The 44,860-nt window shown below is 42.0% G+C and carries 26 protein-coding genes; 21 read left to right on the forward strand and 5 right to left on the reverse strand.

Annotation, left to right across the window (positions count from 1 at the left end):
- Nucleotides 1-340: 340 nt before the first annotated feature.
- Nucleotides 341-1,756, reverse strand: coding sequence for an ATP-dependent DNA helicase (locus H8S65_RS17710; protein WP_186931193.1), 1,416 nt, complete (start codon nucleotides 1,754-1,756; stop codon nucleotides 341-343).
- 93 nt (nucleotides 1,757-1,849) lie between these two features.
- On the opposite strand from H8S65_RS17710, the gene H8S65_RS17715 reads away from it, so the two are divergent.
- Genes H8S65_RS17715 through H8S65_RS17725 form a run of 3 tightly spaced genes read left to right on the forward strand, consistent with a single transcriptional unit; the run spans nucleotide 1,850 to nucleotide 3,861 of the window.
- Nucleotides 1,850-2,479 carry a hypothetical protein gene (locus tag H8S65_RS17715; RefSeq protein ID WP_186931194.1) on the forward strand — a complete coding sequence of 210 codons (630 nt, stop codon included), beginning with the start codon at nucleotides 1,850-1,852 and terminating at the stop codon, nucleotides 2,477-2,479.
- A 9-nt stretch (nucleotides 2,480-2,488) separates the two neighbouring features.
- Nucleotides 2,489-3,316 (forward strand): DUF3822 family protein, encoded by an 828-nt coding sequence (locus H8S65_RS17720; protein ID WP_186931195.1) that lies wholly within the window; start codon nucleotides 2,489-2,491, stop codon nucleotides 3,314-3,316.
- A complete protein-coding gene (locus tag H8S65_RS17725) occupies nucleotides 3,304-3,861 on the forward strand; it encodes an RsmD family RNA methyltransferase (protein ID WP_186931196.1) in 558 nt (185 codons plus the stop codon). Before H8S65_RS17720 ends, H8S65_RS17725 begins: the two co-directional genes overlap by 13 nt.
- Here the strand turns inward: H8S65_RS17725 and cls are convergent.
- Nucleotides 3,833-5,278: a cardiolipin synthase gene (gene cls, locus H8S65_RS17730; RefSeq protein WP_186931197.1), complete on the reverse strand. Its 1,446-nt coding sequence runs from the start codon at nucleotides 5,276-5,278 to the stop codon at nucleotides 3,833-3,835. The genes H8S65_RS17725 and cls overlap by 29 nt on opposite strands.
- 155 nt (nucleotides 5,279-5,433) lie before the next feature.
- On the opposite strand from cls, the gene H8S65_RS17735 reads away from it, so the two are divergent.
- A complete protein-coding gene (locus tag H8S65_RS17735; protein ID WP_186931198.1) occupies nucleotides 5,434-6,027 on the forward strand; it encodes a rhomboid family intramembrane serine protease in 594 nt (197 codons plus the stop codon).
- Between the two features lie 1,062 nt (nucleotides 6,028-7,089).
- Here the strand turns inward: H8S65_RS17735 and H8S65_RS17740 are convergent.
- On the reverse strand, nucleotides 7,090-9,906 hold the full coding sequence (locus tag H8S65_RS17740) for an outer membrane beta-barrel protein (RefSeq protein ID WP_186931199.1): 2,817 nt from the start codon (nucleotides 9,904-9,906) through the stop codon (nucleotides 7,090-7,092).
- Nucleotides 9,907-10,155: 249 nt separating this feature from the next.
- Nucleotides 10,156-10,710, reverse strand: a complete 555-nt coding sequence (locus H8S65_RS17745; protein WP_186931200.1) for an RNA polymerase sigma-70 factor — start codon at nucleotides 10,708-10,710, stop codon at nucleotides 10,156-10,158.
- A 450-nt stretch (nucleotides 10,711-11,160) separates the two neighbouring features.
- Between H8S65_RS17745 and H8S65_RS17750 the strand changes: the two genes are divergently transcribed.
- From H8S65_RS17750 to H8S65_RS17830, 17 genes are all read left to right on the forward strand, one after another.
- Entirely contained in the window at nucleotides 11,161-12,222 is a 1,062-nt protein-coding gene (locus H8S65_RS17750) for a FecR family protein (RefSeq protein ID WP_186931201.1), read from the forward strand.
- A 280-nt stretch (nucleotides 12,223-12,502) separates the two neighbouring features.
- Complete coding sequence (locus H8S65_RS17755) at nucleotides 12,503-15,916, forward strand: TonB-dependent receptor (protein ID WP_186931202.1); 3,414 nt, start codon at nucleotides 12,503-12,505, stop codon at nucleotides 15,914-15,916.
- 12 nt (nucleotides 15,917-15,928) lie between these two features.
- A complete protein-coding gene (locus H8S65_RS17760; protein ID WP_186931203.1) occupies nucleotides 15,929-17,728 on the forward strand; it encodes a RagB/SusD family nutrient uptake outer membrane protein in 1,800 nt (599 codons plus the stop codon).
- Nucleotides 17,729-17,758: 30 nt separating this feature from the next.
- Nucleotides 17,759-20,797 carry a SusC/RagA family TonB-linked outer membrane protein gene (locus tag H8S65_RS17765; protein ID WP_186931204.1) on the forward strand — a complete coding sequence of 1,013 codons (3,039 nt, stop codon included), beginning with the start codon at nucleotides 17,759-17,761 and terminating at the stop codon, nucleotides 20,795-20,797.
- Between the two features lie 4 nt (nucleotides 20,798-20,801).
- Nucleotides 20,802-22,538 carry a RagB/SusD family nutrient uptake outer membrane protein gene (locus H8S65_RS17770; RefSeq protein ID WP_186931205.1) on the forward strand — a complete coding sequence of 579 codons (1,737 nt, stop codon included), beginning with the start codon at nucleotides 20,802-20,804 and terminating at the stop codon, nucleotides 22,536-22,538.
- 34 nt (nucleotides 22,539-22,572) lie between these two features.
- Nucleotides 22,573-23,547 (forward strand): DUF5627 domain-containing protein, encoded by a 975-nt coding sequence (locus H8S65_RS17775; protein WP_186931206.1) that lies wholly within the window; start codon nucleotides 22,573-22,575, stop codon nucleotides 23,545-23,547.
- A gap of 22 nt (nucleotides 23,548-23,569) precedes the next feature.
- Nucleotides 23,570-25,420, forward strand: a complete 1,851-nt coding sequence (locus H8S65_RS17780) for a heparinase II/III domain-containing protein (RefSeq protein WP_255489308.1) — start codon at nucleotides 23,570-23,572, stop codon at nucleotides 25,418-25,420.
- A gap of 224 nt (nucleotides 25,421-25,644) precedes the next feature.
- A complete protein-coding gene (locus tag H8S65_RS17785) occupies nucleotides 25,645-28,728 on the forward strand; it encodes a polysaccharide lyase family 8 super-sandwich domain-containing protein (RefSeq protein WP_255489309.1) in 3,084 nt (1,027 codons plus the stop codon).
- Between the two features lie 16 nt (nucleotides 28,729-28,744).
- The gene (locus tag H8S65_RS17790; protein WP_186931209.1) at nucleotides 28,745-30,604 is read left to right on the forward strand and encodes a heparinase II/III domain-containing protein; all 1,860 of its coding nucleotides are present in this window, start codon (nucleotides 28,745-28,747) and stop codon (nucleotides 30,602-30,604) included.
- On the forward strand, nucleotides 30,601-31,806 hold the full coding sequence (locus H8S65_RS17795) for a glycoside hydrolase family 88 protein (protein WP_186931210.1): 1,206 nt from the start codon (nucleotides 30,601-30,603) through the stop codon (nucleotides 31,804-31,806). Before H8S65_RS17790 ends, H8S65_RS17795 begins: the two co-directional genes overlap by 4 nt.
- A 197-nt stretch (nucleotides 31,807-32,003) precedes the next feature.
- A complete protein-coding gene (locus H8S65_RS17800) occupies nucleotides 32,004-32,552 on the forward strand; it encodes an RNA polymerase sigma-70 factor (RefSeq protein WP_186931211.1) in 549 nt (182 codons plus the stop codon).
- Nucleotides 32,553-32,628: 76 nt separating this feature from the next.
- Nucleotides 32,629-33,567 (forward strand): FecR family protein, encoded by a 939-nt coding sequence (locus tag H8S65_RS17805; RefSeq protein WP_186931212.1) that lies wholly within the window; start codon nucleotides 32,629-32,631, stop codon nucleotides 33,565-33,567.
- Between the two features lie 201 nt (nucleotides 33,568-33,768).
- Complete coding sequence (locus H8S65_RS17810) at nucleotides 33,769-37,284, forward strand: TonB-dependent receptor (RefSeq protein ID WP_186931213.1); 3,516 nt, start codon at nucleotides 33,769-33,771, stop codon at nucleotides 37,282-37,284.
- 26 nt (nucleotides 37,285-37,310) lie between these two features.
- Entirely contained in the window at nucleotides 37,311-39,020 is a 1,710-nt protein-coding gene (locus tag H8S65_RS17815) for a RagB/SusD family nutrient uptake outer membrane protein (protein WP_186931214.1), read from the forward strand.
- Nucleotides 39,021-39,038: 18 nt separating this feature from the next.
- Nucleotides 39,039-40,253, forward strand: a complete 1,215-nt coding sequence (locus tag H8S65_RS17820; RefSeq protein WP_186931215.1) for a glycosyltransferase WbsX family protein — start codon at nucleotides 39,039-39,041, stop codon at nucleotides 40,251-40,253.
- A gap of 892 nt (nucleotides 40,254-41,145) precedes the next feature.
- Nucleotides 41,146-42,744, forward strand: coding sequence for a beta-N-acetylhexosaminidase (locus tag H8S65_RS17825; RefSeq protein ID WP_186931216.1), 1,599 nt, complete (start codon nucleotides 41,146-41,148; stop codon nucleotides 42,742-42,744).
- A gap of 124 nt (nucleotides 42,745-42,868) precedes the next feature.
- The gene (locus H8S65_RS17830) at nucleotides 42,869-43,240 is read left to right on the forward strand and encodes a DUF4890 domain-containing protein (protein WP_186931217.1); all 372 of its coding nucleotides are present in this window, start codon (nucleotides 42,869-42,871) and stop codon (nucleotides 43,238-43,240) included.
- 59 nt (nucleotides 43,241-43,299) lie between these two features.
- Here H8S65_RS17830 and H8S65_RS17835 read toward each other — a convergent pair whose 3' ends face one another.
- Nucleotides 43,300-44,589 (reverse strand): 3-keto-disaccharide hydrolase, encoded by a 1,290-nt coding sequence (locus H8S65_RS17835; protein ID WP_186931218.1) that lies wholly within the window; start codon nucleotides 44,587-44,589, stop codon nucleotides 43,300-43,302.
- Nucleotides 44,590-44,860 lie beyond the last annotated feature (271 nt).

Below are 44,860 nucleotides of genomic sequence, written 5' to 3' on the forward strand. Positions count from 1 at the left end.
AACGAAAATGGCAATTATTACTTATACAACTCGGAAAATTGCGGCATAGAAAAATACTATATCGGGAAAAGGAGGAAACGATATAAAAAGAGGATGTGTCGGTTTTGACACACCCTCAAAAGAAAGATATTTTATAATCAAATAATTCTAAAGTGTTTGGCCGTGTGCCGTGAAAACGGCAATTACCCTGCGACAGGTGAACAAGCGGTCAGATTTAATATTAATAATACTAAAGTATATTGAAATTAAAAGTTCAATGTAGCCTGTAGCCCTGTGAAGGACGAAAGCATACAGAAAACAAGCCCCGGAGGTGGAAACGCCTTTGGGGCTTCGTCGTATGTTACTCTTCGAACTCTTCCGGCAGATTCACCAGATAGAGCCGGTGGGTCGCGCGTGTAAAGGCGGTGTAAAGCCAACGGTAGAAATCTTCCCCAAGCATTTCTTCCGTGATATAGCCGATATCCAGAAAGACATTCATCCACTGTCCGCCCTGCGCCTTGTGGCAGGTGACGGCATAGGCGAATTTGACTTGCAGGACGTTGTAGTGAGGATCGGCTTTCATCTTTTTCATCTTTCCCGCCTTTGTCGGGACATCGTCGTAATCTTCGAGGATGGTATAGAAAAGCTTGTCATTAAGCTCTTTCGGCAATGCGGGGGCATCTGTCTGCAAAGTGTCGAGGAGGATCTTGACTTCCATTTCGAGATCGTAATCCTGGAAACGGACCGATACGTCGGCAAAGCGGAAACCGTAGAGTTCGTAAGTCCTTCGTACACGTAGCACCTGTATGATTTCGCCGTTTGCGATGAAGTCCATCTCCTTATTGCCGGCAGTCCAGAAATAGTTATTCTTGGCAACCATCAGCCGGTCGCCGGACGAAAGTTCTTCTTCCCGGTACAGGATGCGGTTGCGGATACCATTATTATATATGGTAGCCCGTTTGTTGGAACGCGAAATGATCATGGTTTCTTCGATCCCGTCCCGGCTGTAGGCCGAGGAGATCTCTTCGATCAGTTCGTCACCGTTTACCTTCCTGAAATCACTGAAGCCTTTCAGCCTTAGCTTGGGGAAAATCTCGACCGTCTCGTTTCGCAAGGCATCCCGGAGGCGGGTGGCATTGAACAGGATTCCGGAGTCTTCGCTTTGGCGGACAACCTGGGTCAGCGTGATCTCCTGTACTTGCAGATTATATCCCCGCAGTATTTCCGGGTTGAGGGCCGGGCTTTCGGTTTGCATGACGGGAGGAAGCTGTGCCACATCGCCCATCAGGATCAGGCGGCAGTTTTCGCCGGAATAGACATACTGGACCAGGTCGTCCAACAGACGTCCGGTTCCGAAAGCAAACGAGTCCAACCCTTCATTGGCTATCATGGAGGCTTCGTCTACAATGAAAAGCGTGTCTTTATGCAAGTTGTCGGCCGGATGGAAACCTGTCGGTTCGTTGGAAAAGGCTTTCTGGCGATATATCTTCTTGTGTATCGTAAACGCTTTCTGTTCGGCATAGCCGGAAAACACCTTTGCCGCCCGTCCGGTCGGGGCGAGCAGGATGCTTTTCTGTTTTAGTTCCGCCATCGTCTTCACCAAGGCTCCGACCAGCGAAGTTTTACCGGTTCCTGCATATCCTTTCAGCAGTAAAAGCGAATCCGGTTCTTCCGAAAGCAGGAAATCGGAGAGGACATTTAACGCCAAAACCTGGTCTTCGGTCGGATTATATGGGAAATTTTGCGTAATTTGGCGGCTTAAATAACTATTTATCATTTTGATTGCAATAATTTTCGCGATAAAGGTAGTGTATTAAATATTCTTTTTTAAATTTGCCGAACGAAATAAATTCAAAAAACAATATAAACCATGAAAGTTACATTAAAGATTTTGTTGGCTGTGGCTGTTTTACTGCTTGCGTATATGTGCTACAGAAGTATTATGGGTCCGATCGAATTTAAAGATGAGAAGGATCGTCGTGAAAACTTGATCAAAGCTCGTTTGATCGATATCCGTAAGGCTCAGATCGAGTACAAGAACATTCACAAGGTGCATGCAGCCAATTTTGATGAACTGAGTAAGTTTTTAAAAGATGAAAAGTTGCCGTTCCTTATCAAGGAAGGTGTCTTGACTGACGAACAGCTCGAAAAGGGTATGACAGAGAAAGAAGCCGTTAAGAAAGGTTTGATCAGACGTGACACTGTTTGGGTAACAGCTGTGGACACATTGTTCGGCAGTGGTTATAATGTAGACGATATGCGCAATGTACCGGGTGCAAGCGTGCAGTTCTCTATGGATACGGCTACTCTGACTTCCGGTTCCGGTTATACTGTAAAAGTATTCCAGTGCGGTGTTCTGTATGACGACTATCTGGGCGACTTGGACAAACAGTTGGTTTTCAACTTGAAGGATAAGGCCGAAAAGATGAACAAATATCCGGGTCTGCGCGTCGGTTCTATCGAAGAAATCAATAACAACGCAGGTAACTGGGAAGATTAATGATTGCCTATGGCTATTAACCTGTCTGATAAGTTAACAGCTGATCATTCGGAAAATTACATAATGTCCATCCGGCTCCGGTCGGGTGGACTTTCTTTTTCCGCATACAGTCCTTCGGTGAACGAGAGTTTCTTTTATAGAGACGTCGAATTCGACCGGACAAAACCTTATGTCTCTTCCCTGAAAGAATGTTTCTTTGAAAACGATTTCCTGACCTGGTTCTACAAACAGGTCAATGTGGTTTGTGTCACTCCCCAATATACGCTTGTGCCGTCAGCTGTTTTTCAGGAAAAACAGAAGGCGGAACTGCTGGCGTTCACATTTTCTTCTCCCGAAGGGCGATGCCTGAGCAATGAGCTGAAAGACGAACAGGCAGAACTGATATTCGGGGTGGATGAGGAAGTGTATGAGTTTTGTTCCCGTTCGCTGGTCAATCCCCGTTTTGTCCATCACGTCAGTCCGCTGCTTTCGTTGTGGAAGAAGCAGAGCCGTACGCGCTTGCCCCGCCAGTTGTATGTCGTGCTGCATCGGCGGAAGATGGATGTGGCATGCTATGCGCAGGGGAACCTGCTTTTCGTGAACTCGTTCGAGTATGAACATACGGACGATATTTTGTATTATATATTATATGTATGGAAACAGGCCGGGATGGATCAACAGAAAGACCAGTTGCGTCTTTTCGGCGATGTGGCCTTACGGAGTACTATTACGAATACGTTGCGGAATTATTTACAATACATCGATCCGTTGGAGATCCCTTCCGAAGCCTATCTGCTGGGGCCGGAGGTGTTGCAGGCTCCGCTGGATCTTATAGCTTTATCATTATGCGAATTATAAGTGGAATATACGGACGGCGCCGTTTTGATGTCCCGTCTACCTTCAGCGCCCGTCCGACGACGGACTTTGCGAAGGAAAATATCTTCAATGTGATCTCCAACCATATCGACCTTGAAGGGTTGGACGCGCTCGACCTCTTTGCCGGGACGGGAAGCATCTCTTTCGAATTGCTTTCACGCGAATGCCGGAGTGTGACGGCTGTCGAGAAGAATAATGCGCATGCTTCTTTTATCGCCAAAGTCGCTAAAGAGCTGAAAACGGATTCGCTGACGCTGATCCGCGGCGATGTCTTCCGTTATCTCCATTCGGCTCCGGCCCAGCGTTTCGATTTCATCTTTGCCGATCCTCCTTATGCCCTGAAAGAATTGCCCGAAGTGCCGAAGCTTGTCTTCGAACGCGACCTGTTGCGGGACGGCGGAATCTTCGTGATGGAACATCCGAAGACAAATGATTTCTCCGGGTTGCCCTATTTCTACCAGCACCGCGTCTACGGTTCGGTGAACTTTTCCATCTTTATTAAAGAAGGGGAGAAAACAGACGCATAAACGATTCGGCTATGCGCTGCTTGGCCGGACGCTTCAGCCAGCGTGACGGGACCAGCCTTTCGCAACTGTGCATGTCGTGCAGGAACACCTTCTTCATTTGTTGGGCAAACGAAGGCTGGTAGACAAACGCGTTGATCTCGAAATTATGCTCGAAGCTGCGGAAGTCCATATTGGCGGAACCGATGCAGGTCAGTTCGTCGTCCGCCACCATCAGTTTCGAGTGCAGGAATCCCGGTTTATAGAAATAGACCTTGACGCCAGCCTTTACCATTTCATCGATGAAAGAGTGGGTCGCCATGTTTGCCGTACGCGTGTCCGAACGCTTAGGGAGCATCAGCCGCACGTCTACGCCTCCCAAAGCCGCTATCTGCAAAGCCTGGTTCAGTCCTTCGGTCGGAAGGAAATAAGGAGTCTGGATAAATACATATTTCTTGGCGTTGGCAACCGTGAAGATGGCCGCTTGCAGGAGCGTACGCCATTGTCCGACAGGCCCGCTGGTGCAGATCTGCATGATATTATCGTCGGAATAGACCGGAAGCGGCGGATAATAAATCTTGTCGTTCAGGAGTTTCTTGCTGACCACATACCAGTCAATCAGGAAAGCCGCCTGCAAACCGTGCACACCCTTTCCGGTAATCTTGAAATGCGTGTCCCGCCATGTGCCCCAACTGGTCCCTTTCGTGTAGCGGTCTGCAATGTTCATGCCGCCCATAAAACCGACTTTGCCGTCTATGACAACGATCTTCCGGTGGTTCCGGTAGTTTACCTTGCTGGTGAAGACCGGGAACGCCACTTTCAGGAAAGCATTGACTTCGATGCCGGCATCCGACATTTCCTTGAAGAACTTGTCTTTCACGTTCCAGCAGCCCACGTCGTCGTAAAGGACACGGACTTCGACACCTTCTTTGGCTTTCTCGATCAACAGTTCTTTAACCTTGTTCCCGATTTCGTCATCGCAGAAGATATAATATTGGATATGGATATGGTGGGTTGCCTTGGCAATCTCTTCCAACAGGTCGTGAAACTTGTCTGCCCCGTTCGTGTAGATCGTGATGTCGCTTCCGTAGAGCAGGGACGACTGGTTGCTGTTTGTCAACAGCGTGACCAATGGCTGGTAGGGGGCGGGAACGGAACAGGTATCTTGCGGTAGCTTTCCCGCCTGCGGACGTTTCATGATGCGCTTGTAGGTGCGCCGGGAGATGATCCGTTGCTTCCGGTTATCCTGCCCGAAGAAGAAATAGAACAGGAGCCCGATACCGGGAGCAAGTAACAGCACGATCACCCAGGGGATAGTTTTCAATGGATTCCGGTTCTCCGTGATGATAACCAGCACCAATCCGAGAATGGTGACGCAGTATAATATGATGAATATTATACCCACTATCCATTGTATATGTATGTGTATGAGTGCCAGCATTCCGGATGTTTTTATGTCTGTCAGTATGTTGTAATTTGTAAAGATAGGAAGCTAAAACGGAAATAGCAAATGCAAAAGCTTTGTTTTTGTAAACCATATAAGGGAAACATTGTTCAATCTTTACTACATTTGACACCATTAATATAGAATAGACTATGATTACTTATGTTATTATCGGGATCACGGTTATCGTGTCCTATATCTGTTTCGGCAACCATGAGTTGTTCCGTAAGTTGGCATTCATACCGTACCGCACGGTTCATAACCGGGAATGGTATCGGTTGATCACGCATGGTTTCGTACATGCCGACATGACGCACCTGCTTGTGAATATGTTTACTTTCTGGTCGTTCGGGACGTATATGGAGAGTGCTTTCGGCTATTTAGGGCTCGGTACGGGCGGCTATCTGGGATTGTATTTTGGCGGGATGGTTGCCGCTTCCCTTTATGATCTGATCCGCCGGCGCAATGATCCTTATTATGTATCGATAGGCGCTTCGGGAGCTGTATCGGCCGTCTTGTTTACTTCCATCTTTCTGGACCCGTGGGGAAAGATTCTGTTTTTTGCCGTACTGCCGATTCCGGGGATTATCTTTGGCGTGATCTACCTGGCCTATTGCCAGTATATGGCGAAAAAGGCGGGGGATAATGTCAATCATAACGCCCACTTCTACGGAGCGCTTTACGGTTTGATTTACCCGGCTATATTGGAGCCTTCGCTGATAAAGGCGTTCTTGGCTCATTTCTAAGAAGATTTGAACCACAAATAATGATTTATCAGTGAGCTAACAGACAAAGCTGCGCCTTATGCCGCAGGCTCTCTTTTGCCGTCTGCTTCAGCAGACGGTTTAAAAGGCCTGGAGGCTAAGCCTCTTCCCTTGTGGGCTTTAGCCCCTTTATGGATTATATTTAAAGGGGTTAAAACCCACATAGGAACCGGCAAAGCCGGAACAATCATCTATCCGTCTGCTGAAGCAGACGGCAAAAGAGAGCCTACGGCACGCCATCCATATTATACACCGGTAAATCATCATTTCTGATTCAAATCTGCTAAAAGATGAGTCTGATAGACGCAAATATAATTTTGACGCGGATTTCGCGAATAACGCGGATAAGAAATATGTATCAGGTGTTTAATTCGCGTTATCCGCGAAATCCGCGTCAAGAAATCCTGTTTATTTATTTTAATCTGCGTCTATCAGACTCAAACCTCGTATGTGAAGTTGTTCCTATAGATGCCTGTCGCTTCCCGAAAAGGTCGGCATCGGTTGCCGGATAGATGCCTACCTTTTTCCTGCTACCCTATAGGCTTTTCCCGGACAGGCTAAAGGCTGTATTTTTTAGCCTATAACCTGTATTTTATGGGACAGGAACCAATCAGATCCCTTATATGACAAAACTAAAAAACAGGGTTTACGGCGGTAAAAGGCTAATAGCCAGCGATTTGTTGTGAAGGCTGTGAAACCGGTTTACGATCATCCAATCCTATCGATCGATCCCGCCTTTTTTTATCCTGCATTCACAGGGTTCACAGCAACATGCTGATCTACAGAGTTTTCCGGATAGTGTGAACCCTAATTAAATAAAACAACCAGGGGGTATTTAGAGGATAATCTAAGAAGATTCGAACATTTATCTGTTACTTTGGCTTGGTCCAAAAGTAACCAAAAGATCAAGGCTTAACCGTCCGGTCTACTCCGGGCAAAGCCTGCGCTGTCGCCTGCGAAATTCGCTTCGCTCAGACAGCGCAGGCTTCTGCCGCTACACCCTATGCTTTCTCTCCATTAAAGGCCGGATGAGTCATAAAATCATCAGAATCTTCCACCCGGAGGCGGACCCATCGGGCCACCATGTCTCGGTCCTCTTCCGCCCGGTCCCTGCACGTCGTTCATGCTGGCTCCTCCTTTAAAGATACTGAAGCGGTAGATGAAATGTACCATGAAGTAGCTACCCAATGTGTTGTATTCGGAATCCTGCGTATAGCTCGCGGTTACGCTGCGGGAGATATTGCTGCGCTGTTTCAGGATATCGTATATCTTGAAACGGAGCGTCGCCTGGTTCCCTTTCAGGAAAGATTTGGAAGCAGAGGCGTTCCACAACACTTCGTTCTGTTTGAAACCGTCTGAATAGCCGGAGTTTGTCGACCAGTTGATGTCGCTTTCCACCTTGAAATCGAGCGGGAGATAGATCGTAGTCGTTCCGCCCACACCGTAGTTGAAAGCATTCAGTTCGCTTTGTCCCTGGAGTGAGTTCTGCGTCCCGTTATAACGGATGTTGCCGTTCAGTCCGAGGTCCAGATAGTCGGAACGGAAATCGATACCGGCACGTTCCATCAGAACCAGATTCTTGTTCGTGTTCTTCTCGTCATTGATAAAACCGTTGTTGTTGGCGTATGAGGCCATTGTCATGGAGTTGATCGAGAATTTACGGTTTTTGAGCGGCGTGTTGAACAGGACGCGGATGTTCCCGTTGTAGTTCCCGTTTACGTTGTCGTAGGTCGTCATCTTCTTACCGGTATTGCCGACATAGACCGATTTGTTGACGATATCGTTAATTTTATAGTCGAAATTCAACATCACCATCAGGGCCGTTTGTTTGTCCGGCACGAATTTCTGGAAACGGACGAACAAGTCGTTCGTGTAAGTCGGCTTCAAGTCCGGATTACCCATTGTCGTATTCAGCGGATCGGAGATGTCGGCCACGGGTTGCAGTTGCGTCATGCTGGGCTGGCTGGTACGTCCGCGATAGTTGATGCGGAGGTTTGTCCGCTTGTCGAATTTATAGTTGAAGCGGACCATCGGTGACAGGTTCACCACGTTACGCGACAGTTTGGAGAGAACCGTGTCGCCTACGAAGTTCTCGCTCGTACTGTGAGACGGGTCTACCGTCAGACCGACCGTGTAATCATATTTCGCCCGGACAGCTTTGAAGGCGAGGCTGACCTGCTGGTTGATGAAGTTATTGCGGTAGCTCTTGCTGTAAGCCGTGTCCAACACATTGTAATCTTCGCTTCCCTCTTCACGGGTGTAAGAGTTTTTCAGAGATTCCTGCTTGTTTTGCCGGATGCTGTAGGTCGCCTGGATGAAGTTGTTGTGGCCGATCGGTTCTACCCAGGATAGATAAGCCCGGTAGTTGAACCCTTTGTTGTCGTAACGGAAACGCTGGTCCACCAGTTCGTTGTCCATCCCGTCTGCCATCATCAGATATTCGGTGTTCGAATAGTTCAAGCCTTTATTGTAAGAGTCGCTAAGCCCACCTGATAAAGATCCGCTGAAAACACGCCCTTCGCTGTTCAGCTTGCGGCTGAATTCAAGGCGGGCGTTGAGGTTGTACCCGCTTCCGTCGGAGAGGTAGTCGGATTCACCGATATTGACCGTGTCGCGGTTTCCGCTCAGCGTATTGAAAGTGCTCCCTTCGCGGCTATGGCTGTCGCTATAGCTGAAACTCGGACGGAAGATGATCTGGGTGAGCGAGTCCGGTTTCCATTCCATGCGGAGGTCGGCTGCCACATTGTCGCTGCGCGTGTTGCTGTTGTTGTTCTCGTTGTAGAAAGAGGTGCTGTCGCCCGGCAGGATATTCTGCCGGTTGCTCTTGCTGATCGCATCGTTGTCGGAATGAGAATAACGGAGGTTACCCCCGACCGTCAACTTCGGATTAAACTCCTTGCTGAAGTTCAGGCCGATGTTGCCGGATGTCGTGATCCCGTTGCCGGCCCCTCCGCCCCGGCGTCCACGCGGTCCGCCCATCCCTGAGAACATGCTGGAGGCAAGGTCCGAGAACCCCATATTATTCGTATTGTTAATGCCTCCCATCAAGGTCAGCTGGTCGTTGTTGATGAAACGGTTTACCATAAAGTTCCCTTCGTACCGGTCTTCGCTACCGTAACCGGCAAAAGCATTTCCGAACCAGCCCTGCTTCATGCCGGGCTTGACGGTCAGGTTGATGACGGTTTCCTCATCCCCGTCGTCGAATCCGGTCATCTTGGCCATATCGCTCAGTTTGTCTAACACTTGTACTTTGTCGATCATTTTCGACGGCAGGTTCTTGGAGGCCACTTTCGGGTCGTCGGAGAAGAACTCTTTTCCGTCGATCAGCACCTTTTTGATCTCTTTCCCGTTGACCGTGATTTTCCCTTCGCTGTCCACTTCCACGCCCGGCATCTTTTTCAACAAATCTTCCAGCATGGAACCTTCCGTGGTTTTATAGGAATCGGCATTGTACTCCATCGTATCGTTGCGCACTGTTACTTCCGGCGCTTTCCCGATCACGACAGCTTCGCCCAGCAGGATCGCCCCGTCGGCAAGTGCGAGTTTGCCTAACTTGACCGGATTGGTCTTCCCTGTAACACGCAGGGGCTGGTAGAGCGGATCGAATCCGACAAACGACACGTGCAGCAAATAGCTGCCGTTCTTGATATTCTTGAGAATGAAACTTCCGTTGCGCGATGTGGCGACACCTCCGATCATGGAGCTGTCTTTGACGCTTAGCAAACGGACCGTTGCCTGTTCGATCGGTTCATTGGTCCCCTCCTCGATCACCGTTCCGGTGATGTCTACGCCTTTCTGTGCATACGCAGGCATAGTCAACAGAATTAAAAACAGAATAAAAAAATACCTTCCCGATTTCATAACTTTTGTTTTATCTTATCTGATATTAAGTACGAAAAGATAGACGCGGAAGTTATCCGTAAGTTTAATAAGGTTTGGTTTGATTTTGATTTATTAACGAATATATTTCCTCTGACAGATTGATGCTGTTCACGTTTTCTTGCTGTCTATATGAGGCGTTAAAATATTACCTGCCATAGTATTTCCGTTTTACTATGGTTATTAATCGTAATTTAGATGCTATGGTAGTTACATTTTGTCAATGTGCTTTTAGCCCAGGATATTTATCAGAAGCGGCAGATAATCTTTCAATTTGAGGCGGAGTATCTTAAGTGCCTGCGATATCCTGTACTCGACGGTTTTTACCGATATTCCGAGTTTTTCGGCAATCTGCACGTTCGTCTTTTCCCCGAATCGGCTCAGTGTAAATGTCTCCCGGTAAGTTTCAGGCAGGTTCTCGATCGCTTTCTGTATGTTTTCCGTCAGTTCATTCACGAAATAGTAGTCCGGATCTTCAAACTGGTCTTTTATCTTCTCATATATCTGGCTATGGATACGTTCGTGATACTGGTTTTTCCTGATCGCATTGAGGCAACGGTGCTTGGTGGAGATAAACAGATAAGATTTCAAAGACGTCTCGATCACAAGATTTTCCCGTGTCTCCCAAAGAAAAAGCATCAACTCCTGCACAAGCTCTTCTGAATCATCATCGGAAATATACTGGGACGCATATTCGCAAAGGGGGGAGTAATACTTGATAAACAGTTGTTTGTAAGCATTCTTGTCTCCTTGTTGCAATAGTATTATCAGGTTATTTTCATCCATATCCCTTAGTTTTGTTATTTGAAAAATAGCGTGGGAAATGTTTTTGACTTATTAGGAACCCGAGGCTCTGGTATGCCCAATCCCCCATAATAAGTCTGAACATCCCACGCCTATAAGGGCGCAGGCATTCAGGTTATTATTTGGGAGATGAGAAATTTACCAGATTTCGAGTTCCAAAATAATATCTAAACGCTTCTACGTTGTTTTCGATTTCTTTGTACAAAAGTAAGGATAAATGAATTAAAACGCTAATGTAGGGTCGAATCTTTTCGTATGTTTTTTCTGTTTAAAAAAGGAAAAGTTGCTTTATTCGTTTATAAAGCATGTTAAAATTCAGAATTAGAAGAACCACAGGAAAATGCATGATGAGAATTGTTTAAATAAAAAATTTGATATAATTCAGCAAAACCGTTTAGGGTGTATCTTCTTAAGATTTGTCATATATATAGAATGGAATCAGAAAATACATATATGATAGTCAATGGACCGGATAGTTCTATTATTTTGAGATACATCCGGAATACTGCTTCTAAAGAGGAGAAAGCACAAGTCGGTGTTTGGTTGAAAGAAGATCCGGAGCACGAAAAAGTGTTGTTGCAGATTGCTCGTATTTACTATGCTAACCGGACGCATGAACGGATTGCTTCGCGTGATTGGTTACAGGGATATCGGGAAGTTGAAAAAAAAATAAATAATAGGGGGAAAAAATTGTGGCTTTATAGGATTTCAGCCATAGCAGTATGCTTTATTGGTGTTTTGGCAATCTCGACTATCATTTCGTTTTTTTTGCGGGAATCTTCAACTGTCGTTCCGCAGCAGGTAACGGTTTATGCGAATAAAGGTGTGCGGACTTGTCTGGATCTGCCTGATGGTTCTGTTGTCCATTTGAATTCAGGGAGTACACTTTCTTATCCATTGATATATGATAAAAAAGAAAGGCGGGTCATATTATCAGGGGAAGCTTATTTTTCTGTAAAACATGATCCGGATCATCCTTTTGTTGTCCGCGTGTCGGGTGATAGGATGAGTGTGAAAGTTCTTGGTACTGAATTTAATGTTCAGGCCTATGAAGGAGAGAATATCATACAAACGACGTTAGTGGAAGGAACGGTTAACATTGAAACGAAAGATCTGGACGGAATGTCAAATGAAATAAGTTTATCTCCGTCTGAAAAAGCCACTTATGATTTGTCTAATAATGTATTAGACGTTGTGAAAGTTGATGTTATGAATGAGATAGCTTGGAAAGAGGGATGTTTGGTTTTTAAAGAGACACCTTTGCCTGAGGTCTTGAAACATTTGGCTAACTTTTATAATGCAGATTTTAAGATACAAGATTCTATATTGAATTCGTATCACTTTACCGGGACTTTTAAAAATCGGGAACTACCCCAAGTTTTGGATTATCTGCGGATATCTTCTCGTATTGATTATATAATCAAACGAATGGAAACTGATGATAGTTCATCCGAGCAACGGGAGTTGGTTCTGCTTCGAAAGAGAAAAAAATAGATATGGATGTTCAACCTAAATTTAATGCTTATGAGATAAATTGTAAAAACTAATTACGAAAGTGAAGGAACTGGCAAGTAGACCTGAATGTTTTTTTGTCTAATAATTAATAGCCTGTCTGTATAGGCTGAGTTTTAATCTTAAATCAATAATTACAAATATGGTTAAAAATAACGTTGGCCGGTTTGATAAGATATCTTATCAAATACCTGATTTCACGAAATCAGGTATTTACCGAGTATTCAATTTTGTTTTTTTACTTCTAATTATCTCTGTCGAAATGGCATATTCTTCAAATTATTATGCCGGAAATACAGTGCTATCCATTCGTGCTGAAAAAAAGAGTATAGCAGAAGTGTTAGATGTTATAGAAAATAAATCGAATTTCCACTTTTTCTATAATAGTAAGCTGATAAATGTAGATCGTAAAGTAACACTTACGATAGACAATAAAGATATCTTTACGATATTGGATGTTTTGTTTAAGAATAGCAATATCGCATATGAAGTCGTTGATAAGGATATTATTTTGACTGCAGTGGCTTCTCCTCAAAAGGCTGTAGTGCAGCAGGTAAAAAAGAAAGTGACAGGTGTGATTAAGGATCAAACAGGAGAGCCTGTGATTGGAGCAAATGTTATTCTTAAAGGAGAAAATACAACAGGTACAATTACCGATGTTAATGGTAAGTATAGTTTGGAAGTCCCTCAAAATGCAATTTTAGTCATTTCTTATATCGGATATTCTTCAGTAGAGATTCCCGTAAAAAACAAGTCTGTAATTAATGTGACATTAGAGGAAGATTCACAGACTTTGGAAGAGGTCGTGGTGGTAGGTTATGGTGTACAGAGAAAAGAAAGTGTGGTTGCATCCATCTCTCAGGCTACAGAGGATGAGTTGAAACGAACCGGTAACTCTGGAAATTTGACCGAAGCTTTGACCGGACAACTTCCTGGTTTAGTGACGATGACTTCTTCAGGTGAACCTGGTGGTATTACTACGGGTGACAGTTCTACTAATATGTATATCCGTGGGCAGAATACATGGAATGGGGGGGCGCCTCTTATCCTTGTCGATGGAGTCGAGCGGAGTATGAACAATTTGGACGTAAACGAAGTGGCGAGTGTGTCTATTTTGAAAGATGCATCTGCCACAGCTGTTTTTGGTGTAAAAGGGGCTAATGGCGTAGTCTTGATAACAACTAAGAGAGGCGAATTAGGAAAGACTCAGCTAAACTTCAATTATACAGCTACGGGAACCATGTTGTCGAAACAACCGGATAAATTGGATTCTTACGACGCGATGATGGCTAAAAATGAGATCATTGAGCGCGAAGTTGTTTTGAACGAACCATCTTGGGATGCCTATATGCCGTATGAAATCGTACAACGTTATCGTGGTCCGCGCCCCAAAGAATATGAAATGATCTATCCTAATGTAGACTGGGAAAAAGAAATGTATAAAACGATGGGGTTCTCGCACCGTGCCACTTTGAGTGCTCGGGGAGGTAATAAAAATGTCAAGTATTATGGTCTGGTCTCTTATCTACATGAAGGGGATATGTTTAATAGGATAGACAATGGAAAAGGCTATGATCCGAACTATAATTTTGATCGTTTCAACTTCCGTAGCAATATTGATTTCAATTTGACGAAAACTACCAAATTGTCGGTTGACTTTTCAGGATTCTATTCGCAGAAGAATACCAACTTCAATAATGAAGGCAGTACGAGCCGGGCGGATCAATGGATTTGGTCTGCAACCTATTTTCTTGCTCCGAACCTATTTGTTCCTTATTATGACGATGGTTATTGGGGAGCTTATCAAGAAGGTGGGAACAATACGGTCAATCCGTTGGCGGTTATTCATAATCTCGGTATCCGTCAGACGAAGAGGACTCAGTTGAATTCTAATTTTACGATTGAACAAAATCTTGACTTTATCACCAAGGGATTGTCTTTCAAAGCGTCTCTTTTTTATGATAATGAAATACGGAGTGAAGGCGGCATTTATGATATTCAAAATGCAGTTAGGCCGGGAGAAGAGAGTACCAATGTGAGGTATAGACAGATCTATCCAAAATTGTATGAAGGACCGGATCAGGATCCTTCCGAATATATGGTGTATCTGCCGGTCAGCACGAGTGACTACGATTGGATTATTCGTCCGTGGACAATTCGTAATGAAGAAGTGAAAGCTGCAAACTGGGATTCCAATATTCCGGTAAAGCGTCGTTCCATGTACCAGTTTCAGTTGAACTATGCTCGTCGGTTCGATCTTCACAATGTCAGCGCGATGGCGATCATGAAGCGTGAAGAATATGCGTATGGCAATATGTTCAAAAACTATCGGGAAGATTGGGTCGGACGTATCACGTATGATTATGATTCTCGTTATTTGCTTGAATTGAATGGTGCTTATAACGGATCGGAAAAATTCGGACCTGGCTATCGCTTCGATTTCTTTCCTTCGTTTGCTGTGGGCTGGTATGTGACAAACGAGAAATTTTGGAAGATAAAATGGATTGATCGGTTGAAACTTAGATATAGTAAAGGTTGGGTTGGTGACGATAACGGCGGTGGGCGTTGGATGTATGCGTCTCAGATGGCCTATGGTTCAACTGCCCGTTTGAACAATGCTTCTAATGGTTCAAGTCCTTATACGATGTATAGGGAGTCGATGGTTGGTAACCCAGATATACATTGGGAAAAAGCAGTAAAAGACAATTACGGATTTGAAATCGGCTTTTTCAAAAGCCAGTTAGGTTTGTCGGTTGACTATTTTACAGAAAAAAGGACGGATATCCTTATTGGAGGTAGTAGCCGCTCCGTTCCGGTCTTCTTCGGTACGACTCCACCCAGTGCGAATCTCGGAAAGGTCAATTCGAAAGGGGTTGAGGTTGAACTTAGTTTGAATAAGAAAATCAATAAGAACTGGGATATATGGTCTAAACTGGCGATTACCCATAACCAAAATGAGGTGATATTCAAAGATGACCCCCCCTTACAATTCAAACATTTGAAAGCAGCCGGTTATCGGATTGGGCAAGCAAGGAGCCTTGTCGCTACCGGATTTTATAACAATTGGGATGAGGTTTATGCCAGTGTCCCGACCGAAACAAACGATTTGAGCAAATTGCCGGGATATTATAATTTATTGGATTATACGGCTGACGGTATTATTAAAAGCTCAGAGGATAATGTTCCGATCGGCTATTCGGAAGTACCGCAGAACACAGCTACACTCACGATTGGTGCAAGCTATAAAGGCTTCAGCATTATGTGCCAGTTTTATGGTGTAAACAATGCGACTCGTATCATATCTTTTAATAATTTCAGAAACGATACGGATATCGTGTTCGGTCATGTAAGGGATTATTGGTCTAAAGATAATCAGAATGCCTCCTCTTTCCTACCAAGATGGAAAACTTCCGGTGAGAATATCGGAGATTATTTTGTGTATGACGCCTCTTTCTTACGCTTCAAGACACTCGAATTAGGATATTCATTTGATAAACAAAATTGGGTGAAAAAGATGGGTATTGAAAATATGCGAGTCTTTCTGAACGGAAACAACCTGTTCTTTTGGTCTGATTTGCCAGATGACAGAGAGACGACTTATAGTGGCGGATCGGCTACAGACGGTGCATACCCGACGTTGAAACGCTTTAATCTTGGTATTGATATAACTTTCTAATAAGGAACGAATATGAAAAAAATTAATTATATCATAAGTGTTTGCTTGGTGTTGTTATTGGGCATTGGTTTAGTCTCATGTGAAGATTATTTGGATAAATCTCCGGAATCTGATATTACCGAAAGGGATGTGTTTGGTAATTTCAATAGTTTTCAGGGTTTTATAGAACAGATGTATAATTGTATTCAAGATCCGGATAAGGGAGGGGCTTGGAACCGTTGTTTGTTTGCGGATGAAACATTAGGTGCGTCTCCATATCCGTTTGATCAAGGAAATTACTGGAGTAATGAAACGTATTTTTTCGGACACGCAGCCTCTCCGACAAGTGGGAACCCTCGTGACAAACGAATTTGGGAAAACGCTTGGTATGCAATTCGTGTGGCAAACTTGGCTCTCGCCAAATTGGATGAAGAAGGTTTGTTTTCTGGAACAGATGAAGAAAGGAAACATTTGAAAGGACAGGCTTTATTTTTCAGAGGTTGGTTTTATTTTGAAATTTGCCGTTTTTGGGGTGGAATGCCCTATATTACTAAAGTGATCGATCCGGTGGAAGATATGTTTGCGGAAGAGTATAATCGATTGAACTTTAAGGAAGCGGCTCTTAAAATGGTTGAAGACTTTCGTGCGGCAGCCGATCTGTTGCCACATCATTGGGATCTTTCAGAACCTGGACAGGCGACAAAAGGACATAACCGTGATAGAATCAACAAATTCCATGCGCTTGGCTATTTAGGGAAGGCCTATTTGTTTGCGGCAAGCCCGATGGTTAACGAGGAAGCTACCGGAAACAGTTCTTTTGACCCTGAATTGTGTGCAAAAGCTGCGCAAGCATTTGGTGAATTGCTTCAGTTGGCCGATGAAACAGGTATTTATAAGATGCAGTCATGGAACAACTGGACCGATTGTTTCTGGAGATGGAGTTATGAACGTCCGGGCGGAACGGAATGTATTATGATGCCTACGATTTATGACCGAAGCCGTGTCCGTTGGTCCACAACAGGAGGCATGGTTCCTTCTTCGATTGGTTTGAATAGCGGTTCGAGCGCTGATGTGCCGACTCATAATTATATCAAAAATTATGCGATGGCAAACGGTCTTCCGATCGATGATCCGGAATCTGGCTATAATCCGAGCGATCCGTGGAGCAACCGTGAACCTCGGTTTTATAAAGATATTCTTTATGACGGATGCCAAATTTGGAATCAAGAAGGATCTGATAAATATGCTCAACTATATAACGGTGGCCGTCATCGTAATGGAATCAATCCGGCCAGTTCTACAGGTTATTACTATTTAAGATATGCACCTTTAGGAAAGGATTTTACCACGTCTAAAGCGGATCAGTTGCAATCTTATAAACCCTATTTAAGATTGGCAGATATTTACCTGATGTATGCGGAGGCTGTTAACTTCAGTTCCAATGGGGGACCGACAGCAACGGCATCCAATTATTCGATGAAAGCTGTCGATGCATTGAACGTGGTTCGTAATCGAGCACAGTTACCTGATCTTGCAGATAATTATTATAGAAATAAAGATGTTTTCTTTGAAGAGATCGTTCGTGAACGGGCGGTGGAACTTGCTTTTGAAGGACAACGTTTTGATGATTTACGTCGTTGGAATCGCAATTATGATCCTCGCTATTTGGAAAAGACAGCGATTGATTTCGATCGTGGTGAGGATGGAAAACCGATTAATGTAAGAGAGCGTGTTGTGATCAAGCGTGCTGTTAGCAAGAAACATAATTGGTTGCCGATTCAAACCAAATATACGACACAATATTCAGGATTCCCACAGAATCCAGGATGGTAGAATTTTTATAATCCTAAAAATTTATACTATATGAATAAGAATATAATATATTCCATTATAGCATTGTTTATTTGGAATTTATTTCCAAATGGACTTTGGGCGCAAAATCAAAGCTTGACAACAATTCAATCTAAAATAGTAGATGAGTCGGGTAAGCCTTTAGCGAATGTGAATGTCTATAGTGATAATAGACAGGCTCGGACCAGAGAAGATGGTACTTTTACGTTGAAAGTCAATAATGATTCAAGAATAACAATCGAAGCTGATGGTTATCAAAATAGAGTTCTTGTAGTCAGTGAAATAGAAGAAGAAACTCAATTGGTGCAGTCTTCTCTATATTATGATGATGAAGATTTAGTGAATTTGCCTTTCCGTAGTGTGAAAAAAGGAGATGTAGTTGGGGCGGCGAATAGCCTTGACGTAAGTGATATCAGTTCGTACGATAATTCGATTTGGTTGAATGGTATTTTGAGTGGTCGGACATTAGGAATGTTGGGCTCCAATAATATTCGCGGGCTTGGCGTGAGTTTAGATATCGGGTCGCTCATAGGTACGCAAACCGGGACTGCGATGGTTGTGGTAGATGGAATGCCTCGTGATATCAATGGAGTTCGTCTTTCAGACATTGAAAGTATAACGGTTTTACGTGATGTCAACTCGGCTGTTTTATATGGCACGGCTGCAATGAACGGTGTGGTTCTTATTACTACCAAACGCGGTGAGGCTTATAAAAGAACTGCTGATTTTTCTGTGAATTATGGTGTTTCGTTTCCTCGTTCGGCTTCCATGCCAGAATATTTAGGTTCTGCCGAATATATGGAATATTATAATCAAGCAAGAATCAATGACGGTTTTGCTCCTACCTATTCGGATGAAATGATTAATAACTATCGGAATGGAAACAAGTACCGCTATCCGAGTATTGATTATTATTCTAATGAATATTTGAAATCATCAAGAAATTCGGTGGATTTGAATGCCCAATTTTCAGGAGGAGATGAAAGGTTGAAATATTTGGCTGATTTGGCATGGAATTCTCAGGGAAGTATTTTGAATTTTGGTGAAGGAAGGAATGCACGGTCTAATAATTTTAATGTGAGGGCTAATATCGATCTGAAAATCAATAATTGGTTGAATACGGCTGTCGATGTAACGGGACTATTTTACAATTCAAAAGGTCCTCGCGGTAATTTTTGGGGAAATTCTTCGACTGTTCGTCCATTTGAATTTTCACCGCTTTTGCCGATCAGCATGATTGATCCTGAAAATAAATTGTTACAAGGGCGAAAGAATGATGTCGATGGGAAGTATCTGATTGGTGGTAATAGCAATTATGTAACAAATGGCATAGCTGACGGTTATGCAGCAGGTATAAATAATTCGGTATGGCGTACATTTAGTTTCAATAATCGTTTGAATGTAGATTTGGGAATGATTACAAAGGGATTGTCATTTCATACTAATGTGAGTTTTGATTATTTCTTGCAATATAACCAAGCTACGCCGAAAGAATATTCCGTTTATGAACCAGTGTGGGACGATAATGACCAGATTATAAGTCTTAAACAACATGGAAAAGATTCTAATCCGGGAACGCAAAATGTGGAAGGACGCTATTTTAGAAGACGAATGGCTTTTTATGGCTTGTTGAGTTATGATCGCACGTTTGAGGGTCTTCATCACGTGACGGGATCTTTGCTTGGTTACGGAACTACATTTAAAGATAATGATGGAGCTAATGATGATTTTCAAGGTGTGAAATCTTCTCATATAGGTTTTCAGTTGGGATATATCTATGACCGGAAATATATGGTTGACTTTAGTAGCGCATTAGTTAATTCTGTAAAATTGCCTAAATCGAATAAAGTAGGTTTTTCTCCTTCTCTCGCTTTAGCTTGGGTTGTTAGCAACGAAGATTTCTTCAATAAACCTGATTTTTTGGATTATTTGAAATTGAAAGCATCGACAGGTATTCTTAAATCGGATATTCCGGTAGGAGGTTTCTTCTATTATGATGACCGATACACTACCTCCGGTAGTTACAACTGGTACGAAGGAGGGAAAAGCCGTTCAGGTGTGATTTCGAGTTGGCCATCTAATCCGAATCTGACTTTTGCGACACGTAAAGAAATTAGTGCAGGATTTCAAGCTTTGTTATTTAAGTCATTAGGGGTTGAAGCCAATTACTTTTATGATATTTATGATGGTTTGGTGATTCGTCCTTCTTCTGCATATCCGAGTTTCTACTCAAACTTTGTTCCGTATGAAAATTTTGAGAAAGATTCATACAAAGGTATTGAAGTAGGGATTAACTTCAATAAGAAGTTCGGTGATTGGAGCTTTTATGCAGGTTTGAATTTTCTGTATTCTGTATCAAAACGGCTGAAAGTAAATGAAATATATGCAAATGATTATCAATATCGGAAAGGGCATGGGAAAGATGCCACATTCGGCTTGGAAGCACTTGGTTTCTTTGAATCTCAAGAAGAAATTGATAAGAGTCCTTTCCAGACATACGGAGTGGTGAAACCGGGTGATCTTAAATATAAAGACCAAAACGGAGATAATGTGATCGACTCAAGAGACGAAGTCTTTTTGCGTAACTGGCAAGCTCCGTGGTCTGAAGGATTGGAAGTAAGGATAGGCTATAAAAATTTCACATTATCTCTGATAGGTGAAGGACAACAGGGGGCTAAAAACTTTAGAGAAAGTTCTTACTATTGGATGGATGGGAACGATAAATATTCTGTTATAGCAAGAGATTGCTGGACTCCTGAAACAAAAAATACGGCCAAATACCCGCGTTTAAGTTCCGAGGCAAATAGCAACAACTTACGCCGTTCTTCATTTTGGTTGTATGATAACAGTTACTTTAATATGAGACGTGTTCAGTTGAATTATAATATTCCAATGAATATCACGGCCTTTTTATTAATGAAAGATTTGGATGTATCGTTGGATGCCACTGATTTGTTCCAGATTGCTCCCAATTTGGAAGAACGTAGTTTGCGTATAGGGGCTGAACCTTATTATCGTACATTTTCAGTAACATTGAAAGCTAAATTTTAATAAGATGAAGAAGATAAAGTTATATTTAGTATATTTCATGTCTGCTTTAACTTTAGGTGGATGTGAATGGGGATTGAACCCTGAAAACGACAATCATAGTGTGTTCGATCGGGTATATGGTGATCCTGCTTATGCCGAAGGCTTATTGATTACGGCTTATACACTTCTACCTACAAATAGCTATCGCTTTGATGAAGCTGCCACTGATGATGCTGTTACAAATAATCTGACGAATGATTATCTGTATATGGCTAAAGGTATGTGGACTGCTCAATACAATCCGCAAAATTTGTGGGATAATTGCAATCGGGGGATTTTGTATATCAACCAGTTCTTGGATGTCATAGATGAGGTCGCTTGGAAACCTAAAGATCCTGAGCAGAATAGCTTGTTCATTAGACGGCTCAAGGGTGAATCGTTTGCGTTGCGTGGCATTTTGAAATATTATTTGCTTCGTAATCATGCCGGCCCTGTTTCCGGACAGATGTTGGGAATTCCTATTTATGACATATTTGTTGAAACTTCCGATTTTGCCAAACCTCGTGCTTCGTTTGCTGAATCTGTACAAAGTGTATATGATGATTTTGAAATGGCATTGTCTTTATTGCCAATGGATTATGGTAATAAGAATGATGTACCAAATGGATTCGAAGAAGTGAAAGAGGTCGATTCTTATAATTACGTAATGGGCGATGTTGTTCAGCAACGTATCAGCGGACGTATTGTCAAAGCTTTTAAAGCACGGTTGGCTTTGTTAGAGGCAAGTCCTGCATTTAACGTAAACAATGATGTGGCATTGTGGGAAAAAGCTGCGAATATGAATGGTGAATTACTTGATTTGGCTAATTTTGACCCGAAAGGAAATTTGTTTTATCTGAAAGGGCAAATCGATGCTGGAAACATTACGGCAAATGATAAGTTGGATAATAAGGAAATTGTATGGAGACGTCCGATTTCTTCTTCGCGAAACATGGAAGTCGATAATTTTCCACCATCTTTGTATGGCAATGGACGGATGAATCCTACGCAAAATTTGGTGGATGCATTTCCTATGGAAAATGGGTATCCGATTACGGATCCGAGATCGGATTTTGATCCGGATAAACCTTATGCAAATCGAGACCCGCGGCTTGGCCTTTACATTATATATGATGGCAGCACCTATAAGAGTAAAAAAATAAATACAGGTGTCAATTCCGGAGATAATGGATTGAATGCAAAAGTGAACTCGACGAGAACCGGTTATTATATGAAAAAACTTTTGAGGGAAGATGCAAACCCGAATCCGGCCTCAGCATCGGACCAACAGCACATAATTGTACATATTCGTCAAACAGAATTGTTCTTGAATTATGCAGAGGCTGCGAATGAAGCTTGGGGGCCAACGTCCGCTTCTGGTAACGGATTTTCTGCGAAAGATGTAATAGCTGCTGTTCGTGAACGCGCTGGAATTGTACAACCGGATATGTATCTTGAGTCAATAACGACAAAGGAAAAGATGAGGGAACTTATTAGGAACGAGCGTCGTCTTGAATTGTGCTTCGAAGGTTTTAGATTTTGGGATATACGCCGTTGGAATTTGGATCTTACGGAGGCGGCTAAAGGTGTACGTATCGAAAATGGGCAATATAATTATTTTACAGTTGAGGATCGAGTTTTTGATAATAGTTATATGCATTATGGACCGATACCGTATAATGAGGTGCTCAAATATAATCTTGAACAAAATTCAGGTTGGTGATAATATGATTGTTGATCTTAATTTATAAAACAAAATGAAACAGATATATAGACTACTGCTTGCAATAAGTATTGCAACTTTATTTTCGGCATGTGAGAATTTCGGTGAGGAATTTGAAGATTATGAATATACAGCGGGCTATTTCCCTTATCAGTACCCTGTGAGAACTCTTATCTTAGGGGATTATATTTATGATAATTCGAATGATAATGCTCATAAATTTGTCATTTCTGTTGCAATGGGAGGAGTGTATGAGAATAAAATAGATAGAGTGTTCAAGGTGGCTGTCGATGAAAGTCTATGCCAGAACCTATTGTTTACTTCCGGAGGGAATGAAATAAAACCTCTTCCTTCTAATTATTATTCATTGAGCTCTCCTGATCAGATTATTATACAGAAAGGTAAATTTAATGGAGGTGTAGAGGTACAATTGGCTGACGAATTTTTTAATGACCCGTTAGCTATTAAAAACACCTATGTCGTTCCGATGAGAATAATATCTTCTCCTGATGTGGATTCTATTATTCCCGAAAAGAATTTCACTTTGTTTGCAGTGAAATTTATTAATGAATATCACGGGACTTATTTCCATTATGGTACAAGTAGTGTGAAAGACGCGACCGGCCAAACGATCGAAGAAGTAGCTTATAATACACATAAGTATGTTGAAGATTGCCCTAAAGTAAACTTGGTAACAACCGGACGATATCAGGTTTCGCTATCATTAGGATTGAAATCAGAAATATTTAAAGAAAATTTGCCGCTCTTGTTAGATTTTAATGAGAATAATTGTACGATATCCTCTCCTGCCAATTCTGCTTATTCGGTTACAGGGAATGGTGAATTTAAGCCAAAAGCCTATTCATGGGGGAATAAGGAACGTGATGGTATCGTGCTTAATTATACTGTGAAAAAGGAAGATGGTTCTATTTATGTGGCAAATGATGTCTTTGTTATACGTGATCGGGATATAGTGATGGAGGTATTTTCACCTGTGGAAAAGAATTAATCAATTTGAATAAGGGATGAGTATGAGAAATAAATATATTGTATTTTTTCTTTTTATATTTTGTGCCAGTTGTTTAATAGCGCAGGAAAAAGATGATATCCCGAGATTGGAAAATCCGATGTCGGTTCACTATCTGAAAAAGAAACTGAAGAAGGAACATCCTCGTTTGGTACTTAATTCATCGATTGAAAAAAAAGTCAAGCAAAAGATCCAATCAGATCCAGTTTCGAAAAATTATTATGCAGCTATTAAATTGAATGCGGAAAAGATAAAAGAGAAGCCTTATTTGGAGCGGATTGTTACAGGCCGTAGGCTTCTTTCTGTGTCGCGTGAGATGCTGTATCGAGTTAACATGTTGGGTATGGTTTATCGTATGGAAAAAGATCCGGAGACATTACATCGTTTGAACAATGAGTTAGTGGCAGTTTGTAATTTTACGGATTGGAATCCATCTCATTATCTTGATGTAGCCGAGATGTCTCTTGCGGTCGCTTTGGCTATTGATTGGGGCTGGGATGCTTTACCTAAAGAAACAATAGAAATGGCTATTGATGCTTTAATAGAAAAAGGTATAGAACCAAGTTGGCCCCGAAACGGAAAGAGTCCTGGCTGGGTGTTTGGTACTAATAACTGGAATCAAGTATGTAATGGCGGGATGATTGCAGCAGCCATCGCTATCGCTGAAAAAGATCCGGAACTTGCTGCAAAAACGATTAAAAGATCGTTGGATGGGATTCCAATGGCGTTGTCTTCTTATTTACCTGACGGTGTTTATCCGGAAGGTTCTACTTATTGGGGGTATGGAACAGGTTTTTCTACTATCACATGTGCAATGTTGGAAAGTGCATTTGGAACGAATTTTGGACATACTGGACATAATGGTTATATGGAAAGTGCTATGTTTAGAGTCATGTGTAATGCTCCTTCCGGAATGTATTTTAATTATGCGGATTGTGGAGATCGGAGAGGGCAAAGTGCTGATGTCATTCTTGCTTGGTTCGCTTCTAAAACAGGGAATAAGGCTTTCTTTGAAACAGATCGTTTACTCATAAAACCGGAAAAAATGAGTAAATTGTCCAGACTGGGAGGTGCTGCCTTAGTTTGGATTTCTCAATTTGAGGAAAAAAGTGACGCTGATATGCCATCTGTTTGGTATGGTCGAGGGCATAATCCGATAGCGATATTTACGGGAGGCAATGGCTACTATTTTGGAGGAAAAGGAGGTCATGCTACGACAAGCCATGGTAATATGGATGCCGGTTCTTTTATTTTCGAGCTTGATGGAGTTCGTTGGGTTGTCGACCCAGGAAATCAGGATTATCATGAGTTAGAAAAAACGGGATTTAATCTATGGGGTAGTTGTCAGGATTGCCAGAGATGGACATTGCTTACTAAAAATAATTATGGACATAGCACGCTTACAGTCAATGAACAATTGCAAAAGGTGAATGGTCATGCTACATTAGTTGAAGTAAAAGAGGGGGCACAACCAGAAGCTGTTTTTGATATTACGGCTCCTTATGAAGGGCTATTGAAAAGTGCTCGACGTTCGTTTACAAAAGAAAGTTCAACTTCACTTGTTGTAACGGATGAGATAGAACCTCTTGCCGAAGCAAAACTGATAACATGGCAATTGATGACAACTGCCGATATTACGATAACAGAAAGAGGGGCTTTACTTAAACAAGATGGTAAAGTTTTGAAAATAGAAAATCTGTCACATCCGGATTTACGATTTTCTGTTATTTCTCTTGATCCGGCTCCGTTGGCTCTTGATAGAAAAATAAAAGGATTGAAACGAATTGAGCTGCGTATTCCCTCATGGACTATTAAAAAAGGAAAAGAAGTCATAAAAGTGAAATTGACAAAGTAAAAATGTCTTTCTTTAAAATCTGGATATACAGAATGCTAAAGCTTTTTCGTTATTGTAAAGTCAATGATGAGAAAGCTTTAGTAAATTTAGTAACCAATAATACCATCGAAATGAATACACACTTATTAAAATGGCTGTTATGTTTTGTGCTTTTACTTAATGGACAGTTTGTTATGGCGAATCATAGCATGCATCCATTAAAACAAATAGCCTTTGTAAAAAAAATGATAGAACGGCAACAGGAGCCGTATCATACGGCTTATGTACAATTGATCCGTTATGCAGATTCTATTCAACATGTCACTCACCATGCACGAAATGATTTTGCCGTTCCCGGCTACTATGTGAAACCCGAAGAGCACCGGGCTAATTCGTTGGCGTTGCAACAGGATGCTTTTGCGGCTTATTGTTCCGCATTAGCTTACCGGTTGTCGGGAAAGAAATGGTATGGAGAAAAAGCGTGTTATTTTATGAATGTATGGGCTACCATTAATAAGAAATATTCAGAGCCGGATGGGCCATTGGTGATGAGTTACTCTGGGGCGGCATTCTTAATGGCAGCAGAGTTAATGGACGATACGCCGGTATGGGATGCCGATGAGAAGCGACTTTTTAAGGATTGGGTGACGTCTGTTTATCAGAAAGCGGCAAATGAAATTCGTGAACGGAAGAATAATTGGGCTGATTGGGGACGTCTGGGCTCTTTGTTAGCCGCTTCTTTTTTGAATGATAAGGAGGACATTGGACGTAATATCAAGTTGATTAAAGGGGATTTGGGTGATAAGATCGCAAGTGACGGTCACATGCCGGCAGAAGTGGTTCGCGAGAAAAATGGTATTTGGTATACCTATTTCTCGTTGGCTCCTATGACTGCTTCTTTTTGGGTTGTCTATAATTTGACGGGTGAGAATCTGTTCTTATGGGAACAGGAGGGGAAGTCGATCAAAAAGGCATTGGACTATTTGCTTCGTTATCAAAAATCTCCTTCTGAATGGAAGTGGTATGAGAGGCCGAATGTAGGGACGCATGCCACTTGGCCGGACAATTTACTGGAGGCTATGGCGGGTATATATGGGGAGTCTGCTTATGTGGAATATGTTGAAAATAGTCGTCCTCATATTTATCCGGTACATCATTTTGCATGGGTTTTCCCGACGTTGATGCCGCTCTCTTTAAATGGGTATAATCTGGAAGGGCAATCGTCTGTGGCCAAAAAAGATGCCGATATAGAAAAACTCAGAAAACGTTTTGCCATGCAATTATTAGGCGCTCCGGTTTCTGACGGCCGGATCAAGACGTTGGTGGAAACGCTTCAGCCGGAGGGAAGTTGGCCGGGGATAGACTATGTCGATACCACCCGTACGGCTTTCCAACACGAACGGCATCTCAGCAATATGTTGGCATTAAGCGTCGCTTATAAAAAGAAAGGGTCTCCCTACAAAGGAAATAAACAGGTCAGAAAAGCCGTTCATCAGGCATTGGCTTTCTGGTTGGAAAATGATTTCATTTGTGAGAATTGGTGGTGGAACCAAATTGGTACGCCTAATACGATGGTGAGCATGTTATTGATACTCGACCGGGATTTGTCCCCGGAAGAATCGGACCGGATGTTGAAAATAGCGGAACGTGGAAATATCAATGCTTGGGGAGCACGTCCCAGCGGTGATCGTATAAAGATCGCAGGTCTGCAAGCGAAAGCGGCTCTTTTTAAAAGAGATGCTCAAGAGGTTGCCATGCTGATGAAAATTATAGAGGGGGAAATCAAATTCTCGACCGAAAAAGGCATGCAACATGATTTTAGCTTCCATCACCGTACGGATTGGGTTAACAACACTCTTTCTTATGGCTCCGGTTATGCCAGCGCTTTTATAGAGTGGGCTTCGAATGTGGCGGATACGAAATTCCGCTTTTCGGAGCAAGCTGTCCGGTTATTGATTGACTATTATTTAGACGGTATTTGCAAACAGATGGTTTACGGAAGGATTTCAGATCCGGGTATCTTGAACCGGGACATCACCCGGCCGGGTGAAGAAAGGGTGTGGAGCTCTTCCGATCCTGAAAAATTGAGAAACCTGACTAATTATAGGCAAGCGGAATTGGATAATATCATTTGTTTAAGAAAAGGGGACTCCTCCTGTCGACCAGTTTCTTTTGCTAAATTCTTTTGGAGAACAGATCATTTTGTATTCCAACGTCCTGGTTATTATACTTCTGTCAGAATGTATTCTACCCGCAATGCTAATATGGAAGAACCGTATAATGGAGAAGGATTGATGAATCATTTTAGAGGCGACGGAACAAATTATCTTTCTGTCCGGGGAGATGAATATAAAAGACTGACACCTGTTTATGATTGGATGAAGATACCAGGGGCAACGATTGTGCAATTGGATAAAATGCCGGGTGAGAATGAAATTCAGAAATGGGGATTGACCGATTATGTCGGGGCGGTTACAGATGGAGTGTATGGGGCGGTTGGTTTTGATTTCAAAAGTCCGCACACAGGTTTAGCGGCCAGGAAAGCATGGTTCTTCTTCGATAAAACATACGTTTGTTTGGGAACGAACATATCAAGCCGGATGAAGAACCAGGTTCTGACAACCGTCAATCAATGTCTCTTGAAAGGGGAGGTGACCGTAAGCGATGCTGATGGCATTCATCCGCAAGAACAGGGATCTCGTATGAGAAAAGAGGTGCGATGGGTGGTTCATGACAAAGTGGGGTATTATTTCCTCAAAAAAGAGAATGTCATATTATCCAATCAGCGTACGGAAGGAAGCTGGAAGATTGCTAACCGGCAGACAACTACACCTACAGACGTTATTCGGCAAGATGTATTCACCCTTTCTGTCGATCATGGCAGGTATCCGGATAATGATGGCTATGCCTATATGGTCATTCCTTCCGCCGAACCGCTATCTATCGAGAAACAGGTAGAAGAGGAAGGAGTTGTTATTTTGGCAAATTGCCCTGATTTGCAGGCTGTCCGGCATGATGGATTAAATATGGCTTATGCTGTGTTTTATAAAGGTGGTACTCTTCGGATCCATGATAAAATCGTGGTGGAGATGGATTCTCCCGGAATGTTGATGGTGAAATATAATGATGCCGGTGAAATACTTGCATTGGGCGTTTCTGATCCGACCCATTTCATGAAGAAACTCCATCTGTCTGTTAATCAGAAAATCGTTGGTTCAGCACAAGAAAATATACAAACCGAATGGGACGAAAAACAGGCTTTAACCCGGATTTCCGTAGATCTGCCTCAAAATGAATATGCAGGAAAGAGTGTGATATATAATAAGTAACTTAAATTTAAGAAGGATGAAGGCACGTATTTTTGTATGGTTAGTGGCCTTATTTTGTTGCCACAATGCATCATTTGCACAGAAAGAGTTTGTGAATGCTTCTGCCCGCTTGTCCGGGCATCCCCGAATTCTACTACAGAAGGGGGAAGAAAAAGCGTTGAAAAAAGTGATAATGAAAGATGCTGTATGGAAAGATATTCATCTGTCATTAGTGGACGAAGCTGGAGAAATCGTAAAGCTGCCCTTGAATGAACGGATAAAGACAGGTAGACGTTTATTAAGTGTATCGAGAGAAAATCTACGCCGCATTTTCATTCTGAGTTATGCCTATAGAATGACTGGAAAGAATGAGTTTCTGAAACGGGCGGAGAGCGAGATGTTGAAAGCAGCCTCTTTTTCTGACTGGAATCCTTCCCATTTCTTAGATGTGGGGGAAATGACGATGGCTTTAGCTATCGGATATGATTGGCTTTATCCTCAATTGTCGGTACAGACAAAGAAGGTAATAGAGAATGCTATTGTCGAAAAAGGTCTGAAACCTTCTTTTGATGAACGATACAATTGGTTTGTCAATGCTGTCCACAATTGGAGCCAGGTTTGTCATGCCGGCGTCACTTATGGAGCTTTGGCTATATGGGAAAAAGAACCGGAGCTATCCCGGACTGTTATAAACCGGGCTATCGATAAAATTGCGATTCCTATGGGACATTATGCCCCTGACGGAGCTTATCCGGAAGGTGTTGGCTATTGGGATTATGGAACATCTTTTAATGCCATGTTTCTTAGTGCTATAGAAAAGGCATTTGGAACGGATTATGGATTAGGCGAGTTGCCCGGTTTCTTAAAGACAGGTGAATATATCTTACATGCTGTTACCCCAAATCTGAAAAACTTTGCCTATTCTGACAATGGGGGAAATGCTTTTTTAGCACCGACTATGTTTTGGTTTTATGATAAGACAAAAGATGCCTCTATATTGTATAACCAGGTACAGCTATATAAAAAAGACGGACAAAAGCGTATCAAAAAAAATCGTTTGGCTCCGGCCATGTTGATTTGGGGCGCTTCTGCTTCATTGGCGAATCCACAGAAACCTGCTCGACTATCATGGAAAGCACAAGGGGATAATCCGGTTTGTTTTATGCGTTCTTCCTGGAATGATTCGTCTGCTGTTTATGTTGGTGTGAAAATGGGGTCTCCTTCTGTCAATCACGGACATATGGATGTCGGTAGTTTTTTATTGGAAGCGGATGGTGTCCTTTGGGGAATGGATATGGGAGGAGAAGAGTACAACAGATTGGAAACGAGAGGCGTTGATCTATGGAATTCGCGTCAAAATTCTCAACGTTGGGATGTTTACCGTTATAATAATTTTGCTCATAACACATTATCATTTAATCATAAATACCAGGATGTAAAAGGTAAAGCACAGATTGACGGCTATTCGGATCAGGAAAATAATATGTATGTTATTTCTGATTTGACTCCGGTTTATAAAGATCAGGTAAAAAGTGCAAAACGGGCTGTTTCCTTAGTTAATAAAGAGTATGTGGTGGTGGAAGATTTGATTGAGGCAACCAAGCGTTTTACGATGATGACGTGGACGATGGTAACTCCGGCTTCGGCTAAGATTATATCTGATAATGTCATGTTATTGGAAAAAAATGGTAAGAAGTTGTATATAAAGGTCGAAGGCCCTAAAAAAGTTCGCTGGCATATCTCACCTGCCCAATCTGAATTTAGCTATGATTCACCGAATCCGGGTATTTCAATTATCGGATTTGATACGGATTTGGATTTATCAACCAAGCAAAGTATTAAAGTATTCCTTTTACCGGGAGAAAATAAAAATGTTACATATAAATCGGTATTATGAAGATGACAAAAGTATTCTCTTTTATATGTGTAGGTTTAATGGCTCTTTCCTGTACAGGGGAAAGAGCGGGTGATTGGGTCAGTCAAGATTTTGCTTTTGCAGACAAGCAACTGCGCTATGCATTGACAGAAACAGAGAGTGTCCGGAATTCCTTGGGTAAGACGCCGGAAGAATTACCATCCCCACGTAATATCCAGTCTGACGGCTCCTTGCGATTGGTTCGTGCCAGAGATTGGTGTAGCGGCTTTTTTCCTGGTGAACTTTGGTATATGTATGAATATACAAAAGATGATTTTTGGAAAAAAAAGGCGGAGTTTCAAACTGAATTGTTGGAGCCTTTAAAATCATATAGAGGCACTCATGATTTGGGCTTTATGCTCTATTGTAGTTATGGCAACGGATACCGCATGGAACAATCGGATAAATATAAGCAGGTGTTACTGGAGGGGGCAAACTCTTTGGCATCTCGTTTTAACCCGGCGGTCGGTTGTATTCGTTCTTGGGACCATAATGGGGACAAATGGCAATATCCGGTTATTATAGATAATATGATGAACCTTGAATTTCTGTTTTGGGCAACCAAAGCATCTGGTGATTCTACATTCTACAAAATTGCGGTTACTCATGCCGATAATACGATGAAGAATCATTTCAGGAAAGATTATAGTTCTTACCATGTGATTGATTACGATACGATAACCGGTGATGTCCGAAACAAACATACCCATCAGGGATATGCTCATGAGTCTGCCTGGGCGCGTGGGCAAGCGTGGGGATTATATGGCTATACGATGTGTTATCGGGAAACAGGTGACAGAAGATATTTGAATCAGGCAGAACAAATCGCATCTTTTATCTTTAATCACCCTAATCTTCCATCGGATCTAATCCCTTATTGGGACTATAATGACCCAGAGATCCCAGCCTCTCCCAGGGATGTGTCGGCTGCTACGATAACTGCATCCGCTTTATATGAATTGTCGACTTATTCAGATAAGGGTGGACAATATAAAAAATGGGCTGATACCATTTTGGAAAATCTGACGGAATCATATATGGTTCCCTTGAATCAGATGCATGGCTTTTTATTGCGCTCAAGCACCGGCCATAAACCGGCAGGAACGGAGATAGATGTACCGATCGTTTATGCTGATTATTATTTTTTGGAAGCACTTATTCGGAAAAAGAATTTAGAAAAGTAGTCCTTTAATCTGGCGATAAGGTTGTTTTATAGCCCATTTCGGCATATTGCTGCAATGGGCTATTTGGTTTGGATATTTAGAATATGGAGTTATATACAGTCTTAAAGTTGTTTTATATAAAATCTTCCATTTAAATTTGCTTTCTTGCTAAAAAGAGTACATTTGCAGACAGAACATTTTGGAGATCTGTCAGAAAAATGAGTACCATTAGTTTTAGTGATATATATACCAATTATTACAAGCGGTCGTTTCTGTTTGTGAAATCGTATGTCAGAGACGATATGGTCGCTGAAGACATTGTTTCGGAAGCACTGATCCGCTTTTGGGAAACCACTAAAAAAGAAACGGTAGAACATCCGATGTCATTGCTATTAGCGATTTTAAAGAATGGGGCGCTGAACTATTTGAAACATCAGACTGTAAAAGAATCCGCGACAGAATCTATCTCTTTCAAGATGATCCGTGATCTGAATTACCGGATTACAACTTTGCAAGCCTGCGACCCTGAAGAAATTTTCTCTTCGGAAATAACTCAGATTGTAGATAAGACATTACAATCTTTACCGGAACAAACCCGGCGTGTTTTTGAGATGAGTCGTTATGAGTCTTTATCCGTGAAAGAAATAGCCCATGAACTTTCTTTAAGTACTAAAAGCGTAGAATATCACATCACAAAATCATTAAAGCTATTGCGTATTGCCTTAAAAGAATACCTCCCGATTTTCTATTTTCTGTTTATGCGATAAAATATTTCAAGAAAAAGCAATTTTGTCTTAGGGATTCTTCTTTATGTGTTGTCTCTTTAAGTAAGAGATAATAAAAATGGATAAGAAGTTATTGCAAAAATACGTGGAGGGCAGTATTACGGCTGAGGAAGTTGAAACAGTCGTTGACTGGTTGGATGCAGATGAAAAGCATGTAAAAGAATTTATGACTTTGCATAAATTATATGATATTTCTATTCTTAATCAGTCAACACAAGGACGAAAGAAAGAAAAAGTAGCTCGCACCGTCTTTCGCCGTATCGTAATAGAATTGCTAAAAGTTGCAGCCATCGCACTGATTTTGTTCAGCGGAAATTTCTTGTTGCAAAAAGATGATCAAATGGAATCTCTTCCTTCGTTTCAGACTCTATATGTTCCAGCTGGGCAGCGTGCAGAATTGATTTTGCCTGATAGTACGAAAGTATGGCTGAATGCAAACTCGAAACTGGTCTATCCGAGCAGTTTTAAAGAAGGAATTCGGCAGGTAGAATTGGATGGAGAGGCTTATTTTGATGTTAGGCATAATGGAGATAATCCTTTTGTTGTCAGAACTAAATCAATGAACGTGACGGTGCTGGGAACGGAATTTAATGTGTCTGCTTATTCTGGTATCGAGGAATTCAATATTGCATTATTGAGAGGGAGTGTCGAGTTGAATTCACCGGATCTTTCCAGGAAATATAGAATGACGGCTGGTGAGCAGGTTCTTTACAGAGATGGCAAATATGTTTCGGACCAGATCGGTAGCATGGACTATTTTAAGTGGAAAGAAGGGCTCCTCAGCTTTAATAACCAGCCGATACATGTGATAATCGAAAAATTGCGCTTATATTATGATATCAGAATAGAAGTAGCGGATTTGCCTTTCTTGAAAGAACGCTATTCCGGTAAATTCCGCGTAAAGGATGGAATTGAACAAGTGCTGAAAGTTTTGCAGTTAGAGCATAAATTTACCTATGTGAAAGATAATGAATTGAATCTGATAACTATAAAATGAATTGCCTATGGAATAAGGAATATAGATAAAATGAAAACCGGATTATGGTTCCAGCATAATCCGGTGAAAATGTCAGCCTGTTGACATAACCAGTAATTAAATCGAGTACTAACATTTTGATACTACAAAGTTATGAAAAAAAAGTGTACGGGGACAGACTATACCCTGTTATTAAGTGAATTTAAACATACATGTAGAATAATGAAGTTAATCTTAAGCTTTTTGTTATTATGTGTGTCGGTCGTCTTTTCTGAAAACGTGAGTTCCCAGACAGCCCGTGTCAATATTGTGGCAAACAAGTTGTCTGTGAAAGAAATTATCAGGCAGATAGAAGACCAGACCGATTATCTTTTCGTGTACAGCAATGAAAAGGTGGATTTGAGCCAACGGATTTCTCTCAATGCTTCGGATATTTCCGTTATTAATGTCTTGAACCGAATTTTTGAGAACTCGGATATCGGATATGCAGTGGAAGGGAATAATATCTTGTTGATGAAGAAAGAGGCTCTTCCACAGCAAAAAGGAAAAGTGTTGAAGGGTACTGTGAAAGATCAGAGCGGCGAACCGGTGATAGGTGCTAATGTTGTTGTAAAAGGAACGACGAATGGCACTGTTACGGATGTGGATGGAAATTTTACATTGGAAGTTTCCAATACGGATGTTTTACAGGTTTCATTCATTGGATATATGACGCGTGAAGTCCCCGTAAAAGATAGGAATATGTTGAATGTAAATCTGATTGAAGATACGAAAAGCCTGGATGAGGTCGTGGTCGTAGGTTATGGAACCCAGAAAAAGGTGAACCTGACAGGTGCCGTAAATGTGATTTCTAATGAAGATTTTGAAAATCGTCAGGCTTCTACTGTTTCTCAATTGCTACAGGGAGCTGCACCCGGATTTAATTTTGATATAGGTACACAAGATGGATTCGAACCCGGAGCAACCATGAATATCTCGATTCGTGGTATGGGATCGTTGAATGGGGGATCGCCTTATGTCGTGATCGATGGTTTTCCTGGTGACTTGAATAATTTGAATCCGGAAGATATCGAGTCTGTTTCAGTCTTGAAAGATGCTGCCGCTTCCGCTATTTACGGAGCAAGAGCTCCTTACGGCGTGATCCTGATTACGACGAAGAAAGGAAAAAAGAATGAGAAAGTCAGTGTCTCTTATACTGGCAACTTGATTGTAAAGACTGCTCAGAAACTGCCGAAAAGCTTGGATTCTTATACTTGGACCCGAATCTTGAATGAGGCGGGAGATAATATGGGAGGACATCCGTTTAGCAACGAGACTATCGATCGTGTTATAGCCTATCAAAAAGGAGATTTTGAATATATTAAAAATTCAATTCCCGATTGGCCGGAAGGGGCTACGATCTTTGGAGCGATGCCGGAAGGAAATGTTTGGAATAATGCCAACCTGAATTATGCCAATACGGACTGGTGGGATATCTATTTTGGTAATAGCGTGAATCAGAAGCATGATATCTCTTTGCATGGAGGTACGGATAAGGTTTCATATTATTTCTCTGCCGGTTATATGGACGACAGCAGTGTGTTGAATTACGGAACGGACTACTTTAAAAGAATGAACACATTAGGAAAAATCAGTGTGGCTATTACCGATTGGTGGGATTTCGGCTATGAAACACGTTTCGCAAAGAAGATCAGGGAAAAACCGAATATGACGAATGAGGGAGACTATTCTTTCTTATATCGTCATATCTCTCGCAATTATCCTATTACACCATTATATGATGGATTTGGCAATTATATGTTTGAGTCTCATATTCCTTCTATGTCGGCAGGGACAGACAAACAGGATGACATTGATTTTTGGAATAATTTTCGGATGGAACTTCGTCCGTTGAAAGGCTGGAAGATTAATGCGGATTTCGCTTATAATGTGTATAACCAGGAAATTTCGGAAGTGGAAAAGTATATATATACATATGATATAAATAATCAACCATATGAAAACGGCATAAGCATCCCGAATAATCTGACTCGGAAGAAATACATAAAAAAGTATTGGACGACAAATATTTATACTTCATACGATTTTGATATCAATGAAGAACATAACTTTACAATTTTAGTGGGTATGCAGTTTGAACGAGGAGATGAATCATGGGTTCAAGGCTATAAAACTGATTTAATTTCAGAAAAAGTGCCTTCATTCCCGACTGCAACCGGTGATGCTCTTCTGTCAGAAGCTTTGGCTCATAATGCTACGGAGAGTTATTTTGCGAGATTGAATTATAATTATAAAGAGAAATATTTATTTGAAGCGAATGTCCGTTATGATGGGTCTTATGTTTTCCGTAATGGAAAAAGGTGGGGAACCTTCCCGTCTTTCTCTGTCGGGTGGAATTTATATAATGAATCGTTTTGGAAAAATATCGAGCCTTATGTCAATACGCTGAAAGTTCGAGCTTCTTGGGGACAATTAGGAAACCAGAATATTTCTCCTTATAGCGATTTGGAATTAATCCCGATATCAGCCGGTAAATTGAACTGGATCTTTAATTATGGTTCAACGAGGCCGGTAGGCTATACTTCTGGACCTAATTTAGTGAATAGAAATTTGACATGGGAAACGGCTACTACTACCAATGTCGGGATGGATTTGTCTTTCTTGAATAATCGATTGTCGGCTACTGCAGATTGGTTTGAAAGACGGACTATTGATATGGTCGGACCGTCTCAGGCGATGCCAGGTGTATTGGGTACGAGTGTCCCTAAAGAGAATAATTCGACTTTGCGAACCCGCGGCTGGGAAATTAGTTTGAACTGGAAACATGCTTTGGAAAATGGATTGTCGTATAATATCGGTGTAAGTTTGTATGACTATAAATCTGTTGTCACAAAATATTTTAATCCGACAGGGACATTGTCTACCTGGTATGAAGGAGCGGAGGTCGGTGATATATGGGGATATACCGTGAATGATTTGTTTCGCTCGCAAGAGGATCTGGATTCATATTTGTCAAAAGTCGATATGACCCATATTGCTGCTAATTGGAATACCGGAGATTTAAAATATGAAGATATAAATCATGACGGTAAGGTCAATAACGGAACGAATACGATTGGAAATCATGGTGATTTATCGGTTATCGGTAATGATCAACCTCATTATCAATATACGATAAACGGAGGCGTGTCTTATAAAGGTTTTGATTTCTCTATGCTTTGGAGAGGCGTTGCTAAAAAGGATATGTATTTCTACCGCGGATCCAATATATATTGGGGATTTATGGGCGGTTGGTGGGAGTCTTGTCTGACTCCTGAACATCTGGATTATTTTAGAGATCAGCCGGGTTCTAAATATAGCGGATTGTATGAAGGGGATACCAATATAAATACGGATGCTTATTGGCCCAGACCTTATCTGAATAATACAGAAGAAGCAAAAAATAAAAATCATGCGAATACGCGTTATCTGCAAAATGCGGCTTATTTACGTTTGCAGAATGTTCAGTTAGGCTATAGTTTCCCTCGTAGTATTACTTCAAAGATGCATTTGGAAAAGCTTCGGATCTATTTCTCAGGTGAGAATTTATTGACATTTTCGAAGTTGCCGAACGGGATAGACCCGGTTGCTCCGGTGGGTTTTCCTACAGGAGGTGAGTTTTTCGGCACTGCCGGTTCGGGGCGCTTGACCTATGGTGCTGATAGAATCTATTCTATTGGTTTGACTGTAACTTATTAAGTTTAATTTATTAAGGAGAAAAGATTATGAAACGATTCATATTGACAGCAGTCTCATTTATGACATTACTATGTTCGTGTGAGAATTTTATTGATTTGCAACCGATGGATAAAATCACGATGGATGATTATTGGAGCACTTCGACAGAATTAGAATATTATACGCGGCAATTTTATCCTTCATTTTGTCCATGGACACAAATGGTTGCGGAGATGGCTACAAATAGCGATGATATGATAATTGACAGCCCGAGTATAATCATGAATGGTGTTCGTTCAAAAACCACCGGCAACTGGACTGGAGAATGGACGAGTATCCGCAATGTAAATATCTTCTTTGAACATTATACAAAATGCCAAAGCGGATATGACGCATATAAGCAGTATTTGGGAGAAGCCTATTTCTTCCGTGCTTGGTTCTATTTTAATTTGCTGAAAAAATACGGGGATGTCCCTTGGTATTCTCATGTGATAGAAATGGACGATACCGAAGAGTTGATGCGTCCCAGGGATTCCCGTTTGTTGATAGCCGATTCGATATTGGCAGACCTTGATAATGCTATTACGCATCTTGAGTTGAGAAAGGATGTCGGGAATAACCGGATTAATAAAGAGGCTGCATTGGCCTTTAAGACCCGTGTCGCTTTGTTTGAAGGTTCCTGGCAAAAATACCATGCAAATACTGACTTTGGAACTACCGGAGCTGATCCGGCCAAATACTTTAAGATTTGTGTGGAAGCGGCAGAAGAATTGATGGAGGGGGATTATAAAGTCGGCATTTATAGTACGGGAAATCCGGATGAAGACTATTACAAACTATTTGGCTTCGATAATATGTCGGATATAAACGAAGTGCTTCTCTATCGTGCTTTCAATGCTGCGGAAGGAGCCGGCAATTCGACTCAGGGATTTATCACCTATAACAGTAACTCGAAGGGTATCACTTGGGAACTCGTCTCCTCCTATTTAGGTAAAAACGGTAAACCGTATGACTATTTGAACACGGCGGCAGCGAATAAGGGAAATGTATTTCTGACGAAGATCGCAGAAGATTGTGACGCTCGCTTAAAATCGACCATTTGGATTCCCGGTGATTTGATGTCCGTAGGCGAGAATGCCTATTTTAACGGACCGACCATCGAAGGTGGTGCCTTGCAATTGTGTCCGACGGGTTTCCAAGTAAAAAAGACTGCGAACCCAAGTTCCCCGGCTGCCGGAAAATCATGGGAAACACAAGCGGAAACTGGACTTATCCTGTTGCGCTATGGTGAAGTCCTGCTCAATTATGCAGAAGCCAAATGTGAATTGGATAATTCAGTTGCATACGAAGCTTTGAATTTATTGAGACAACGTGCCGGAATGCCTGATTTTACCGTGAATGCACAAAGTCTGGATAAGAATAAGATGGACTACGGGTATTCTATTACGGATGAATTGTATGAGATCCGAAGAGAAAGAAGAGTGGAAATGGCTTTGGAGGGACAACGGGATGAAGATTATATGAGATGGGCGGCGAGTGCGCTCTTTAAGAATAAACGGCCGAAAGGATATCCCGTTGACTTGGCTCAAAATCCAAATTTCAGTTCAAGGGTAGACGAAAATGGATTGATTGACTATTATAAGGGAGTAATGCCTGATGGCTATCAATTTAGAGATAAACAGGATTATTTGTATTCTATTCCGCAGGATGAATTAACATTGAATCCTAATCTGAAACAAAATCCAGGATGGAATTAATCATTAAATTGTGATATTATGAAAAACAAATCGAGTTGGTTATTGTTTTGCTCTGTGTGCATGTGTTTATTGATGTGCGGCTGGAATGTACAGGCCGAGAAAAATGGGGAAAAAGAGGTTCGTGCGAATATTGCTCCTGAGTATTATGTGGCTGCTTATATCTGGCCTTCCTGCCACGACGATCCGATGGGACATGAAGTGTTATGGCCGGAGGGAACCGGGGAGTGGGAAATTATCAAAAAAGGGAATCCCCGTTTTGAAGGACATTATCAGCCGAAAGTACCTTTGTGGGGATATGAGTTGGACAATGATCCTAAAGTAATGGAGAAATGGATCGATGCTGCTACCGACCACGGTGTGAATACGTTTATATTCGATTGGTACTGGTTCAATAACGGTCCGTTTCTGGAAGGTTGCTTGAACGATGGTTTCCTAAAAGCTAAGAATAATCATAAAATGAATTTCTATATCATGTGGGCAGACCATGATGTAGCACGAAACTACTGGAATGTACATCGTTACAAAGATGATAACTCTCGTTTATGGGATGGTGCGATCGATTGGAAGAATTTTCGTATAGTCGTAAAACGTGTTATCGACCAGTATTTCAAACAACCGAATTATCTGAAATTGGATGGTAAGCCGGTATTCTCCATCTTTAGTTTGGATAATCTGATCAAGACTTTCGGGAGCTTAGAGGAAACCTGTAAAGGCTTGGATTATTTCAGAAGCGAGGTGAAAAAAGCTGGATTCCCGGATTTGCATATCCAATTGATTGCGGGTGGTGTGCCGAATGAAGAGCGAGTGGAACAGATCGAAAAATTAGGTGCTAACAGTTTGACGCAATATAATTGGGGTGGCCCGATCTATGAAGATTATGTCCGTTGGGGTACGGAAGCCTTAGAACGTCTTCAGAAATGGGATGAAGCAGTTTCTATCCCTTATTTTCCGAATGCCTCCATCGGTTGGGATGATACGCCTCGTTTCCCTCATAAGACCCAGAAAGATGTCGTTCATCTCAATCAATCTCCGCAAAGTTTTGCAGCCTTTTTGCAAAAAGCAAGAGAGTATTGTGACAAACATCCCGATCAGCCGAAGCTGATTACACTTTTCGCCTGGAATGAATGGGTGGAAGGTGCATATTTGTTGCCGGATATGAAATATGGTTTTGATTATCTGAATGCAGTAAAAGATGTGATGGTTGATGGTAAATATGGGAAATACACCAAGTAGTTGATGTTGGGATAATTATTTTTAGCCCTTACAAACATCCGGCTTTGAGGAGGGTATTTGTAAGGGCTATCCGGAAATTGCGGAAAGACGAGATAATTTATCATATTTTTTGGTAGGAAACAGGCGTTTGCAGGATAAGCAATCAGTTAAATATACCTTAAGTTATGTCTGATTGGATGGTTTAAATTCAAACCAGCCCAAAAATGTATCTCGGTCGCGATACAATAAGTGAATTTTAATAACCGATTTATTACATTTTGCTTTGTTTTTATATGATTTTCTATCTTGTTCTTTTTCTAAAAAGGATGTTTCAGGGTGTGCAGGAGCAAAAATCGGCCTTTATTACTGAAATGATCTAAATCGTTTTTGAAATGGTCTTAATAATTGGGGGAAACTATTGAGATGAATGTAACCTTTTATACGGATGATTCTGGAAAATGAATTAGAACGTTTCAGAAAGAAGAAAAAATGAATCGTAAAAACGCTCGTATTCTGTGTGGGGAAATGTTTTTCAACAGAAATTTCGGGCTAAAAAGCACAAGAAAACAACTCTTTCGGATGTATCGTTAAGAGCGGGAAAAGAGTTCTCTGCTTCCTCTGTGATCAAAACGATCTGCATGAAAGGTCTTATTCGTGACATTGTGATTCTATCCGGTGAGATCTCCTTCCTTATTGTAAAATAAAAACTCATGGGGAATGTCTTCGCTAATAAAACCTTTGCTTTTGATTGGATTTACAGCAAAGAAAAGATGGTTAATTTGTCAATTTGACATTAAGATATTAAGGAGTTGTTTTTGAGATATTGTTACTTCGACTATCGGATAAAAAGATTAATTTTGTAGTTCAGTGTGATGTAGTTGTCGCATTGAGCTAACTTTAAATTCAGATATCTATGAAGTCAAGTTTTCTTATTTCCCTTTGTTTGGCATTTCTTTGTTCTTGTCAGGAACCCCCGGTAGAAGAATATGCCGTGATTCCCCAACCGGCTGATATTGTGTATACTCCGGGTTTTGTCAAATTGAAAAGCCAGCCGGTTGTCGCCTATCCTTCGGAACTGGTGAATGAAGCGCAACTCCTTCAATCCTATCTGTCTTCCGGCTTTTCTGTCGAAGCCGTATTGAAAGAAGGCGGCGGAAAGGCGGATATAACTTTGCTGTTGGACCCCACGGTTTTGCCGGATAAAAAGGAAGGCTATGTCCTGGATGCAACCTCTGGAAAGATCGTGATAAAAGCCAATTCACCGGCCGGTATCTTGAATGGTGTCCAGACTTTACGACAGGTGATCAAAGAAAAAGACGGCAAGCTGATGGTCCAGAAGGCGACCGTTGCGGACTATCCTGCTTTTTCGTGGCGTGCCTTTATGCTCGACGAAGGTCGTTATTTCAAAGGCAAAGAAGTGGTGAAGCAACTGCTGGATGAGATGGCAGATCTGAAAATGAATGTTTTCCATTGGCATCTGACAAACGACCAAGGATGGCGCATCGAAATAAAGAAGTATCCGAAACTGACGGAAATAGGAGCTTTCAGGGATTCTTCCGAAATCAATCATTTTGGGAGTGATGTGTATGACGGTAAACGTCATGGTGGTTTTTATACGCAGGAAGATTTAAAAGAAATTGTGGCTTATGCGGCTAAACGCCATATTACGATAGTGCCGGAGGTGAGCATGCCGGGACATGCCAGTGCTGCAATCGCTTCTTATCCTTGGCTGGGTACGAGCGGGAAGCAGATCAAAGTGCCGGGTAAATTCGGCGTACATTATGAAGTCTTTAATGTGGCCGATCCTGAAGTGATGAAATTCTTGGACGAGGTGACGGATGAGGTGATCGCGATCTTCCCCGGAGCCGTTTTCCATATCGGAGGCGATGAGGTAAAATATGATCAATGGAAAAATTCTCCTGCGATACGCGCCTACATGACCAAACATAATTTGAAGACTCCGGCAGAACTCCAGGTCTATTTTACAAATGAAATTTCCAATATGCTGGCTGGCAAGGGCAAAAGAATGATGGGGTGGAATGAGATTACCGGAGATAAGCTGCACGAATACCAGTCGGATGCCGACACGGAAGGTGTGAAGCAGGAGTTGGCTTCCGGCACGATCGTCCATTTCTGGAAAGGAGATACTGCCCTTATCAGAAATACGATAGAAAAAGGATACGATATCGTGAATTCTTACCATGTTTATACCTACCTGGATTATTCATACGAGTCGATTCCTTTGGAAAAGGCTTACTCTTTCGATCCTGTGCCGGAAGGCTTGACGGAAGATCAGAAGGGTAGAGTGTTGGGCTTGGGATGCCAGATGTGGGGAGAGTTTATCCCGACTGTCGAGAGCATGGACCTGAAAGTCTATCCCCGCCTGGCCGCTTATGCGGAAACAGGGTGGACAGATGCTTCGAACAAGGACTATCAACGTTTCCTGAACAAGTTGAATTTCTTCCTGCAAAAGTGGAATGCAGAAGGAATTACCTGCGGATCGGTTCAATAGTAAATCATTGTTAAATAATAAAATAACATCGGTCCGGGTTAAACCTTTCGTCCGTCTCCAAGTCTATTATCCAGAAGCGCTTCAAAAACAAATAAGTTTAATATTAATAACAGGTAATTAGTTTATGAAGAAGGTAATAGGATTGTGTTTGGTTCTCTTGATCAGTTCGGTTTCTGTTTTTGCCCAGGGTGGCAAACGAGGTGCAAAAAAAGGAGGTGATCCGGCACAACGTTGTGAAAAGATGATTGCTGATCTGAAATTGAATGAGAAACAGGCAGCAGACTTCCGTAAAGTGGAAGCTGAGTTCAGAGATAAGATGAAAGCGGAAAGAAAACAGGCTGATTCGGATCGCCAGAAGATGCGCGAAAAGATGATAACCATGCGGAACGACCGGGATGCAGAGATGAAAAAGATACTGACGGAAGATCAGTATAAACAATATCTCGAAAAGCAACGCTCCCAGTCTCCTCGTAAAGGACATGGTCGCAGGGGATGAAAAAACGACTCCCGTCTCATATAGTTTGGGACGGGAGTTGTTTTTTACGGGACAAGAACTTATAATGTTTTTACTTTCAGGTTTCTCCACAGAACCTTGATTCCGCCTCCATCATGGATTTGCAGGGCAATGCGTCCCTGTCCGGCTCCGATCTTTTCGTCGTTGATGTTGACCATCTCTTGACCGTTCAACCAAGTCTGGACATTATCTCCCTGTACTTTGATGCGCATGGTGTTCCAGTCGCCTTCTTTCAGGATGTTTTCTTTTTCATCCGGGATCTGAATCAGCCAACCTCGTCCGTATGATTCGTAGATGCCGCCTGTGTCATGGCCTTTGGGGGCCACTTCTACCTGCCAGCCGTTCACTTTAACATCTTCTTCGATGAAGGAGCGGATAAATACGCCTGAGTTTCCGTCTGCTTCCTGTTTGAATTCTACCGTCAGGTCGAAATCGTCATAGTAATCACGTGTAGCCAGATAGCCGTATTTCTTGTCCGGACCGCTTTCACAGATCAGCAGGCCGTCCTTTACATACCACTTTTCCGTACCGTAGGCTTCCCATCCTTTCAGGTCCGTGCCGTTGAATAGCGCCACCTCTTTTGTCTTACGGGGGAGTTCTTTGATCTTGATATTGCGGAAAGAAGCGGGGTAGCCGTGGTCTTGCAGGCAAAGGACACCTTTTTTAGCCAAGCCGTATTCCGGGGCGTTTGCCCATTTACCACTGTTCTTCTTTGCATACCAGTCGTCAGTCCAGGCTTCGAATTCCAGGATTTTGACACCGTTCAGCCAATGCTCTACATGCCCGTTATCGAATACGATCTTTGAATTGTTCCATTCTCCTTGCGGGTTTACTTTCATTTTTGCCTTGTCTGGGAGATGCATGGCGTAGTCTACGCCCAACTTCTGCCATTCTTCCAGCGGTTCCGGGAAGTTCGGTTCGTCTATTAACTGATATTCCGGTCCCGTGACGTATGGAACTGCGAATTGGGGACGTTCGACTACGTGGTATAGCATACCGCTGTTACCTCCTTTGGACAATTTCCAGTCCCAGGATAATTCGAAGTTCTCATACTGTTTGTCGGTTACGATATAACCACTCGCATCGCTGCCGTCTCCTTTTGCCTGGATGCATCCGTCAACTACGTGCCAGGGTTGCGTCAGGGTTGTTCCGTTGTAGTCTTTCCAGCCGTTCAACGTTTTTCCGTCGAAGAGAAGTTGCCAGCCGTCGGCGACTTCTTCGGGTGTAAGCGTATTGGGTTCTACGCTGGTGCACGAAGAAAATAAGGCCAATGATACGGCGCAGGTGGCCAAAAGGCCGGTAGCTGTCGTTCTTTTCATTACTGATTCCATTTTAGAATTAAGCTTTTTAGGTGAATAATTGATATGGTGACAAAGATACATCATAGTGATGAGTTCCCCAATTCATAACTATGATTAGAGAAACTCAAAAGTATGCATGTTTTTTGTTTGTATGCTTGTTTCTCTTGTACATTATTATACGCATATAAGAGCCGTCAGTATAGCCTGAAAATAGGGGTATATGAAAAAAGAAAAAAGTTTCGTTTGTAACAGTCAGTGGTTCAGAAGTTAGCGTAAAAACGTCACAAACGGGTGAAAAAAT

The organism is Parabacteroides hominis (genome assembly GCF_014287585.1).
Taxonomy (GTDB): Bacteria; Bacteroidota; Bacteroidia; order Bacteroidales; family Tannerellaceae; genus Parabacteroides; species Parabacteroides hominis.

Coding starts and splice junctions, on each gene's coding strand:
- H8S65_RS17710 (WP_186931193.1), bottom strand. CDS start 1,756: ATGATAAATAGTTATTTAAGCCGCCAAATTACGCAAAATTTCCCATAT.
- H8S65_RS17715 (WP_186931194.1), top strand. CDS start 1,850: ATGAAAGTTACATTAAAGATTTTGTTGGCTGTGGCTGTTTTACTGCTT.
- H8S65_RS17720 (WP_186931195.1), top strand. CDS start 2,489: ATGGCTATTAACCTGTCTGATAAGTTAACAGCTGATCATTCGGAAAAT.
- H8S65_RS17725 (WP_186931196.1), top strand. CDS start 3,304: ATGCGAATTATAAGTGGAATATACGGACGGCGCCGTTTTGATGTCCCG.
- cls (WP_186931197.1), bottom strand. CDS start 5,278: ATGCTGGCACTCATACACATACATATACAATGGATAGTGGGTATAATA.
- H8S65_RS17735 (WP_186931198.1), top strand. CDS start 5,434: ATGATTACTTATGTTATTATCGGGATCACGGTTATCGTGTCCTATATC.
- H8S65_RS17740 (WP_186931199.1), bottom strand. CDS start 9,906: ATGAAATCGGGAAGGTATTTTTTTATTCTGTTTTTAATTCTGTTGACT.
- H8S65_RS17745 (WP_186931200.1), bottom strand. CDS start 10,710: ATGGATGAAAATAACCTGATAATACTATTGCAACAAGGAGACAAGAAT.
- H8S65_RS17750 (WP_186931201.1), top strand. CDS start 11,161: ATGGAATCAGAAAATACATATATGATAGTCAATGGACCGGATAGTTCT.
- H8S65_RS17755 (WP_186931202.1), top strand. CDS start 12,503: ATGGCATATTCTTCAAATTATTATGCCGGAAATACAGTGCTATCCATT.
- H8S65_RS17760 (WP_186931203.1), top strand. CDS start 15,929: ATGAAAAAAATTAATTATATCATAAGTGTTTGCTTGGTGTTGTTATTG.
- H8S65_RS17765 (WP_186931204.1), top strand. CDS start 17,759: ATGAATAAGAATATAATATATTCCATTATAGCATTGTTTATTTGGAAT.
- H8S65_RS17770 (WP_186931205.1), top strand. CDS start 20,802: ATGAAGAAGATAAAGTTATATTTAGTATATTTCATGTCTGCTTTAACT.
- H8S65_RS17775 (WP_186931206.1), top strand. CDS start 22,573: ATGAAACAGATATATAGACTACTGCTTGCAATAAGTATTGCAACTTTA.
- H8S65_RS17780 (WP_255489308.1), top strand. CDS start 23,570: ATGAGAAATAAATATATTGTATTTTTTCTTTTTATATTTTGTGCCAGT.
- H8S65_RS17785 (WP_255489309.1), top strand. CDS start 25,645: ATGATAGAACGGCAACAGGAGCCGTATCATACGGCTTATGTACAATTG.
- H8S65_RS17790 (WP_186931209.1), top strand. CDS start 28,745: ATGAAGGCACGTATTTTTGTATGGTTAGTGGCCTTATTTTGTTGCCAC.
- H8S65_RS17795 (WP_186931210.1), top strand. CDS start 30,601: ATGAAGATGACAAAAGTATTCTCTTTTATATGTGTAGGTTTAATGGCT.
- H8S65_RS17800 (WP_186931211.1), top strand. CDS start 32,004: ATGAGTACCATTAGTTTTAGTGATATATATACCAATTATTACAAGCGG.
- H8S65_RS17805 (WP_186931212.1), top strand. CDS start 32,629: ATGGATAAGAAGTTATTGCAAAAATACGTGGAGGGCAGTATTACGGCT.
- H8S65_RS17810 (WP_186931213.1), top strand. CDS start 33,769: ATGAAGTTAATCTTAAGCTTTTTGTTATTATGTGTGTCGGTCGTCTTT.
- H8S65_RS17815 (WP_186931214.1), top strand. CDS start 37,311: ATGAAACGATTCATATTGACAGCAGTCTCATTTATGACATTACTATGT.
- H8S65_RS17820 (WP_186931215.1), top strand. CDS start 39,039: ATGAAAAACAAATCGAGTTGGTTATTGTTTTGCTCTGTGTGCATGTGT.
- H8S65_RS17825 (WP_186931216.1), top strand. CDS start 41,146: ATGAAGTCAAGTTTTCTTATTTCCCTTTGTTTGGCATTTCTTTGTTCT.
- H8S65_RS17830 (WP_186931217.1), top strand. CDS start 42,869: ATGAAGAAGGTAATAGGATTGTGTTTGGTTCTCTTGATCAGTTCGGTT.
- H8S65_RS17835 (WP_186931218.1), bottom strand. CDS start 44,589: ATGGAATCAGTAATGAAAAGAACGACAGCTACCGGCCTTTTGGCCACC.